This is a genomic window from Nonomuraea sp. MTCD27 (assembly GCF_041950495.1).
Lineage (GTDB): Bacteria > Actinomycetota > Actinomycetes > Streptosporangiales > Streptosporangiaceae > Nonomuraea.
Genome location: NZ_JBGNUW010000019.1, coordinates 227,818 through 283,558, shown reverse-complemented (window position 1 = coordinate 283,558; position 55,741 = coordinate 227,818). Strand labels below are relative to the sequence as shown.

Annotated in this window: 53 protein-coding genes (1 of these 53 cut by a window edge); 25 read left to right on the top strand and 28 right to left on the bottom strand. The window is 71.2% G+C overall.

Features of this window, described 5'->3' with window-relative positions; genetic code table 11:
• Positions 1-1,935 carry the 5' portion of a hypothetical protein gene (locus ACBJ59_RS44740; protein WP_375116175.1) on the bottom strand. 810 nt of this gene lie to the left of the window's left edge, so 1,935 of the gene's 2,745 nt are visible here — the first part of the coding sequence; it begins with the start codon at positions 1,933-1,935; its stop codon lies beyond the left edge, outside the window.
• A 145-nt stretch (positions 1,936-2,080) separates the two neighbouring features.
• Here ACBJ59_RS44740 and ilvD point away from each other — a divergent pair, with 145 nt between their 5' ends.
• The 3 genes from ilvD (at position 2,081) to ACBJ59_RS44725 (ending at position 5,470) form a co-directional block, all read left to right on the top strand.
• On the top strand, positions 2,081-3,919 hold the full coding sequence (ilvD, locus tag ACBJ59_RS44735; protein ID WP_375116174.1) for a dihydroxy-acid dehydratase: 1,839 nt from the start codon (positions 2,081-2,083) through the stop codon (positions 3,917-3,919).
• 80 nt (positions 3,920-3,999) lie between these two features.
• Positions 4,000-4,500: a WYL domain-containing protein gene (locus tag ACBJ59_RS44730; RefSeq protein ID WP_364127305.1), complete on the top strand. Its 501-nt coding sequence runs from the start codon at positions 4,000-4,002 to the stop codon at positions 4,498-4,500.
• Positions 4,501-4,564: 64 nt separating this feature from the next.
• Positions 4,565-5,470 carry a serine hydrolase gene (locus ACBJ59_RS44725; protein WP_375116173.1) on the top strand — a complete coding sequence of 302 codons (906 nt, stop codon included), beginning with the start codon at positions 4,565-4,567 and terminating at the stop codon, positions 5,468-5,470.
• Here ACBJ59_RS44725 and ACBJ59_RS44720 read toward each other — a convergent pair.
• Genes ACBJ59_RS44720 through ACBJ59_RS44710 form a run of 3 tightly spaced genes read right to left on the bottom strand, consistent with a single transcriptional unit; the run spans position 5,467 to position 7,066 of the window.
• Entirely contained in the window at positions 5,467-5,673 is a 207-nt protein-coding gene (locus ACBJ59_RS44720) for a zinc ribbon domain-containing protein (RefSeq protein ID WP_375116172.1), read from the bottom strand. The genes ACBJ59_RS44725 and ACBJ59_RS44720 overlap by 4 nt on opposite strands.
• A gap of 35 nt (positions 5,674-5,708) precedes the next feature.
• Positions 5,709-6,512: a GNAT family N-acetyltransferase gene (locus tag ACBJ59_RS44715; protein WP_375116171.1), complete on the bottom strand. Its 804-nt coding sequence runs from the start codon at positions 6,510-6,512 to the stop codon at positions 5,709-5,711.
• A 47-nt stretch (positions 6,513-6,559) separates the two neighbouring features.
• Entirely contained in the window at positions 6,560-7,066 is a 507-nt protein-coding gene (locus ACBJ59_RS44710) for an HNH endonuclease (protein WP_364127394.1), read from the bottom strand.
• Positions 7,067-7,348: 282 nt separating this feature from the next.
• Here ACBJ59_RS44710 and ACBJ59_RS44705 point away from each other — a divergent pair, with 282 nt between their 5' ends.
• The 4 genes from ACBJ59_RS44705 to ACBJ59_RS44690 are packed head-to-tail and all read left to right on the top strand — an operon-like array spanning position 7,349 to position 11,070.
• A complete protein-coding gene (locus ACBJ59_RS44705) occupies positions 7,349-9,406 on the top strand; it encodes a prolyl oligopeptidase family protein (RefSeq protein WP_375116170.1) in 2,058 nt (685 codons plus the stop codon).
• A 10-nt stretch (positions 9,407-9,416) separates the two neighbouring features.
• A complete protein-coding gene (locus tag ACBJ59_RS44700) occupies positions 9,417-10,217 on the top strand; it encodes a helix-turn-helix domain-containing protein (RefSeq protein ID WP_375116169.1) in 801 nt (266 codons plus the stop codon).
• Positions 10,214-10,564 carry a VOC family protein gene (locus ACBJ59_RS44695; protein ID WP_375116168.1) on the top strand — a complete coding sequence of 117 codons (351 nt, stop codon included), beginning with the start codon at positions 10,214-10,216 and terminating at the stop codon, positions 10,562-10,564. Before ACBJ59_RS44700 ends, ACBJ59_RS44695 begins: the two co-directional genes overlap by 4 nt.
• Positions 10,561-11,070 carry a hypothetical protein gene (locus ACBJ59_RS44690; RefSeq protein WP_375116167.1) on the top strand — a complete coding sequence of 170 codons (510 nt, stop codon included), beginning with the start codon at positions 10,561-10,563 and terminating at the stop codon, positions 11,068-11,070. The genes ACBJ59_RS44695 and ACBJ59_RS44690 overlap by 4 nt, the downstream gene beginning before the upstream one ends.
• 31 nt (positions 11,071-11,101) lie before the next feature.
• Here ACBJ59_RS44690 and purU read toward each other — a convergent pair whose 3' ends face one another.
• Positions 11,102-11,956 (bottom strand): formyltetrahydrofolate deformylase, encoded by an 855-nt coding sequence (gene purU, locus ACBJ59_RS44685; protein ID WP_375116166.1) that lies wholly within the window; start codon positions 11,954-11,956, stop codon positions 11,102-11,104.
• A gap of 272 nt (positions 11,957-12,228) precedes the next feature.
• On the opposite strand from purU, the gene ACBJ59_RS44680 reads away from it, so the two are divergent.
• Both ACBJ59_RS44680 and ACBJ59_RS44675 read left to right on the top strand, forming a co-directional pair.
• A complete protein-coding gene (locus ACBJ59_RS44680; protein ID WP_375116165.1) occupies positions 12,229-13,185 on the top strand; it encodes an anion permease in 957 nt (318 codons plus the stop codon).
• A gap of 46 nt (positions 13,186-13,231) precedes the next feature.
• On the top strand, positions 13,232-13,834 hold the full coding sequence (locus ACBJ59_RS44675; RefSeq protein ID WP_364127280.1) for a DUF47 family protein: 603 nt from the start codon (positions 13,232-13,234) through the stop codon (positions 13,832-13,834).
• A 198-nt stretch (positions 13,835-14,032) separates the two neighbouring features.
• Here ACBJ59_RS44675 and ACBJ59_RS44670 read toward each other — a convergent pair whose 3' ends face one another.
• Positions 14,033-14,998, bottom strand: a complete 966-nt coding sequence (locus tag ACBJ59_RS44670; protein WP_375116164.1) for an SDR family NAD(P)-dependent oxidoreductase — start codon at positions 14,996-14,998, stop codon at positions 14,033-14,035.
• 33 nt (positions 14,999-15,031) lie between these two features.
• Entirely contained in the window at positions 15,032-15,934 is a 903-nt protein-coding gene (locus ACBJ59_RS44665) for an LLM class F420-dependent oxidoreductase (RefSeq protein WP_375116163.1), read from the bottom strand.
• Between the two features lie 33 nt (positions 15,935-15,967).
• On the opposite strand from ACBJ59_RS44665, the gene ACBJ59_RS44660 reads away from it, so the two are divergent.
• From ACBJ59_RS44660 to ACBJ59_RS44650, 3 genes are all read left to right on the top strand, one after another.
• Positions 15,968-16,336, top strand: a complete 369-nt coding sequence (locus tag ACBJ59_RS44660; RefSeq protein ID WP_375116162.1) for an ArsR/SmtB family transcription factor — start codon at positions 15,968-15,970, stop codon at positions 16,334-16,336.
• A gap of 72 nt (positions 16,337-16,408) precedes the next feature.
• Positions 16,409-17,359 carry a YbgA family protein gene (locus ACBJ59_RS44655; protein ID WP_375116161.1) on the top strand — a complete coding sequence of 317 codons (951 nt, stop codon included), beginning with the start codon at positions 16,409-16,411 and terminating at the stop codon, positions 17,357-17,359.
• A gap of 11 nt (positions 17,360-17,370) precedes the next feature.
• Entirely contained in the window at positions 17,371-17,823 is a 453-nt protein-coding gene (locus ACBJ59_RS44650; protein ID WP_375116160.1) for an NUDIX domain-containing protein, read from the top strand.
• Here the strand turns inward: ACBJ59_RS44650 and ACBJ59_RS44645 are convergent.
• The 3 genes from ACBJ59_RS44645 to ACBJ59_RS44635 are packed head-to-tail and all read right to left on the bottom strand — an operon-like array spanning position 17,804 to position 19,964.
• Entirely contained in the window at positions 17,804-18,550 is a 747-nt protein-coding gene (locus ACBJ59_RS44645) for an MBL fold metallo-hydrolase (RefSeq protein ID WP_375116159.1), read from the bottom strand. The genes ACBJ59_RS44650 and ACBJ59_RS44645 overlap by 20 nt on opposite strands.
• On the bottom strand, positions 18,547-19,320 hold the full coding sequence (locus ACBJ59_RS44640) for a hypothetical protein (protein ID WP_375116158.1): 774 nt from the start codon (positions 19,318-19,320) through the stop codon (positions 18,547-18,549). Before ACBJ59_RS44640 ends, ACBJ59_RS44645 begins: the two co-directional genes overlap by 4 nt.
• A 17-nt stretch (positions 19,321-19,337) precedes the next feature.
• Complete coding sequence (locus tag ACBJ59_RS44635) at positions 19,338-19,964, bottom strand: TetR/AcrR family transcriptional regulator (protein ID WP_375116157.1); 627 nt, start codon at positions 19,962-19,964, stop codon at positions 19,338-19,340.
• A 77-nt stretch (positions 19,965-20,041) separates the two neighbouring features.
• Between ACBJ59_RS44635 and ACBJ59_RS44630 the strand changes: the two genes are divergently transcribed.
• Positions 20,042-20,986: a zinc-binding dehydrogenase gene (locus ACBJ59_RS44630; protein WP_375116156.1), complete on the top strand. Its 945-nt coding sequence runs from the start codon at positions 20,042-20,044 to the stop codon at positions 20,984-20,986.
• Between the two features lie 13 nt (positions 20,987-20,999).
• Here the strand turns inward: ACBJ59_RS44630 and ACBJ59_RS44625 are convergent, their stop codons facing one another.
• From ACBJ59_RS44625 to ACBJ59_RS44605, 5 genes are all read right to left on the bottom strand, one after another.
• Positions 21,000-21,452 carry a hypothetical protein gene (locus tag ACBJ59_RS44625; protein WP_375116155.1) on the bottom strand — a complete coding sequence of 151 codons (453 nt, stop codon included), beginning with the start codon at positions 21,450-21,452 and terminating at the stop codon, positions 21,000-21,002.
• 236 nt (positions 21,453-21,688) lie between these two features.
• Positions 21,689-23,398 carry a tetratricopeptide repeat protein gene (locus ACBJ59_RS44620; protein ID WP_375116154.1) on the bottom strand — a complete coding sequence of 570 codons (1,710 nt, stop codon included), beginning with the start codon at positions 23,396-23,398 and terminating at the stop codon, positions 21,689-21,691.
• A gap of 200 nt (positions 23,399-23,598) precedes the next feature.
• Positions 23,599-24,834: a DMT family transporter gene (locus tag ACBJ59_RS44615; protein ID WP_375116209.1), complete on the bottom strand. Its 1,236-nt coding sequence runs from the start codon at positions 24,832-24,834 to the stop codon at positions 23,599-23,601.
• A gap of 290 nt (positions 24,835-25,124) precedes the next feature.
• Entirely contained in the window at positions 25,125-25,613 is a 489-nt protein-coding gene (locus ACBJ59_RS44610; protein ID WP_375116153.1) for a GNAT family N-acetyltransferase, read from the bottom strand.
• Between the two features lie 12 nt (positions 25,614-25,625).
• Entirely contained in the window at positions 25,626-27,161 is a 1,536-nt protein-coding gene (locus tag ACBJ59_RS44605) for an XRE family transcriptional regulator (RefSeq protein WP_375116152.1), read from the bottom strand.
• 277 nt (positions 27,162-27,438) lie between these two features.
• On the opposite strand from ACBJ59_RS44605, the gene ACBJ59_RS44600 reads away from it, so the two are divergent.
• From ACBJ59_RS44600 to ACBJ59_RS44585, 4 genes are all read left to right on the top strand, one after another.
• Positions 27,439-27,723 (top strand): hypothetical protein, encoded by a 285-nt coding sequence (locus ACBJ59_RS44600; RefSeq protein WP_364127243.1) that lies wholly within the window; start codon positions 27,439-27,441, stop codon positions 27,721-27,723.
• Between the two features lie 560 nt (positions 27,724-28,283).
• Entirely contained in the window at positions 28,284-29,147 is an 864-nt protein-coding gene (locus ACBJ59_RS44595) for a mechanosensitive ion channel family protein (protein ID WP_375116151.1), read from the top strand.
• 9 nt (positions 29,148-29,156) lie between these two features.
• Complete coding sequence (locus ACBJ59_RS44590) at positions 29,157-29,537, top strand: globin (protein ID WP_375116150.1); 381 nt, start codon at positions 29,157-29,159, stop codon at positions 29,535-29,537.
• An 18-nt stretch (positions 29,538-29,555) separates the two neighbouring features.
• The gene (locus tag ACBJ59_RS44585; protein WP_375116149.1) at positions 29,556-31,064 is read left to right on the top strand and encodes a glycoside hydrolase family 13 protein; all 1,509 of its coding nucleotides are present in this window, start codon (positions 29,556-29,558) and stop codon (positions 31,062-31,064) included.
• On the opposite strand, the gene ACBJ59_RS44580 is transcribed toward ACBJ59_RS44585, so the two are convergent.
• From ACBJ59_RS44580 to ACBJ59_RS44570, 3 genes are read right to left on the bottom strand one after another with little or no spacing between them, the layout of a single operon-like run.
• Positions 31,059-32,222 carry an MFS transporter gene (locus ACBJ59_RS44580; protein WP_375116148.1) on the bottom strand — a complete coding sequence of 388 codons (1,164 nt, stop codon included), beginning with the start codon at positions 32,220-32,222 and terminating at the stop codon, positions 31,059-31,061. The genes ACBJ59_RS44585 and ACBJ59_RS44580 overlap by 6 nt on opposite strands.
• On the bottom strand, positions 32,219-32,647 hold the full coding sequence (locus ACBJ59_RS44575) for an acyl-CoA thioesterase (protein WP_375116147.1): 429 nt from the start codon (positions 32,645-32,647) through the stop codon (positions 32,219-32,221). The genes ACBJ59_RS44580 and ACBJ59_RS44575 overlap by 4 nt, the downstream gene beginning before the upstream one ends.
• 14 nt (positions 32,648-32,661) lie before the next feature.
• The gene (locus tag ACBJ59_RS44570; RefSeq protein WP_375116146.1) at positions 32,662-34,095 is read right to left on the bottom strand and encodes an MFS transporter; all 1,434 of its coding nucleotides are present in this window, start codon (positions 34,093-34,095) and stop codon (positions 32,662-32,664) included.
• A gap of 74 nt (positions 34,096-34,169) precedes the next feature.
• On the opposite strand from ACBJ59_RS44570, the gene ACBJ59_RS44565 reads away from it, so the two are divergent.
• Together ACBJ59_RS44565 and ACBJ59_RS44560 are read left to right on the top strand one after the other, a co-directional pair.
• Complete coding sequence (locus ACBJ59_RS44565) at positions 34,170-35,069, top strand: SDR family oxidoreductase (RefSeq protein WP_375116145.1); 900 nt, start codon at positions 34,170-34,172, stop codon at positions 35,067-35,069.
• A 1-nt stretch (position 35,070) separates the two neighbouring features.
• Positions 35,071-35,889, top strand: coding sequence for a MaoC/PaaZ C-terminal domain-containing protein (locus tag ACBJ59_RS44560; protein ID WP_375116144.1), 819 nt, complete (start codon positions 35,071-35,073; stop codon positions 35,887-35,889).
• Here the strand turns inward: ACBJ59_RS44560 and ACBJ59_RS44555 are convergent, their stop codons facing one another.
• The gene (locus tag ACBJ59_RS44555; protein ID WP_375116143.1) at positions 35,890-36,501 is read right to left on the bottom strand and encodes a TetR/AcrR family transcriptional regulator; all 612 of its coding nucleotides are present in this window, start codon (positions 36,499-36,501) and stop codon (positions 35,890-35,892) included.
• A gap of 108 nt (positions 36,502-36,609) precedes the next feature.
• On the opposite strand from ACBJ59_RS44555, the gene ACBJ59_RS44550 reads away from it, so the two are divergent.
• Positions 36,610-37,764: an acyl-CoA dehydrogenase family protein gene (locus ACBJ59_RS44550; RefSeq protein ID WP_375116142.1), complete on the top strand. Its 1,155-nt coding sequence runs from the start codon at positions 36,610-36,612 to the stop codon at positions 37,762-37,764.
• Between the two features lie 5 nt (positions 37,765-37,769).
• Positions 37,770-39,857 (top strand): acetate--CoA ligase family protein, encoded by a 2,088-nt coding sequence (locus ACBJ59_RS44545; protein ID WP_375116141.1) that lies wholly within the window; start codon positions 37,770-37,772, stop codon positions 39,855-39,857.
• 47 nt (positions 39,858-39,904) lie between these two features.
• Here ACBJ59_RS44545 and ACBJ59_RS44540 read toward each other — a convergent pair whose 3' ends face one another.
• The 4 genes from ACBJ59_RS44540 to ACBJ59_RS44525 form a co-directional block, all read right to left on the bottom strand.
• A complete protein-coding gene (locus tag ACBJ59_RS44540; RefSeq protein ID WP_364127209.1) occupies positions 39,905-40,156 on the bottom strand; it encodes an SCO4226 family nickel-binding protein in 252 nt (83 codons plus the stop codon).
• Positions 40,157-40,234: 78 nt separating this feature from the next.
• Positions 40,235-41,362 carry a thiolase gene (locus ACBJ59_RS44535; protein WP_375116140.1) on the bottom strand — a complete coding sequence of 376 codons (1,128 nt, stop codon included), beginning with the start codon at positions 41,360-41,362 and terminating at the stop codon, positions 40,235-40,237.
• A complete protein-coding gene (locus ACBJ59_RS44530) occupies positions 41,359-41,766 on the bottom strand; it encodes a Zn-ribbon domain-containing OB-fold protein (protein ID WP_364127204.1) in 408 nt (135 codons plus the stop codon). The genes ACBJ59_RS44535 and ACBJ59_RS44530 overlap by 4 nt, the downstream gene beginning before the upstream one ends.
• Before the next feature lie 55 nt (positions 41,767-41,821).
• Positions 41,822-42,334 (bottom strand): VOC family protein, encoded by a 513-nt coding sequence (locus ACBJ59_RS44525; protein ID WP_375116139.1) that lies wholly within the window; start codon positions 42,332-42,334, stop codon positions 41,822-41,824.
• Between the two features lie 164 nt (positions 42,335-42,498).
• Here ACBJ59_RS44525 and ACBJ59_RS44520 point away from each other — a divergent pair, with 164 nt between their 5' ends.
• The 4 genes from ACBJ59_RS44520 to ACBJ59_RS44505 are packed head-to-tail and all read left to right on the top strand — an operon-like array spanning position 42,499 to position 46,224.
• Complete coding sequence (locus tag ACBJ59_RS44520; RefSeq protein ID WP_375116138.1) at positions 42,499-43,815, top strand: MFS transporter; 1,317 nt, start codon at positions 42,499-42,501, stop codon at positions 43,813-43,815.
• Positions 43,812-44,759 carry a ribonucleotide-diphosphate reductase subunit beta gene (locus tag ACBJ59_RS44515; protein WP_375116137.1) on the top strand — a complete coding sequence of 316 codons (948 nt, stop codon included), beginning with the start codon at positions 43,812-43,814 and terminating at the stop codon, positions 44,757-44,759. Before ACBJ59_RS44520 ends, ACBJ59_RS44515 begins: the two co-directional genes overlap by 4 nt.
• 3 nt (positions 44,760-44,762) lie before the next feature.
• Positions 44,763-45,164: a hypothetical protein gene (locus tag ACBJ59_RS44510; protein WP_375116136.1), complete on the top strand. Its 402-nt coding sequence runs from the start codon at positions 44,763-44,765 to the stop codon at positions 45,162-45,164.
• 58 nt (positions 45,165-45,222) lie between these two features.
• Positions 45,223-46,224: a helix-turn-helix domain-containing protein gene (locus ACBJ59_RS44505; protein ID WP_375116135.1), complete on the top strand. Its 1,002-nt coding sequence runs from the start codon at positions 45,223-45,225 to the stop codon at positions 46,222-46,224.
• A 44-nt stretch (positions 46,225-46,268) separates the two neighbouring features.
• Here the strand turns inward: ACBJ59_RS44505 and ettA are convergent, their stop codons facing one another.
• The 5 genes from ettA to ACBJ59_RS44480 all read right to left on the bottom strand — a co-directional run bounded on the left by ettA (position 46,269) and on the right by ACBJ59_RS44480 (position 55,508).
• Positions 46,269-47,933: an energy-dependent translational throttle protein EttA gene (gene ettA, locus ACBJ59_RS44500; protein ID WP_375116134.1), complete on the bottom strand. Its 1,665-nt coding sequence runs from the start codon at positions 47,931-47,933 to the stop codon at positions 46,269-46,271.
• 452 nt (positions 47,934-48,385) lie between these two features.
• On the bottom strand, positions 48,386-49,678 hold the full coding sequence (locus ACBJ59_RS44495) for a GGDEF domain-containing protein (RefSeq protein WP_375116133.1): 1,293 nt from the start codon (positions 49,676-49,678) through the stop codon (positions 48,386-48,388).
• 892 nt (positions 49,679-50,570) lie between these two features.
• Positions 50,571-51,278 (bottom strand): single-stranded DNA-binding protein, encoded by a 708-nt coding sequence (locus ACBJ59_RS44490; RefSeq protein ID WP_375116132.1) that lies wholly within the window; start codon positions 51,276-51,278, stop codon positions 50,571-50,573.
• A gap of 496 nt (positions 51,279-51,774) precedes the next feature.
• Positions 51,775-53,397 (bottom strand): GTP-binding protein, encoded by a 1,623-nt coding sequence (locus ACBJ59_RS44485; RefSeq protein WP_375116131.1) that lies wholly within the window; start codon positions 53,395-53,397, stop codon positions 51,775-51,777.
• Positions 53,394-55,508 carry a dynamin family protein gene (locus ACBJ59_RS44480; protein ID WP_375116130.1) on the bottom strand — a complete coding sequence of 705 codons (2,115 nt, stop codon included), beginning with the start codon at positions 55,506-55,508 and terminating at the stop codon, positions 53,394-53,396. Before ACBJ59_RS44480 ends, ACBJ59_RS44485 begins: the two co-directional genes overlap by 4 nt.
• Positions 55,509-55,741: the final 233 nt, after the last annotated feature.

Genomic DNA, 55,741 nt, shown 5'->3' with positions numbered 1-55,741 from the left:
GTAGTCGGTCTCGTCGTGCGAGTAGTAGACGCGGGCCCGCCGCTTGATCTCGCCCTCGCGGACCAGCGAGTCGGCGAAGGCCGCGGCCATCCACGCCTGCCGGGAGTTCTGCGGCGCCACCTGGAAGTAGAACGGCGAGTCGCTGACCAGCCGGTCGGCCGACAGCGTGGAGGCCACCATCGGTAACCCGGCCTTGCCCAGCTCCTGGATGGCCGCGACGGTCTCCTGGCGGCTCTGGTCCAGGCCCACCACGCCCACGATGGGCGCCTCGTCGTCGCGGTAGCGCAGCAGCAGCCGCGCGATGCGCGAGCCGTGCTGCATCCGGCCGCCGGCGTTGGCCAGCAGGATGCGTACGAGCGGCTCGCTGGGGCCCGCCGCGCCGTTCTGCCGCTTCTGGGCGATCGCGACGCCCGCCAGGCCCTCGCGGGCGGCCGCCAGCGTGTCACGGTCGGAGGAGGTCAGCGCGGCCAGGTAGACGATCGTCACGTACGGCCGGTCGCCGCCCTCGTGCAGGCGGGCGGCCCGCTCGTTCTCCTGCCGCAGGACGGCCTGCACCCGCTCCATCTCGGCGTTGCCCGGCGCGAACAGGTAGTCGGGTTCGGCCACGCCGACGCACTCGGTGCCGGCCAGCTGCCTGCCGCTCTCCGCCCAGGGCGTCCACAGGCCGGTGGCGCAGGCGTTGCGGTGCCAGGCGGCGGTCTGGCCCGCGTACGCGCCCACAGCGCCCGCCAGGGCCATCCAGAACAGCGCGATCGCGGTCCACGACGACCACCAGGGTGCCACGCGGGCCGGCGGCACCCAGGTGGGGTCCGCGACGTCGTACCGGGCGAGGTCGGCCGGCAGCGCCGGCGCGCAGATGTCCAGCGGGGTCCGCAGCACCTGCCGCCAGGCCGCGGGGCCGTCGGCGGTGACCAGCTCCCTGCGCCAGCGGACGAGCATCCACAGCGGCTCCTCGTCGTCCTCCAGCAGGACCGTGTCGGGCGTGTACGAGACCACCACGACCGGGTCGAACCTGTCGACGTCCGCCCGCCGCTCCTCGATCAGCTCCACCAGGGCGCCGCCGTGCTCGTTGAGCAGCAGGAGCGGGTAGAACACGTGACCGGCGCCCCGGACGTGCAGGGGCGAGCGCTCGTACTGCCTGGCGAGATCGTCCATGAACGCCCTCAGCAGCAGCCGGGAGACGCGGTCCTCGTCGGCCGGGTCCAGGTCCGCGAGCAGGGCCGGCACGCCCGGCGCCGAACGGTCGTCCCGCGACAGCGCCCGTCGCAGCCAGCGGAAGCGCCCGCCCAGCCCCGGGACCCGCCCGCCGAGCCGCAGGTCGTGCAGGAACCCCGGTAACAGCCGCAGCAGCAGGTTGACCGGGAAAGGGACGTGCTCCGCGCCCGTGCCCGCCGTGTCCACCCCCCAGCCCCAGGTGCGGTCCGCCTCGCGCAGGACGCGGCGGGCGTGCTCCTCCCGGCCGTGCGTCTCCTCGAGCTGCTCGACGAGCAGCGCGACCAGCCGGTATCGCGGGAAGCGCAACCGGTTGCTGCGCAGCGCGGACACGATCCGGGAGAGCATCTTCGGCACCGGCTCGCCCGGCTGGATGTCCGGATTGGCGCGCGGGATCCCCGGCGAGATGACGTGGGTGGCGGATCCGTCCTTCCCCGGCTCCCGCGCCGTCTTCTGCCCCGTCTTCTGCGCCGTCTTCCGGGGCGCCAGCACCGCCGGCCAGTCGCCCGCCTCGCTGAGCTGGACGAGCGGGATCCCCCTCCGGCCGGTGTGCTGGCCGTCGTCCGTCCCCCTGCGCCAGGAGGCCAGCAGGGGCCGTCTGGCGACGTGTGGCGAGTCCTGGACTCCCTCACCCCTGGCCGGTCTGCGGCACAGGCGGTCTATCGTGTGAATGAAGTTGCCGACCCGGGCGGAGTCGTCCAGCATGGCTGCCCCGTGGCTCATCTGATCTCTCTAACACGAGTTCGAGCGCCGTCGGCTTCGATTCCGGCACGATCCGGTAACCAAGCGTCCGATCTGTGGACAGGCGTCTCAGTCACCGGGCGGTGGCCGTAACATGTGAAGACTCGCTAGCGATGGGAGATGCCCAATGCCCGCCCTCAGGTCACGTACAGTCACCCACGGCAGGAATATGGCCGGTGCCCGGGCCCTGCTCCGGGCGACCGGCGTAGCCGGGAGCGATTTCGGCAAGCCCATCATCGCGGTGGCCAACAGCTTCACCCAGTTCGTGCCGGGCCACGTGCACCTGCAGGACGTCGGCAAGGTGGTGTCCGACGCGATCCGGGAGGCGGGGGCCATCCCCCGCGAGTTCAACACGATCGCGGTCGACGACGGCATCGCGATGGGCCATGGCGGGATGCTCTACTCCCTGCCGTCGCGCGAGCTGATCGCCGACGCCGTCGAGTACATGGTGGAGGCCCACTGCGCCGACGCGATGATCTGCGTGTCCAACTGTGACAAGATCACGCCGGGCATGCTGCTCGCCGCGTTCCGGCTGAACATCCCGACGGTCTTCGTCTCCGGCGGCCCCATGGAGGCCGGCAAGACGCCGGGCAAGAAGCTCGACCTGATCGACCCGATGATCGCCTCCGCCGACGACTCCGTCTCCGACGCCGAGCTGCTGGAGATGGAGGAGAGCGCCTGCCCGACCTGCGGCTCCTGCTCGGGCATGTTCACCGCCAACTCGATGAACTGCCTGGCCGAGGCCATCGGCCTGGCGCTGCCCGGCAACGGCACGATCCTGGCCACGCACCGGTCCCGCAAGCAGCTGTTCGAGGACGCCGGCCGCCAGCTCGTGGAGATCACCCGCCGCTACTACGAGGACGGCGACGAGTCGGTGCTGCCGCGCTCGATCGCCACCCGCGAGGCGTTCGAGAACGCGATGACGCTCGACGTGGCGATGGGCGGCTCCACCAACACGATCCTGCACATCCTGGCCGCTGCCCGCGAGGCGAAGGTGGACTTCGGGCTCAAGGAGATCAACGAGATCTCGCTGCGGGTGCCGTGCCTGTGCAAGGTCGCCCCGGCCACGAACAAATACCACGTCGAGGACGTCCACCGCGCCGGTGGCATCCCCGCCATCCTGGGCGAGCTCGACCGGGCCGGGCTGCTCCACCGCGACCTGCCCACCGTCAACGGCGGCACGCTGGGCGACCTGCTGGCCGGCTGGGACGTGCGCTCGCCGTCGGTGAAGCCCGAGGCCGTGGAGCTGTGGCACGCGGCGCCCGGCAACGTGCGCACGGTCAAGCCCTACTCCCAGGACAACCGCTGGGACACCCTCGACGTCGACCGCGAGGCGGGCTGCATCCGCGACCTGGAGCACGCCTACACCGTGGACGGCGGCCTGGCCGTCCTCTACGGCAACATCTCGCGCGACGGCGCCGTGGTGAAGACCGCCGGGGTGGACGAGTCGATCTGGACGTTCAGCGGGCCCGCGGTGGTGTTCGAGTCGCAGGAGCAGGCGGTCGAGGGCATCCTCGGCGGCAAGGTCAAGGCCGGCGACGTGGTCGTCATCCGCTACGAGGGCCCCAAGGGCGGGCCCGGCATGCAGGAGATGCTCTACCCGACGTCCTTCCTGAAGGGCAAGGGCCTGGGCAAGGTCTGCGCGCTCATCACCGACGGGCGCTTCTCCGGCGGCACGTCCGGGCTGTCGATCGGGCACGCCTCGCCGGAGGCGGCCGAGGGCGGCGCGATCGCGCTGGTCGAGGACGGCGACATCATCGACATCGACATCCCCAACCGGGCGATGGAGCTGCGGGTGCCCGAGGCCGAGCTGGCCGCGCGGCGCGAGCGGCTGCTGGCCGAGCTGGGCGGATACCGGCCGCGTGACCGCAACCGGCCGGTGAGCGTGGCGCTGCAGGCGTACGCGGCGATGACGACGTCCGCCTCGACGGGCGCCTCGCGCGACCTGTCGCAGCTCTCGCGATAACCCTGATGCCTGTGCGGCGGAAGCCATATCCGCCGCACAGGTTTTCGAAAAATGTCGGTGGTCATCCCTATTCTTGGGGTATGACGACAGTCGTGAAGCACGATACTCGCCCGCTGACGACCGCCGAGATCGCCGCACTCGCCCTCTCCCTCGCTCACCTCGGAGCGGGCCCCCAGGCCGTCACCGCAAGGCGCGGCCTGCAGCACGCATTCGAGCACCTGGAGCTCGACGACGACGTCATCGCCACCACGCTCGCGACCCTCACCGAGCCGCTGCCCACCGACGTGGCCTCCCGGGCCAGGCTCATGGCCGACGCCATCACCAGCCGTCTCAACATCCGCCTGCACTACCGCGACGCCTCCGGCACGATCACCGCGCGCGACGTCGAGCCGGTGACGTGCCTGGTGCACCGCGAATACTGGTATCTGGTCGGCGTGTGCAGAATGCGCCGGGCGATCAGGGCGTTCCGGTTCGACCGGATCATCGCGGTCGAGCCCACGCTCACGCCGTCCCGGCCGCACCTGGCCGACCGGTTCCTGCCGTTCCAGCGCCGCAAGCGGCGCGCCATCACGGCCGCGTGAAACTGACCGTCCGTTGACCTGACGGGCCCCGGCCTTTGGGGTGGCGGCTGGCAGGCTCCCGCACATGCGCGTACGGGAGTCCTCGCTCTTCGCCGCCCTGCTGGTCGCCCTGCTGGTCGTGGGCCCCGGCTGTACGGCGCCGCCGGACGCGGTGCCCCTTCCGACTCCCGTGTCGCTGACGCCGGAGACCGCCGACGGAGGCGAGCTGCCCCCGGCCGAACGACGGGCGCTCGACCGGGCACTGGCACGCTACCTGCGCGACCGTCCCGGGCGGGCCGCCCTGGCCGTCTACGACCGCACGACCGGGGCCAGGTACGCCTTCCGCGAGCGCACGCCGTTCCTGCTGGCCAGCGTGGCCAAGGTGGACATCCTGCTGGCGTTCCTGCTCGGCAAGCGGGGTGAGCGGCTCAGCGGCTACGAGCGCGCGCTGGCCTCACGGATGATCCGCTACAGCGACAACGACTGCGCGCACGAGCTCTACCTGACGATCGGCGGCCGGGCCGGGCTGGACCGGGCGCTGCACCGGCTGGACGTGCGGCACACGCGGCCCGGCTCGGGCCTGTACTGGGGATGGACCCGCAGCAGGCCGTCCGACCAGGTCAAGGTGCTGGAGCGGCTCACCGACCCCGGAGGGCCGCTGCCGGCCCGCAGCCGGCGCTACGCCCTCGACCTCATGTCGTCGGTGGAGCCGTCACAGGCGTGGGGGGTCAGCGCGGCCGCCTCGCAGGAGGGTGCGGTGGCGCTCAAGAACGGCTGGCTGCCCACCGAGGTCCACGACGGGCTGTGGACGGTCAACAGCGTGGGCCGGCTCCGCGTACGTGGGCACGACCTGCTGATGGCCGTGCTGTCGGAGCGCAGCCCGGACATGGAGAGCGGCGTCGACACCGTCGAGCGGCTGGCCCGGCTGACGGTGCGCGCGCTGACCCGGCCGGCGACGCCGCCGGCCCCCTGGGCCACCGCCGATGTCTAGGACGAGCAGCACCCGCCGCCGCAGCAGCCGCCGCCGCTCGCCTTGGGGGCGGCCGCGCTGCCCGTCATGGAGACCGTGGACAGCAGCTTGACCGTGTCGTCGTGGCCGTCGGGGCAGGTCGCCGGGGCGTCGGAGGCCGACATGGGGCGGGAGACCTCGAACGTGGAGCCGCAGGCGCGGCAGCGGAAGTCGTAACGCGGCATGGGCCAAGGGTAACCGCAGCGGAGCGCGGAAGTCCCTACGGGGCGTAGGTGACGTGGGCGAAGTCGGACACGGGCTCGTAGCCGATCGCCTGGTAGATGGCGTTGCTGGTCGGGTTGCCCAGGTCGGTGAAGAGCACCACCTCCGTGCACCGCTCCGCCAGGCCGGTCCGGCTGGCGAAGGCCGTGACGGCGGCGCCGTAGCCGCGACGCCGGCACGAGGGCGGCGTGTACACCGGGCCGATGCGGCAGACCCCGCCCGCCGCGGGCGAGAGGGCGGCGAGCGACACCGGCGCCCCGCCCTCCTCCCACACGAACAGCTCGCGGCCGGCCAGCCGCTGCGCGACCCGCTCGGCCACGTCGTCGGCCTCCCCCATGCCGACCTCGTCACCGAACGCGTGGTACCAGCTCACCAGCAGCGGGAAGTCACCGGGAACGGCGAGCCTGCCCAGGCCCGGGACGTCGGGGACGGTGAGCGTGCCGAGGCGGTAGAGCCGCTCCGACACCACCCGCGCGGGCGCGCCCAGCAGCCGCGTGGCCTCGGCCGTCACCTCGACCGGCCCCACGAACATGGACAGCTCGCCCTTCAGCGCCTCCACCAGCGGCGCGACCGCCTCGACGGGAACGGCGAAGAGCCCGGCGGGATGGGGCGGCGTATGGAACACCGCCCCGCGAACGTCGCCATCCACCGTCCACCAGCCGAAGAGGGGGCTCTTCACGGGCATGCCCGCCCGCAGGTTGGCCAGGATCGTCAGCGGAACGGTGTTGCGCACCGGGTCGCCGAGCAGGAACGGCTCGGCGACCGCGGCGTACTCCTCGACATCTGAGGTGAGGGTCCACATGCCTGCACATGGTGTCAGGCAGCGGCCCCCTGCTCAATGCGCTTTTCTCAGGCCGCGGCCTCGAGGTAGGGCGCCCATTGCGGGTCACCGACGAGCGAGGCGCCGATGAGCCGCCAGTGGGCGCCCCGTGGCACCGCAGGGCTGACGCGAAGCGTCCACCCCAGCTCCTCCAGGTATTTGTCGGCCTTGCGGTGGTTGCAGGTGGTGCACGAGGCGACGCAGTTTTCCCAGGTGTGCGTGCCGCCCCTGGACCGGGGGATGACGTGGTCGATGGTCTCGGCCTTCTGCCCGCAGTAGGCGCAACGGTAGTCGTCGCGCCGCATGAGGGCCGCCCTGGTCAGCGGGATGCGGGACCGGTAGGGGATACGGACATATCTGCGAAGCCTGATCACCGAGGGGACGTCGAGCGTGCGGCTCGCGGAGCGCAGCACGGCGCCCCTTCCGTCGCGGTGCACGACGTCGGCCTTCTCCCGCAGCACGAGCACGATGGCGCGGTGCAGCGAGAGGGTGGTCAGTGGCTCGTAGGTTGCGTTGAGCAGCAGGACTTGGCGCATCATCGGGCCTCTCCCTGCTGCGCGGGTATCAAAGGGGACATGCCGCGGCATGTCCCAGCTGTCGGCCCCTCCTGGGGCACTAGTGCTTCCGTCACGTGGACCTCCGCCGGACGGCCCAGCGGATGGTCACCACGGCACCGTCCTGTCACCAAGTTTGGCGTTTGCACCGTGGTCCCCGCCACCCCAAAAACCTCCTGCCGGAATGACCAGAGGGACGCACGGTACATTTTATGCCCGCTCTACCAGCGCTTTACGCATGCCCGTTGGCAGTAGGGTTCCTGCATGACAGGAGAGCCGTACCCGACCGCACGCCGCGAAGACATCGTCGACATCCTGCACGAAACGCCCGTGCCCGACCCCTACAGGTGGCTCGAGGACCCGGACAGCCCCGAGACCAAGGGATGGCTGCTCGCACAGGCGGAGTTGTTCGGCAGCGAGCGCGGGCCGCAGCGGTTCAAGAGCCGCATCGCGGAGCTGCTCAGGTCCGGGTCCGTGGGTGCCCCGGCCTGGCGCGGTGAGCGCTACTTCTTCTCGCGTCGCACTCCCGACCAGGAGCACGCCGTCTACTACGTGGTCGAGCCCGACGGCACCGAGCGGGCCCTCATCGACCCGATGGCGATCGACCCGTCCGGCCTGACCACGCTCGACACGGTGCAGCCGGACAAGGAGGGACGCCTGCTGGCGTACCAGATCTCGGTGGGCGGCGACGAGGAGTCGGTCCTCTACGTCATCGACGTCGCCACGGGCGCGCGGGTCGAGGGGCCGATCGACCGGTGCCGCTACTCCCCGATCGCGTGGCTCCCGGGCGGGGAGGCGTTCTACTACGTACGCCGACTGCCGAGCACCGAGGTGCCGGAGAACGAGACCCAGTTCCACCGCCGCGTCTACCTGCACCGCGTCGGCACCTCCACCGAGGACGACGTGATGATCTTCGGCGAGGGCCTGAAGATGACCAACTACTACGGCGTCTCGGTCTCACGCGACGGCCACTGGCTGCAGGTGTCCGCCAACGAGGGCACCGCCCCGCGCAACGACCTCTGGGTGGCCGACCTGACCACGTCCCCGGCCGAGCGTCCCGAGCTGCGGGTCGTGCAGGAGGGCGTGGACGCGCAGTCGGGGCTGGTGTTCGGCCGCGACGGCCGGCTCTACGTGCACACCGACCGCGACGCGCCCCGTGCCCGGGTGTGCGTCACCGACCCGGCCGACCCGTCGTTCGAGACCTGGCGCGACCTGATCCCCGAGGACCCGGAGGCGGTGCTGTCCGACTTCGCCATCCTCGACGACCTGGAGCGCCCGGTCATGCTGGTGGGCTGGACGCGCCACGCGATCAGCGAGATCACCATTCACGACCTGGAGACCGGCGAGCGGCTCGGCGAGGTGCCCACCCCGGGGCTCGGCACGATCGGCGGCATCGCGGAGCGCCCCGAGGGCGGTCACGAGGCGTGGTTCGGCTACACCGACAACACCACGCCGCCCACCATCCAGCGCTACGACGCCAGGACCGGCGAGACCACGCTCTGGGCGGCCTCCCCCGGCGCGGTCGAGGTGCCCGAAGTGCGCACCGAGCAGGTGGTCTACCGCTCCAAGGACGGCACGGACGTCCGCATGCTGATCATCTCCCCGGTCGGCGAGGCGCAGGGCCCGCGGCCCACGATCCTGTACGGCTACGGCGGCTTCGGCCTGTCCATGACCCCCGGCTACTCGGCGTCCATCCTGACCTGGGTGGAGGCGGGCGGCGTCTACGCCATCGCCAACCTGCGCGGCGGCGGCGAGGAGGGCGAGGACTGGCACCGCGCGGGGATGCTGGCCAACAAGCAGAACGTGTTCGACGACTTCCACGCGGCGGCCGAGCACCTGATCGCCACCGGCGTGACCACGCCCGCCCAGCTCGGCATCTCCGGCGGCTCCAACGGCGGCCTGCTGGTGGGCGCCGCGCTGACGCAGCGCCCCGAGCTGTACGCCGCCGTGGTCTGCTCCGCGCCGCTGCTCGACATGATCAGGTACGAGAAGTTCGGCCTCGGCGCCACCTGGAACGTCGAATACGGCTCGGCCGACGACCCCGAGCAGTTCGGCTGGCTGCTGGGCTACTCGCCCTACCACCACGTCCAGGAGTCGGTGCCGTACCCGGCGACGCTCTTCACCGTCTTCCAGTCCGACACGCGCGTGCACCCGCTGCACGCGTGGAAGATGTGCGCGGCGCTGCAGCACGCCTCCACCGGCGAGCGGCCGGTGCTGCTGCGCAACGAGGCCGAGGTCGGGCACGGCGCGCGCTCGGTCAGCCGGTCGGTGGACCTGTCGGCCGACATGCTGACGTTCCTCGCGCGGCACACCGGCCTATAGTCTCGACGGCATGAGCACGCTGGGGCTGGCCATGGTCGAGGCCACCCCCAGCGCTGCGCTGCGGCCCTACGTGACCAGGCTGTGCGCCTACCGCGAGCGCTACTCCGCGCCGGTGACCCGGTCGGAGGCGGCGATGCCGGGAGCCGTGCTCATCCTCGCCTTCGGCACGCCGATGGAGGCGGGCGGGCGGCGGATGACCGCGTTCGGCGGGGGGCTCGGCGACCGCTTCACCGTCACCCGCACGGCCGGGCCGACGGAGGGCGTTGAGGTCTTCCTGACGCCGTTCGGGGCCAGGCGGCTCTACGGGATGCCGATGCGGCACCTGACAAACCAGGTGCTGCCGGTCGGAGATCTCCTCGGGCCGTGGTCGGAGCTGATCGTGGAGCGGCTGGCCGCGACCCCGTCGTGGCGGGACCGGCTGGCGCTGGCCGACCGGCTGCTGTGCGAGCGCATCGCGGCGGGGCCGCCGCTGGGGCCCGAGCTGCCGTGGGCCTGGGCCCGGCTGCTGGAGTCGGGCGGCAGGCTCGGCGTGTCGTCGCTGGCCGAGTCGCTGGGCTGGAGCCATCGCCATCTCGTCGCCCGCTTCCAGGACCAGATCGGGCTGCCGCCGAAGACGGCGGCCCGGGTCATCCGGTTCGGGCGCGCCCTGCGCCTGCTGCGATCGGGGACGGCCCTGGCCGAGGTGGCGGCCGAATGCGGCTTCTACGACCAGGCCCACATGAACCGTGAGTTCCGGGCGCTGGGCGACACCACGCCAGGTCAGATTTGTCCAAGACCCGGCGTCACCGGCGCGGCATCGTGGGCCTCATGACACGAACCGTGTACGCACTCGCCCGATACCAGGACTGCCAGGCCGCGGTCGACTTCCTGACCAGCGCGTTCGGGTTCCGGGTGCACGAAACGTCCAAGAACGACGAGGGCGTGGTCAACCACGCCGAGCTGGCCGTCGGCGACGACCTCATCATGATCGGCCAGGGAAGGCCCGGTGGGCCGGGCATCTACGTCGCGGTCGAGGACGTCGACGCCCACCATGCCCACGCCAGGGCGGCGGGGGCGTCGATCACCATGGAGCTGGTGGACCAGCCGTACGGATCCCGCGAGTACGGCTGCACGGACCCGGAGGGCAATCCTTGGTATTTCGGGACTTATCGGCCATGAGCTCATCGGCGGGCGGGTACCCGTACGTGGGGTCCGCCTCGCCGGCCGGCGCCGGAGGGCCGCCCGGGCAGGTGATCCGGTCGGCGGAGGAGCTGGCCGGATGGCTGGCGGGACGGCCGCCGGAGGAGCCGGCGGAGCCGTTCACGTTCGTGGTGGACCTGGACGGGACGCTGCGGCTGGCGGCGCGCCGGAGCGAGCACGTGGCGTGCGCCGGCGGCCGGCCGGTGCTGAGCGCCGGCGAGATCGCCTTCGAGCGGTCCGCCGACGGGGGCTGGGCGGTGGAGGCCGTCAGCAACCAGTCGACCGGCTACTGCCCCGACGTCACGTCCTGGGCGGCGGTGGAGGCGGCCCTGGAGCGGATCGGGGTGGGACATCCCGGCGGGTTCACGCACGAGGTGGTGTTCCGGCGGTGTCCCGGGTGCCGGGAGATCAACCTGGTGAAGGAGGAGGACTTCGTGTGCGCCTTCTGCGGGGGCGAGCTGCCGGCCGCCTGGAACGTCGCCTGACGCGGAGCTGCCCGCGGCCCGCCGGGGACAGCTAGCGCGGGAAGATGATCGTCTTGTGACCGTCGAGCAGCACCCGCTGCTCGGCATGCCACTTGACCGCCCTGGCCAGCGCCACGCACTCCACGTCGCGCCCCATCGCCACGAGGTCCGCCGGGGAGTGGCTGTGGTTGACCCGGGCCACCTCCTGCTCGATGATCGGCCCCTCGTCCAGGTCGGCGGTGACGTAGTGGGCCGTCGCGCCGATGAGCTTGACGCCGCGGTTGTGGGCCTGGTGGTAGGGCTTGGCGCCCTTGAACGACGGCAGGAACGAGTGGTGGATGTTGATGGCCCGGCCCGCCAGCTTCTCGCAGAGATCCTCCGAGAGCACCTGCATGTAACGGGCCAGCACCACCAGGTCCACCTGGTAGTGCTCCACCAGCGCCAGCACCTCGGCCTCCTGCTTCGCCTTGGTCTCCGGCGTGACCGGCAGGTGGTGGTAGTCGATCCCGTTCGACTGGGTGAGCGGCCGCAGGTCGGGGTGGTTGGAGACGACCGCGACGATCTCGATGTCCAGCGCCTTGGAGCGTACGCGGTAGAGCAGGTCGTTCAGGCAGTGGTCGAACTTGCTCACCATGATCAGCACTCGCGGCTTCCTGGCCACGTCGCTCAGCTTGAACTCCATGCCGAAGTCGGGCGCGAGCGCGGCGAAGGCGGCGTTGAGCTCGTCCTCGCCCAGCGGCCCCGAGAACTGCACGCGCATGAAGAAGCGCTGCTCCACCCTGTCGCCGAACTGCTGGCTCTCGATGATGTTGCACCCGTGCCCGGCGAGCAGGCCGGAGACGGCGGCCACCACACCGGGCCGGTCGGGACAGGACAGCGTCAGGATGTATTCGGCGGGGCTGGTCATGCCTTCACTCTCGCGGACGTGGGCTGCGTGGCGCCGGATGGCTGATCTGGGCAGAGTACCGGTCTGCGGCCATGGTCGAGGGTACCCGCCGCGACGGGTCTTCCACTGCCGCACCCGGGATCGTGTCCATCATTCAACCGATCTTGGGTAGTAATCCGGCATTGCGCGTGAAACGGATGGGTGTCGGGGGGGTGGCGGCACGGGGTGACGGCCGTCTCTTGTAGGTGAGTCCAGCAGGTCCAGCCACAGCCGGGCGGGGCGGGAGGGAGCGCGTGTCCTTGGACGCCGTCGTACTGATCGTGCTCGCCTGCCTGTTCGCCGTGGTGTCCGGGGTCAACGACGGGGGCGCCCTCCTCGCGACCGGGCTCAAGCTGCCCACCATCCGCCCGGCGATCGGGATCGTCACGCTCGTCGTGCTGGTGGCGGCCGTACCGCTGGTCACGCATCAGGTGGCGTTGACGTTCGTGACCCGGCTGGCGTCGTTCGACGAGCCGGGCGGCCAGATCGCGATGACGATCGCGGTCGTCGCGTCGCTCGCCGTGGTGGCGGTGCTCAGCGCGAAGGGCCGCCCGACCAGCCTCACCCTGGCCATCGTGGGCGGCCTCACCGGTGCGGGGCTGGGCTGGGGACTGGCGGTCTCGCCGGGGTCGGTGGCGCTGGTGCTGGCGTTCGGGCTGGCGGCGCCGTTCGCCGGGGGGCTGGCGGCGTGGGTGCTCATCCGGGTGCTGGCGGCCACGACCACCTCCCGGGCGTTGCGGCGCTGGCACTGGGCGGGGTTCCTGCTCCAGACCCTCGCGTACGCGGCCAACGACGCGCAGAAGATGCTGGCGGTGTTCATGATCGCGGTCGGCTTCTCCGGGGCGCCCGTGGCGTACACGGTGCTGGTGGCCGTGCTGTTCGGGGTGGGCACCCTGTACGGGCTGCCCAAGGCGGGCCGTACGCTGAGCCGCGAGATCATCGTTTCCCGGCCCGCGCACGGGGTCACGGCGGAGCTGGCCGCGGGAACGGCCGTGATGGCGTGCGCGGTGGCGGGCATGCCGGTGAGCATGACCCAGGCCATCGCCGGCGGGCTCATCGGGGCCGGGGTGGCGCAGGGGGGCGGGCGGGTTCGCTGGTACGCCGCCGGCAAGATCGTCGCGGCCTGGTTGCTGACGCTTCCCGTGAGCGGGCTGCTGGGGTGGGGGCTCGCGCTGCTGGTGAAGGGGTTCGCGAGCGTGAGGGTGTCATGAAAGGGGTGGTCGGGTCGTGAAGCGGCTGCGGCGAATCCGGGATCTCATGACCGGTCGTATGGACAGCGCGCTCTCGGAGGCCCTGCTCGGGCAGCTGGAGGCCACCAAGGAAGGCGCGTGGCTGGCCATGGCCATGATCGGCGGCGAGGTCGGCAGGACGGGGGCGCACGAGCAGATGCGCTCGATCGAGCACCTCGGGGACGAGGAACGCGCCCGCCTCATCGACGAGCTCAAGACGGCCCTGGTCACGCCCATCGACCGGGAGGACCTCTTCCGGCTCTCCAGGTCGATCGACGACGTCCTGGACTCCCTGCGGGACTTCGTCCGCGAGTCCCACCTCTACCGGGTGCCCGACCAGATCCGCTTCACCCCGCTGCTCGACCAGGTCATCGTCGGCATCGACGCCCTGGAGAGCGCCGTCCGCAACCTCGCCTCCAGCTCTTCCGTGGTGTCCCAGGACGCCCTTGAGGCGAAGAAGGCGGGCGGGGCCATCCGGCGGATGTACCAGTACGAGATCTCGCGGATCTTCTCCGGTGAGCTCACGGCGGAGGCGATGAAGGAGCGGGAGCTGGTGCGGCGCCTCGAGATCGTCGGCGTGGCCATCGGCGAGGCGGCTGACGCCATCGCCGACGGCGCGATGAAGCGATGAAGCAGCGATGAGGCCGTCAAGCCGTGGAAACGGTCCAGCGGTCCAGCGGTCCAGCGGTCGCGCCAGAACGCGGCGCAGCCGCCGCACCGTGAGACGGCCGCACCCCGAGACCGCCACGCCGTGAGACCGCCGCACCGCGAGGCCGTCACGCCGTGAAGTCGTCATGCCGTGAGACGGTGGGGCCGTGGGGCCCTTTGGTCAGTGGGTGGTGGGGAAGGCGTTGATGCCGGTGAGGTCGGCCGACAGGGCCCAGAGGCGGGCGGCCTGGTGTGGGTCGATCGCGTGGGCGCGGACGCCGCCGAGCGAGTCGGGGTCGGTGGAGAGCTCGGCGATGTCGCAGTCGTCGCAGTAGACCCCGCCCATCCCGTCCAACTGCGGTGACGTGGCCGCCCACACCATGGTGGCCGCCCCCTGCTCGGGCGTCTTGAAGCTCGTCTCCAGGGGGTTGCCCTCCTCGTCGATCCAGCCGGCCGCGACCATCTCCTCCTTGGGGAGGTGGCGCTGCAGCGGCGTGAGGATGCCACCGGGGTGCAGGGAGAACGCGCGCACTCCCAGGTCGCGGGCCAGGGCGTCGAGGTGTACGGCGAACAGCACGTTCGCGGTCTTCGACTGCCCGTAGGCGAGCCACTTGTCGTAGCCGCGCTCGAACTGCACGTCGTCCCAGCGGATGCCGGAGCGGCGGTGCGCGCCGGACGAGACGGCCACCACCCGGCCCTGGCCCCGCGCGATGGCCGGCCAGAGGAGGTTGACCAGCGCGTAGTGCCCGAGGTGGTTGGTGGCGAACTGCGCCTCCCAGCCGGGCCCCACCCGCGTCTCCGGGCAGGCCATGATGCCCGCGCTGTTGATGACGATCTCGGCGCTGCGTCCGGTGGCGAGGAAGCGGTCGGCGAACCCGCGTACGCTGTCGAGGTCACCGAGGTCGAGCTCGTCCACCTCGACCCCGTCGATGCCCCGCACCGCCGCACCGGCGGTCTCGACGCGGCGGGCGGGGACCACGACGTGGGCCCCGGCACGGGTGAGCGCACGCGTCGCCTCCAGGCCGATGCCCGAGTAGCCGCCGGTGACGATCGCCAGCTTCCCGGACAGATCGATCCCGTGAAGCACGTCGTCCGCGGTGCTCCGGGCGCCGAAGCCCGATCCGATCTTGTGTTGTGGCGTGGTCATGACTCCACGTTACGAATTAGAGCGCGCTCCAGGTCAAGCGCCCCCTGGGCCGGGCCGCAGGCCGACGGCCGGAGCGAGGTCGGTGAGCTGGGCGACGGCGTCGGCGAGGTCGGGGGCATCCGGGGAGAGGGGCTGGATGACGACGTGGTCAGCCCCGGCGTCGAGGTGGTCGCGGACGCGCTGGGCGACGGTGTCGACGCTGCCCCAGGCCACGATGGCGTCCGTCAGCCGGTCGCTGCCGCCGTCGGCGAAGTCGTCGTCGGTGAAGCCGAGCGTGCGCAGGTTGTTGAGGTAGTTGGGCAAGGTCAGGTAGACGGACATGTGGGTGCGGGCGATCGCGCGGGCGCGGGCCGGGTCGGACTCCAGCACGACCGCCTGCTCCGGGATGAGGAGCCGGTCGCGGCCGAGGATCTCGCGGGCCTGGGCGGTGTGCTCCGGCGGCACGAAGTAGCTGTGGGCGCCGTCGGCCTTGTCTCGCGACAGCTCCAGCATCTTGGGCCGCAGCGCGGCCAGGAGCCGGGGGCAGTCGGCCTTGGGGAGGATCTGCTCGGCCTGGTCCATGGCGTCGAGGTAGGTGCGCATGGCGGTCAGCGGCTTGGCGTAGTCGTGGCCCCGGGTGTTGACCAGGGGGCTGTGGCTGACGCCGATGCCCAGCAGGAAGCGCCCCGGGAAGGCGTCGGCCAGCGTGACCCCGGCACCCGCCATGGCCATGGCGTCCCTGGCCCACAGGCTGGCGATGCCGGTGCCGAAGACGACGCGCTCGGTGGCCGCCAGCAGGACGGCGGCGCTCGCGAACGGCTCCTTGCTCGCCCAGCCCTCGTTGACCCAGATGGAGCCGTAGCCCAGCGCCTCGATCCGGGCCGCCGCCCGCCGCCCCTCCTCGGCGGGAGCCTGTCCGATCATGGGATGCCACACTCCGACGCGCCCGAGGTCCACGGCCGCTCCCTCCGAGTAGAATGTTCGATCGAGATGGAACACTATCCTAATGTTCGATCGCCGTCGAACAGGACACGCAACCTCAGCCACACCTCGCCGCTCGAGGTCTCGCTCCAGGCCGCCCTCGACGCGGTCGGCGACCCGACCCGCCGCCGCATCGTGCGCGAGCTGGCCGGCGTCCCCGACTGGGCGCGCGCCTGCGGCACGTTCAACCACCTGCCGGTGGCCAAGTCCACGCTGAGTCACCACTTCGCCGTCCTGCGCAATGTAGGCCTGCTGGAGCAGCGTGACGAGGGGACTCGCCGACTCAACCGGCTACGGCGCGAGGAGTTCGACGGTCGGTTCCCCGGGCTGCTGGCGCTGGTCCTCGGCGAGGTGGAAGCCGTTCCCCCCGAGGCGTAGCGGCGCTCGTTTTGGAGTGATCTTCCTGGCCTTGGTTGCCCACCTCATCGTGGGCGCGTTGCAATGTGAGATGTGATCGCCACTCCCGGCAGGACCGGCACCCCAGCCGAGCGCCCCCGGTTGGCCATCTCCTCCTGCCTGCTCGGCCGGCCCGTCCGGCACGACGGCCGCCACAACCTCGACCGCTTCCTCACCGAGACCCTGGCCCCGTACGTCGACTGGCTCCCCGTCTGCCCCGAGGTCGAGGCGGGCCTGGGCACCCCGCGCGAGGCCCTGTGGCAGGTGAGCACCGCGCAGGGTCCCCGCCTGGTGACGCGGATGTCGCGCGTCGACCTCACCGGCCGCATGACGGCGGTGGCCGACAGGCGCGCCGCCCAGCTCGACATCGACGGGTACGTGTTCAAGGCCAAGACCCCCACCTGCGGCATCCACGGCGTCCCCCGCCACGGGAACGACGGCGTCGACCAGCGCAACCGGGGCCTGTTCGCCGGGATCGTCATGGAGCGGCACCCGCTGCTGCCCGTGGAGGACGAGGGCCGGCTGCGCGACCCCCGGCTGCGCGCGGACTTCGTGGAGCGGGTGTTCGCGCACGCCAGGCTGCGTACGTTCCTCGACGGCGACTGGCGGCCACGCGACCTCGTCGCCTTCCACGCCCGCCACAAGATGCAGCTGCTCGCCCACGACCCCGCGCTCTACCGGGAGGCGGGCCGCGTGGTGGCCGGCGCCGGCGCGCGGCCGCGCGAGGAGGTGGCCGCCGACTACGCCGAGGTGTTCGGGCGCACGATGACCGCCAGGACCACCACGGGCCGGAACGTCAACGTGCTGCAGCACTGCCTGGGCATGCTCGCGCTGGACCCAGCGCGGCGGGCCGACCTGGTGGAGGTCATCGACTCCTACCGGGCGGGCCTGGTGCCGCTGGACGTGCCCGTGCGGCTGATGCGCCATCACGCGCGCGGGGAGTCCGCCGCGTACGTACGGGACCAGACGTACCTGACCCCTTACCCCGACGCCCTCCGGGAGTAGCGTTCTCCTCGATGAACGCCGTCGAGGAGAGCAGCGACCGTCCAGCCGCGCGCGTGGTCTGCCTGGACCGCGACGGCCGGGTGCTGCTGATGCACTGGTACGACGCGATCGCCCGCGCGGACGTCTGGCAGCCCCCGGGCGGCGGGATCGATCCCGGCGAGACCCCGCTGGAGGCCGCCAGGCGGGAGCTGACCGAGGAGACCGGCCTGCCCGGCTCGGCCGTGGTGGACCGCTTCGTCGAGGTCGAACGCGACTTCCGCTGGCTCGGGGTCCGCTACGTGAAGCGGGAGCCCTTCTACCTGGCCAGGTTCGCCGAGGCCCGCCCGGAGGCGCACCCCGGGGAGCTGACGGCGGAGGAACGGGCCGCCTTCCGTGGCTATGTCTGGGCCGAGGAGCTGCCTGAGGGCGTCCAGCCCCCGGAGCTGGCGAAGGTCGTCGCGCGGCTCACGGAAGATCCACGGTGACGCCGGCGGCCGCGACCGACAGCTCGCCCCCGTAGGACGCGGCCGCCGCCGCGAGCGCGGGCTCGGGCGGGATGTCGGGCCACAGGTGCGTGAGCAGCAGCCGCCCGGCCCCGGCCGACGCCGCCGTGCGGCCGGCGTCGCGGGCGCTGGAGAGGTAGGGGGCGTCCTCGTCGGGGACGTGTTCGGAGTAGGTCGCCTCGGCCACCAGCAGGTCCGCGCCCTTCGCCAGGGCGAGGAGCTCGCCGGAGGGCCCGGTGTCGCCGGTGTAGGCGATCACCCGGCCGCCCGCGCCGGTCAGCCGCAGCCCGGCGTTCGGCACGTGGTGCGGCAGGTCGAAGGTGTCCAGCCGGAAGGGGCCGAGCTCGACCGGCCTGCCGGGCACCAGGTCGTGGTGGGCCAGGCCGGCGGCCAGCATGCGCGGCTTGTCCAGGGCCAGGACCGCTTCGAGCGCGCCGGGCGGCGCGTGGACGGGCAGCGGCGGCGCGGGCTCGTCGGCCAGCACGCGGGCCCGCAGGAGCGGGTTGAGGTCGGCGCAGTGGTCGGGGTGACCGTGGGTGACCAGGACCGCGTCCACGTCGGCGGCTCCCATGAGCTCCAGGAGCCGGGGCAGGGTGGCGTAGCCGGGGTCGATGAAGACCCGGAAGCCCTCCTCCTCGACGAGGTAACCGCTGCACGCCTGCCCGGCCGCCGGCCAGGCGCCGCACCCGCCCAGGACCGTGAGCCTCATGGGCGCCCCAGCTCCGCCAGCGTCGTCGTCATCAGCCCGCGCAGCAGCGCGCCCGCCACCTTCTCGTGCTCGGCCTCCACCGGCAGCCCCTTGTTCACCCGGTCGCGGTAGACCTCGCGCTCGTGGCCGCCGGTGTAGGGCACCGCGGTCATCGCGACGACCACGCCGACCTTGGTGCCGCCGTGCGGCAGGACGGCCACGGCATGCGTGCGCAGGCAGGTCTCGTCGGGGGCGCCGTACCAGCCGCACTTGATCCTCGCCTTCGGCGAGCGCAGGGCCCGGCGGGCGCCGAACGCCTGCGAGTCCTCCACCTGCCCCATCCACCCGAGCACGGTCTCGGCCACCGGATCGCCCGTGACCGCCGCCTGAGCGAGCACCGCGTAGGCGGCGGCCACCTCGTCGGCCGAGACCTCGACGGAGCCGAAGCGGGAGGGGTCGCCGTTCGGCGGCGCCCAGGCCACGCCGGTGCGCTCGCGGAGGTCGTCGAGGATGACGCGGGGGCCGACGGCGAGCCACAGGTTGAGCGTGTCGGTGTTGGAGGAGACGACCACGGCCGGCTCGGCGTGGCGGCGCCACCGCTCGGCGTCGGGGATGCGGGGCGCGCTCACCCACGCGTACAGGGGCTTCAGCAGGGAGGCGCAGCGCAGCCGGGTCAGGCCGGATCTGACACTCACCGTACGGGCGGGCGGCCCGCCATAGCCGCGCCTGATGCCCGCCGCCTGGGCGCTGGCACTGTGATCAAGGTTGTCGAGCAGCTCATTGAAGCCCACGCGTCCAACCGTAGACCCTACGGAGCACTCCCCCAGCGCCCTTCGTACCACTCCGGGCTCGGCGGTTCGCCCGGCAGCTCGGTCGCGCCCGGGGCGCGCAGGCCGTCGAGGGCGATGGCGAGCAGACGCTGCTTGACGTGCTCGTGCTCCTCGCCGGGCGGCCCGGGGGCCGGGCGGCTGAACTGCTCCATGAGCAGCGAGATGTCCAGCACGGTCACGTCGCTCCTGAGCACGCCCGCCTCGTGCGCCCTGGCCACGAGCCGCTCGGCGACCTCGTCGCCCCTCCTCGCGGTGCGCCACATCTCGCCGGTGACCTCGATCGTGCCCGCGACCGGCGCCAGCGCGCCCGACCTGTTGGCCACGCAGGTGCTTACGTAGAGCGCCAGGCCCTCCCACGGATCGTCCTGCGCCAGCCCGGCCTCGGCGGCCTCCACGGCCCGCTCCATCGCGATCAGGCACAGGCGCTGGAGCAGCTCCTCCTTGGTGCGGTAGCGCCGGTAGAGGCTCCCCATGCCCACGCCGGCCTGCTTGGCGATGGCCGACACGGGCGCGTCGAACCCCTGCGTGGTGAACACCTCGTGCGCCGCCCGCAGCAGGCGCAGATCGTTGCGTGCCGCCTCGGCCTGCCTGCCGCGTGTGCTCATGCCGTCCAGGATATTCCGGAGCGCATCGCTCCGATACACTTCCGGAGCAGATCGCTCCGATTGAAGTGAGGTGTGGCATGCGTGCGGTGGTGCTGAGGCGGTACGGAGGGCCCGAGACTCTGGTCGCGGAGGAGGTGCCGGATCCCGTTCCCGGGGCCGGGCAGGTGCTCGTGGAGGTGGAGGTGGCCGGCATCACGTTCGTGGAGACGCAGATACGGGCCGATCGGGGGCCGCGGCGCGCATCGCTGCCCGCGATCCTGGGCAACGGCGTCGCCGGTACGGTCTCCGCCGTCGGCGACGGCGTGGACCCCGCGCTCGAGGGCACGCGGGTGGTCAGCGCGCTGGGCGGCCACGGCGGGTACGCGGAGCTGGCCGTGGCCGGGGCCGGCGACCTCATCCCCATCCCCGAGGGGTTGTCGGCCGAGGTCGCGGTGGCCCTGCTCGCCGACGGGCGTACGGCGGTGGGGCTTTCCGCGGCCGCCGCGCCCCGGGCGGGAGAGTGGGTGCTGGTGGAGGCGGCCGGGGGCGGCGTGGGCAGCCTCCTCGTGCAGCTCGCCCGGGACGCGGGGGCGCGCGTGATCGGGGCGGCGAGCAGAGTGGCCAAGCGCGACCTGGCCGCGGGCCTCGGCGCCGAGCTGACCGTGGACTACACCGACCCGGGCTGGACCGACGTCGTGCGGGCGGCCACGGGCGGTCTGGACGTGGTCTTCGACGGGGTGGGCGGCGAGATCGGCGCGGCGGCCCAGGGGTTGCTGAAGGACGGGGGGCGGTTGAGCGTGTACGGGATGGCGGGCGGGCCCATGACCACCCCCGATGCCCGCGTGACGGCGGTGGGCTGGCCTTCGACGGACCTGCGTGAGCTGTCCAGGCAGGCCCTGGAGCTGGCCGCTCGCGGGCGCCTGCGGCCGGTGATCGGGGCCACGTACCCGCTGGAGTCGGCGGGCGAGGCGCACGCGGCCATCGAGGCGCGCACGGTCACCGGCAAGACCCTGCTGCGGCCCCGTACGGGATCCGCGACCTGACCGCGGGGCGGGGTCAGAGGCCGTACCTCGTCAAGGAGGCGACAAATGCGACCGGCACCAGGGCGGCGACCCCGAGCCACGCCGCCACCCGCCACCGGCGCGCCACCCCGGCCTCCGTCACGAACGCCCCCAGCGCCCCCGCCACCGCGAACGCCGCGCCCGCCACGGCCGCGTGCGCGAGCGACGACGTCGAGGAGGGCAGCGACTCACCGGCCACCCTGAACACCACCAGCATCCCGGCCGCCACCAGCGCCACCCGCCGCCCCGGCCGGACGCCGACCCGCTCCAGGGCGAACGCGATCCCGGCGAGCAGGGCCAGGCTGATCACCACGACCACGCCGACGGCCGGCACCAGGCAACCCCACTCCTGACACCCGACACCCGACCAGGCCAGCCGCACGGTGGCCCACCACCACACCCCCAAGGCCGCACACACCACGGCCGCCCGCCCCATTCGCCCCCTCATGCCCTTAATGCTCCCACCGCCCCCGCTCCCACGCCGCCCCGACCGGGCCAACCACCAGCCCGACGCGGACCAGGCCCCCCCAAGGCGGCCCGGCCCGTGCCGGCCCGGGCCGGCACGGGACAGCGGGGGCCGACGCGGGGCGGAACCGACGCGGGGCGGGGCCGACGGGGGTGGGGCGGTGAGCGGCGCGGTCGGGGCCGGGACGGCACAGGGCGGGGCGAGGGCGGTTGGGGGGGTCAGGGGAGGTGGGTGGCGTGGTGGTCGTCGGCGTCGGCTTCGGGGTGACGGCCCAGGGCGCGGAGGGCTACGGCGCGGTTGGCGTACAGGTCGGGCTGGGGCTGGAGGTCGATGGCGCGGGTGAGGTCGGCGACCGAACCCTCCAGGTCGCCCATGGCGTAGCGCAGCACCCCCCGGTTCCCCCAGGCCGACGCGAGCGCGGGCGCCCGGTCCACGGCCAGGTTCAGGGCCGCCTCCGCCGCGTCGTACCGGCCCGCCGACGTCTCGATCTGGCCCAGCACCGTGAGCAGGTGCGGGTTGCCGGGCGCCAGGGCGAGCCCGGCCTCCACGTCGGCCCTGGCCTCGGCGTCCCGGTCCGAGGCGGCCAGCAGCCCGGCGCGGTTGATGTAGGCGTCCAGGTAGCCGGGGTCCAGCTCGATGACCCGCCCCAGGTCGTCGAGGGCGGCATCGACGTCGCCCCGCACCGTGCACAGCTCCGCCCGGTTGTAGTGGGCCTCCGGCAGCGGCGGCCCGGCCCGCATGGCGCGCTCGAAGTCGGCCAGCGCCTCCTCGTGCCGCCCGAGCCGGAACAGGAGATTGCCACGTTCCAGGTAGTAGTCGGGAAATGCCGGATCGATCCGGATCGCCGCCCCGTAGTCCTCCAGCGCCTCCTTGGTGTGCCCGAGCGCCGCCAGGAGCTGGGCCCGGTTGGCCAGCAGCACCATCCGGTGCACCGGGTGCCGCTCCCCCAGCTCACCGGCCAGCTCGATGGCCGACTCCACCAGCGACAGCGCCGCCCCGAGCCGGCCGTGCCGCAGCTCGATCAGCGCCAGTCCGTTGCGGTCGAAGCCGAGCTTGAACGCCCGTTCGGCCGGGTCGGGCAGGAGGGTGGAGATGGCGATCGCCTCGTTGATCCAGGCTCGGGCCCTGGTCAGGTCGCGGCGGGCGGGGTCGGGATGGCGGGCGTCGAGCATGGCGGTGCCGTACGCGGCCGCGGCGTGCATGGCCGGGTCCTGGCTGCCCTGGCGTACCCGGTCCCAGACCTCGCGGGCCTCGGCCGTGCGCCCGAGCCCGCCGAGCGCGGTGGCGGTGCGCTGGGCGAAGCGCCACCAGCGGGCGGAACCCGGCTCGGTACGCGCCATACCCCGCTCCCCCAGCTCCGCCACGGCGTGCAGGAAGCCCTCCCGCATGCACCGATCGACGACCGCCCACAACTCGTCCGCGTCCCGGGCGTCGGGTGCGGGCTCGGGGCCGCCGGAGTACACCGTGATCGCCAGCGTGGCGGGCGGGATCCGCCGCATCATGACGTCGAGCAGCTCGGTGTCCGTCGGGTCGGCCGCGTCGCCGTTGCACACGGCGATCGCCCGCCCAGGGGGCACGGCGTCGCGGACGAACTCCGCGAGCCCGTTGGCCAGCCGTAACGTCCGGCGGGGCGCGGGGACCAGGATGCGCTCCTCGTCGGACAGCCCGGCCTCGATCGTGACCCGCCCGGCCGGTACGAGCCCGGCCAGCTCGGGCGCCGCCGCCAGGATCTCGATGTCGTGGGCCGCCACCAGCTCCGCCGACCGCTCCAGCGCCGGCGGCACCAGGTTCCGCAGCAGAGCGGCGGCGACGGTGTAGGGGCCACGCGGCCGGCGATGTGCGTCGATCAACGGCGCCAGCAGCCGCGCGGCCCCCGTTCGGGCGGGTGGTTCGCCCTGGACCCTGAGGTGGGACCTCTCCTCAGTCACCCCTTGTGAATGACGCTGGAGGTCCCAGCCAGCCTCGCGGTTCCAGGCTTGCGGACTACGATGCGCTTCATGACATACCTCTCCACTCGGGGCTAATTACCCATTATTGGGTCACCCCACCGAATATCAAGGTTTATCGTGAATAAGTGGGAGGCTAATGGATAAAAAGCACTTGCCTTTTGAATGGTATATCTAACCTATTAGGACCGAAACCAACGGTGCAATCGTGTGGTATGCGCCTGCCCGGTTTCCTCCATCAAGTCGCACAGGCACCGGCCGAGCAGGGTGACCGACTGGCAGCACCCGGGCCCGGGCAGGTTCTTCGCGCGCACGATGATGGTGGCCCGCTCGATCAGCCGCTCCAGGCTGGGCTCCGCACCCCCCTTGAGCGAGCGGGTCTGCCACGGGCACGACTCGGCGTCCACGCAGGCGTTCCGGTCGATGAACGGCGGGGCGCCGCCTTGGAGCCGCAGCGGATCAGCCCGCTTGACCCGCTGGTCGGCCAGCGCCCGGGTCGCGATGGCCAGCAGGTCACGGCGGCCGCGTACCTTTCCCTGAGCGGCACCCCCGGCCGGCAGGGCGAGCAGCATCGCCCCGGCCATCAGCGCGCCGCCCACGACCAGGCTCCAGCCCATCTGCTCGTGGAACCAGATCACCGCGATCGCGGCGACCCAGAGCGGTTGCGAGGACATGAGGATCTGGCTCGGCACGGCCGGCACGTGCGCCTGGCCGTAGGAGCGGGCCAGGAACCCCAGCGCGCACGACACCACGGAGAGATGCGCCAGGATCAGCCAGTCCGGCACGCTCGCCGGCAGCGACACCCCGTCCCGCACCGCGACCCCTCCCGTGAGGATGCCGATGGTGGAGAGCTGGATCACGGTCAGCGCGTACGCGGGAAAGCCGGAGGGACGCTTGGACAGGTGTGCCAGCAGCAGCGTGTGGCCGGAGTAGAGGGCGGCGGCGGTGAGCGTGACGCCGAGCGCGAGCACCGAGATCTCGTGGTCCTCCACACCACGCAGCAACGTGAACACGGTCATGCCGGCCAGCGCGAGCACGACCCCGGCCCAGATCCGCCGCGGCACCCGCTGCCGGAACAGCGCCAGCGACAGGATGGGCGTGATCATCACGCTGCACCCGACGGCGAACCCCGACACCGCCGACGGCAGGCTGTCGAGCGCGACGGCCTGGGCCGCCTGCCCGATCCCGAACATCACCCCGAGTACGGCCCCGTTGATCCACGTGCCCCGCGACAGCCCCCGAAGGCAGCCCGGCTTGATGAGGAGCAGCGTGAGCGCGGCAAGGAGATAGCGCTCGGCGAGCAGGTCCTCAACCGGTAACCGGAGAATGAGATCTTTCATCAGCGGGAACGCCGACCCCCAAGCGGCGCTGACGAACAACAGAAGCACGGCTCCCAGAAGGGGGCGGGGAGCGGGCATGCCTGTCATGAGAAAAGCATGGCACTACTATTCGCAGCCGTAGATGTACAGGGCGCAGCCGGTGATGCTTGTCTACACCTAGGTGGTAAGAGCCTCACCCGCGGGTTCGTACATCCTTATCCGTGGAAGCCGATAAGGGACCGGTCGCACATATCGCTCGGGGGAATTCGGCGATCGGCGAGCGTCACGGAGAGTGTCGGCGGTGCGGTCACGCCGAGGAGTTCGGGGCAAGGTCACCGGGGGGTGGCGGGCCCCAGGAGGGGGTGTGGGGCCGCTTGGGTGAGTGCGGTCTAGAGTTCCAGGACCGCAGGCGGGATCAGGCGTTTCTCTATGTAGACGACGGTCAGGTCGCCTACTCGCTCCCTGGAGAGCTCACGCCATCCCTGGCGCTCGTACAACGACAACGCGGCCTCCTGGTTGAGGGTGGTGTCACCCCTGACGCAGTGGAAACCGAGCTCGACCGCGCGCCGCTCCAACGCCACGAGCATGGCCGAGCCGAACCCGCGCCGCTGGTATTCGGGGTGGACCCGCAACCGGCACATCTCGGCCGTGTCGGTGTCGACGGGTTTCAGCCCGCCCATGGCCACGACCCGCGAACCCACCTCGCCCACCAGGAAGTCGCCGCCGCAGGCCAGATAGATCTCCTGGATCCGCGGGAAGTCGTCGTCGTAGTAGACGCCGTCACCGGGGACCAGGCCCACTCTCGCGAGGGCGATCCGGTGGAGTGCGAGGATGGTGTCGAGGTCGGACCAGCGATAGCGTCTGATCTTCAGCTTCATCCACCCTCCCTTTCACGTGGGCTGCTTGGGCCGCCGCAGCGCGGCCTGATAGCCCGGCAGTCCTGGAGCCTGCGCGTCCCGCGAGATGATGGCCTGTTCGAGCGCCAGCGCGGGCCGCACGATGAGGTCGGTCAGATATTCGTCGCCCACCAGGCTCAGGGCCTTCGTGCCGATGGCCACCGCCTCGCCGACGTCGCCGTCGAGCAGCTTGCACTGCGCCTGGTCGAGCCTGATCAGCGTCTGGTCGAGGATGTGGTCTTCGTACTTGTCCAGCGCCTGGTCGAGCACCACCTCCGCCTCGATCGTCTGGCCGAGCTTGGTGAGCACGTCGCCCTGGTAGAAGTAGAGCTGCTTCTCGGTGTAGCCGAAGGCCACGTCCTCCTGCTCCTCGGTCTTCATGTGGGAGAAGGCGTTCCTGGCCCGCGCCAGAGCGCGCTTGGCCTGGTCGACGACCTCCTTCTTGCTGTCCACGCCGGACATCATGGCCAGCGCCCTGGCCTCGACGACCGGTGCCATCGCCTGCGCCGGGCACGGGGTGGAGCCGGCCAGGTCGCGGCTCTTCTTGGCCAGGTTGAGCGCCTCGCGCGCGTCGCCGAAGTAGAGGGGGACGAGCGACTCGCGGGCGCAGATCCACGCGCGCAGCGCGCGGTCGCCGGTCTCGTCGGCGGCCGTGCGCCCGGTGCGGAAGAACGACCGCGCCAGCCGGTGGTCGCCCAGGTTGATCAGGATCATGCCGCTCAGGCCGGACAGCTGGGCGGCCATCCTGCACAGGCGTTCCTGCAGGTCGATGGGCTGGCGGCGGGACATCGCCGTGCGTACGGCGCTCAGCTCCAGCAGCACGTCGCACAGCAGCCGCAGCGGGGCCGTCGTCGTGTACTGGCGGCCGAAACTGACGGTGGCCTCCTCCCACTGGTCGAGCATCGCGGCCGACACGGTGGCCGAGACCAGCGTCTCGTCCATCCGGCGCCTGATGCCCTCGCACGCTCCGAGCACCGGCCCGTCGATCTGCCCGGTTGCGTTGCTGTCGGTGTTGAGGAGATTTAATAGCGTCCTCCGGAGGATGTTCTCGTCCTCCTCCGCGTCGGGCTCGGTCTCCATGGGCTCGATCTGCAGCTCCCGCTCGGTGGGCAGCTGCGCCCGCTCCTTGACGTCGGGGGCCAGCAGTCCGGGCATCCGGTGACCGTGGCCGCAGATGCACGGCGCGTCGTAGCCGAGCGCGACCGGCTCGACGCGGTAGACCGTGCACAGATAGTGCAGGTATTCGGGGCCAGGACGCTTGAGCCCGCTCTCGTAGGCGGACAGCAGCGTCTCGCCGATGCCGGGCATCGGTTTCGCGTCGCGCTCGAACAGGGCGCGCACCTGCTCGATGACGTCGGCCAGCGCGATCCCGTACGACAGGCGATGCGCCTTGATGCGGGTCGTGCTGAACAGGCCCGTGCACGCCTCATGGATCTCATCAGCTATCTGAGCCGACGTGCGCCCGGCGGCCAGGCCCCTGGCCCTGATCCGCCGGGCGATCTCCGTCTCCCTGTGCTGTCTGCCGGACATCCCGGCCCCTCTCACGCATGTCTCGACCGGTCCGCAACTGGTGACTCAGCGTAGCCCTCAAGTTGCTGTGCGCCTACCCCAAGACTATGAAGCAATGACGGCGGGATTGGAAACGCGTGTAGCAAGCCTACGGTTAAGGATCGTCCTCCCCGGGACTGTTTCTTACAACCCATGAGGTGAGAAGCGACTCCCCGTGAGCAGAACGGCTCGTTGCGCCGACCCTTGACATGGGACATCTTTGGCCCACCAGCAACGATTCCCAAGGGAGGGACGAACGGTGGGGGACGACAACTTCGAGCACCTGGAGCGCCTCGTGGCCGAACTCGGCGCTCGCGGGCTGCTCGCACGAGTGGTCCAGACCCAGAGCGGGCGCAGGTTCGTCCGGGTCATCAACCCGAACGCGACAAGCCTGTCCGAGAACGTCACCTGTCGGCCGGCAGCCGTCTCCGACATGCCGGACTGGTGGTACTGCTGGTCCTGGGGCGAACGGATGCACACGGCCGACGACCCGGCCGGTGCGGCGACGAAGGTCGCCCGCGTGCTCGCCGCCGTGGGGGAGTGACGACGCGGTGAACCGGGTGGAGCGCAGCCACCACGGCTCACCGCACCCCGCGGCGGCTCCTGGGAGCCGGCGGAGTGACCGGTGCGGAGGGTTTCCCGAATGCGGGAGCCCTGGTCACTCCGCCGGTTCCGGCCCGCCACAACACCCAAGACGTACGGCGCCGCGCGCCGTACGCGCGAAGCCGCCCGCCCGGTGCGCCGGGCGGGTGTTCGGGGGATCCCTCCCGGAACCGGCACGGGACATGCTTCCGGGTGCGTGTCCCGGACCGAGCCGTCCGTCATCGGAGCGCCGTCTCTCTCCCTCCGCGGCCCAGAGAGCCGGCGACCCCGTCTTCCCCGGCGTGATGTGACGGCGGGCGGTTCAGTCGGCGGTATTTTTGGATCGAATCGGTCCAAAGAGCCGGCCGAACCGCTTCCGGAGGGGGATCCACCATAGTGTTACTGCTGGTGACGCCATCGCCACCACCCGCGTCTCCGTCGATTCTGACCGATATCGACAAAATGACCTCACAAGTGGCCGTGACCTGCCAGGACGACCCGGTTTGCTCTAGTCTTGCGGGGATGTTCGACAACGCAGGCTGGGCACCGCTGGCGGCCATGATGGTCGTCGTCGTCCTGATACTCGTGCTCGCGTTCGTGCTCCGCAACATCGCGCACCGGGTCATCACAAGAGTGGTCAACCGGGCGGCGACGGGAGCTTCGATCACCAGTCGCTTCCGCAAGAACGCCGCGACGGACGGGATCGACGCGCTCCTGCACGAGCGGCGCAAGCAGCGCGCGGAGACGATGGGGTCGGTGCTCAAGCACATCGCCTCGATCGTCATCCTGGGCACCGCGGTGCTGACCGTGCTCGACCGGCTGACGGTCCCCATCGCGCCCCTTCTGACGAGCGTGGGCATCCTGGGCGTGGCCATCGGCTTCGGCGCTCAGGAACTGGTCAAGGACTTCATCGCCGGCATGTTCATGCTGCTGGAGGACCAGTACGGCGTGGGCGACGTGATCGACGCGGGCGCCGCGGTCGGCACGGTGGAGGCGGTCACCCTGCGCGTCACCCGGCTGCGCGACGTGGACGGCCGCGTCTGGTACGTCCGCAACGGCACGATCACCCGGGTGGGCAACGAGTCGCAGGGCTGGTCGCGGTCGTACATGGACGTCCCGGTGGCCTACGACGCCGACGTGGTCGGCGTGCGCGTGCTGCTGGAGCACGTGGCGGAGGAGATCTGGGCCGACCCCGAGCTGCGCGAGAGCAAGATCGTGGAGCCGCCGCAGGTCTTCGGCGTCGAGCAGCTGTCCGACAGCTCGCTGGTGTTCCGCATCTCCGCCAAGACGCTGCCCGCCGCGCAGGCCGAGGTGTCCAGGGAGCTCAGGCTCAGGGTCAAGTCGGCGCTCGACACCGCGGGCATCCCCATGGTCGCCACCGCATAGGCTAGGACCGTGACAGAGACCTCCTTCTACGACGCCGTCGGGGGCGAGGAGACTTTCCGGCGCCTCGTGCATCGCTTCTACGAGGGGGTCGCGGAAGACCCGCTCCTACGGCCGCTCTACCCGGAGCCCGATCTGACGGGCGCCGAGGAGCGGCTGCGGGGCTTCCTGATCCAATACTGGGGCGGCCCCAACGACTACAGCCAGCAGCGCGGCCACCCGAGGCTGCGCATGCGGCACATGCCGTTCGTGATCGGCGAGCCCGAGCGGGACGCCTGGCTGCGCCACATGCGTGACGCGGTCGACTCCCTCGATCTGCCGGAGGACCAGGCGACCAAGCTTTGGGACTATCTGGTCTACGCCGCCCACAGCCTGGTGAACTCTCCCGCGTAACGGGGCATGACACGCCACATGGATATCCCCTGGTGGCGTGATGCAGTCGTCTACGAGATCTACGTTCGCAGCTTCGCCGACGCCTCCGGAGACGGCGTCGGCGACCTGACCGGAGTGCGCGAGCGCCTCCCCTACCTCCAGCAGCTGGGCGTCGACGCGATCTGGCTGACCCCGTTCTACCCCTCCCCCATGACCGACGGCGGCTACGACGTGGCCGACTATCGCGGCGTGGACCCGCTGTTCGGCACCCTCGCGGACTTCGAGGCGCTGGTCGCCGACGCGCACCGGCACGAGCTGCGGGTGATCGTGGACGTCGTGCCCAACCACAGCTCGTCCGAGCACCCCTGGTTCCAGGCGGCGCTGCGGGGCGAGCACCGCGACCGGTACATCTTCCGCGACACGACCAACAACTGGCAGTCCACCTTCAGCGGCCCGGCCTGGACGCAGGTGGCGGACGGGCAGTACTACCTGCACCTGTTCGCACCGGGACAGCCCGACTTCAACTGGCGCAACCCCGAGGTGCACGCGGAGTTCCTGGACGTGCTGCGGTTCTGGCTGGACCGGGGCGTCGACGGGTTCCGCATCGACGTGGCGATGGGCCTGTACAAGGCGGAGGGGCTGCCCGACGTGGGCGACCAGTCGTTCAAGGCGGTCTCGCCGGTGTGGGGGCAGCCGGAGGTGCACGGCGTCTACCGCGACTGGCGGCGGCTGCTGGACAGCTATCCGGGCGAGCGGATGGCCGTGGGCGAGGTGTGGACCGACAGTCCCGAGGACCTCGCCCGTTACGTGCGGCCCGACGAGCTGCACCAGAGCTTCAACTTCGCCTGGCTGCAGGCGCCGTGGTCGCCGACGGCGTTCAAGCAGGTGATCGACGACACGCTGTCCACGGTGCCGTTCGCCACGTGGGTGCTGTCCAACCACGACGTCGTACGCCACCGCACCCGCTACGGCACGGCCGACCCCGGCACGGGCCTGGCGCGGGCCAGGGCGGCGGTGCTGACCATGCTGGCCCTGCCCGGCTCGGCCTACCTCTACCAGGGCGAGGAGCTGGGGCTGCCCGAGGTGACCGACCTGCCGGACGAGGCCCGGCAGGACCCGGTCTTCTTCCAGTCGAAGGGCAAGCTGCCGGGGCGTGACGGGTGCCGGGTGCCGATCCCGTGGACGGTGGACCCGCCCTCCCACGGGTTCTCGGCGGGCGGGGCGGAGCCGTGGCTGCCGCAGCCGGACACGTTCGCGGAGCTGAGCGTCGAGAAGCAGGAGGGGGTCGCCGACTCGACGCTGGAGTTCTACCGCCGGGCCCTGGCCTGCCGCCGTGACCTGGCCCGATCCATTCCTTACACGCTGGAGTGGATGGACTCTCCCGAGGGAGCGCTTTTCTTCTACCGCGGGCCGCTGATCTGCGCGATCAACTGCGGCATGGGCCCGGTACACCTGCCCGAGCACGACGAGGTGATCCTGTCGAGCGGGCCGCTCAAGAGGGGGCTGCTGCCGCCCGACACTGCGGTGTGGCTGCGGCGCGCGTCATAGCCCGGCGGCGCTCTCACCGCGGAAGGGGATGACGGGCAGCGAGATCAGCGCGCACGCCAGCCCCGCCGCGAAGGCCGCCCAGAACCCGGTGCTGGTGATCAGCACTCCGGCCAGCGGCGTGACGGCCAGGGAGACGACGTTCTGGACGGTGTTGTGGGTGCCGAGCACGCGACCCGCCCAGGAGGGACCGGCGAGCTCGCCCGCCGCGAGGTAGGCGAGCCCGTTGCCGGCCACGGTCGTCACCGCGGCCAGCGCGAGCATGGCGGGCCCGAGCCAGGTGCGGGTGAGCGTGCCGGTGATCAGCAGCGCGAGCACCGCCACGCTGCCGAGGGTGAGCAGCAGCAGGGGCCGCATGCGCAGGCCCGTCCGGTCGGACCAGCGCCCGACCGCGACGCGCACGGCGGCCCCGCCGATCGCCGCCACGCCGAAGAGCTGCCCGGCGCCGACACCGTCCCAGCCGTAGGTCCTGACCAGGCAGGTCACGCCGTACGTGCTGACCACGACCTGCGGCACGACGTGCAGCGCGCTGGTGGCGTGCACCCGCCACAACGCGGGCTGCCGGTACGGCGAGCCGGTCGCCGCCGCGCCGGACCCGGCGAGCGCGCGCGGCGGCTCGGCCAGGAAGAGCCCGGCCAGCACGGCGGCCAGCAGGCTCACGCAGGCGCAGACGATCAGCACGCCGGGCAGGCCGTACGCCAGCGCGACCGGCGGCAGCGCGAAGGCGCCGACGGCCATGCCGAGGGTGAAGGAGACCTGCCGCACGCCCATGGCGACGCCGCGCTCGGGCGGCTCGAACCAGCGCAGCACGATCCGGCCGCCGCCGACCATCGCGGCCGAGCCCGCCGCGCCGGCCAGGGCGAGCAACACGACCACCACCCAGGCCCGCTCCACGAACGCGACCGAGGCGAACAGGACGGCCGCCAGCCCCACACCCACACCTAGGATCAGGCGCTCGCCGTGCCGGTCGGCCAGCGCGCCCCAGGCGACGAGAGCGACCATGACCCCCAGGGCCGGGGCGTTCGCCATGATCCCGGCCACGACCAAGGAAACACCGAAATGTCGCTCAATTTCCGGCATGACCAGCGGCAGGCCGAACAGGCCTAAGGTGACACCGGCGTGGGCGTTGACGCCCAGCGCCAGCATCAGCCAGCGTTTCATTCCGCGTAGCGCTTGAGGTAGGCCAGTTCGGTCTCGGTGAGCCGGCGGGGGGCCGCCCGATCGACGTCGTAGGCGGCCAGGACGGACATGGCGGTCACGTAAACCGCCTCGTCGTCGCGGATCTCGTAGCGCAGCGTGAACCGGACCGACCTGATCTCCGTCACCCAGGTCTCGACGCGTACGGGGTGGGCGCGGAAGCCGAGCGGGCGGCGGTAGTCGATCTCGTGGCGGGTCACCACCAGGCCCTTGAACGGCTCGTCGCCCGCGTTGTACGGATCGATGTGGAACATGCCGAAGCGAGCGTCCTCGAGGTAGTCGAGGAAGCGCACGTTGTTCACGTGCCCTTGAGAGTCGACGTCGCCGAATCTCACCGTGCGCGGATAGATGTGCCGTTCGGCCGGGGTGCGTTCAACCACGTCCGCCACCGTACCCGCCCGCGCTAGGTGGCCTTGCGCCGGGCCAGGCAGGCGAGCACGGTCAGGACCGAGATCGCGGCCATGGAGCCGAGCGCCCATCGGTAGCCGGTCACGAGCTGCTCCACCGCGCCGCCCGAGAGCTGTGCCAGCGTGCCGGCGAAGACGCTCTGGTGCAGCTCGGCGGGCAGCGGTGCGGTGATGATCGACAGGACCAGGCCGGTGCCGACGACGTTGCCGGTGTTCTGCACCATGAGGCGCATGGCGTTGACGATGCCGAGCCGGTTGGAGGGCAGGCCGTCCAGGATGGCGGTGGTGTTGGAGGGCAGGAAAACGCCCGAGCCGAGCCCGATGAGCACCAGCCCGGCGGCCACGGCCGGGTACGGCATGTCCGACGACATCACGGCGAGCATGACCACCAGTCCGCAGGTGGTGGTCGCGGCCCCGGCCACGGCCAGCGTGCGCGCGCTGGTCAGCCGCTGCAGGAAGCCCGAGGTCACCGAGGCGATCATGGCGGCGATGGCCAGCGGCAGCACCTTCAGCCCGGCCTGTACGGGATCGTCCCCGCGCACGGCCTGGAAGTAGAGCGCGACCAAGAAGACCATGCCCATGCGGGCCACGGCGTTGAGGAACGAGGCCAGCGTCCCGAAGGCGAAGGCCCGCTCCCGGAACAGGCCCATGTCCACCACCGGATACGCGGCCCGCCGCTCCCTGAGCACGAACAGCGGCAGCCCGACGGCGAAGGCCGCCAGCCCGCCCAGCACCACGGGGTGCGTCCAGCCCAGCCTGGTGAACTCCGACAGCGCCAGCAGCAGCCCGCCCAGCGTGACCAGGACGAGCACGTTCCCCGGCGCGTCGAGCCCGCTCTCGGCTCGGTCCTGGGTCGGCCTGCGCAGCACGATCGCCCCCCAGACCAGGCAGATCAGGCCGATCGGCACGTTGAACCAGAACACCCAGCGCCAGCCCAGGTTCTCGGCCAGCACCCCGCCCAGCGTCGGCCCGATCAGCCCGGCGATCGAGAACGACGCCACGTACACGCCCATGCCCTCCCCCAGCCGCTCGCGCGGGAAGGCGTCGCTGACCAGGGCGGCGCTGTTGGTGAGCAGCATGGCGGCCCCCGCGGCCTGCAGCACGCGCATGGCCACGATCACCCACGCGTTCGGCGCCAGGCCCGCGAGGAGGGCGGCCACCGTGTAGGTGGACAGTCCTAAGAGATACATCCTGCGCCGGCCGAACAGATCCGCCAGCCGCCCGAATACCACCATGAGGACGGTCGTGGTCAACTGGAAGCCCAGGAGGATCCAGCCCGCGGCCGTCGCGTCGGCGCCGGTGTGCCTGGCGATCTCCGGCAGCGCGACGTTGATCGCGCTGCCGCCGAGCCCGGTCAGCACGCTGGCCAGGCTCACGACCGACAGCGTTCGCCAGGCGTACCCGATGGGAGTGGTCGTGGTCGCGGCCAATGGGCCTGTCCTTTCTAGATTTTAATACTAGAATCCAGTTCACATCGTCAGCCGGTCAAGGATCGAGGTGTCGGATGAGTGGAATAGTCGAGGGCCGCGTGGTGATCGTCACGGGTGCGGCCAGGGGCATCGGACGGGGACACGCGCTGGAGTTCGCCCGCCAGGGGGCGAAGGTGGTGGTCAACGACCTGGGCGCGGAGGTGGACGGCACCGGCTCGTCCGGGGCCGCGGCCGAGGTGGTGGCGGAGATCGAGGCCATGGGCGGCCAGGCGATCGTCAACGGCGAGGACGTCTCCGACTTCGACGGCGCCGAGCGGCTGATCCGGGCCGCCATCGACACCTTCGGCGATCTGGACGTGCTGGTCAACAACGCGGGCATCCTGCGCGACCGGATGCTCGTCAACATGACCGCCGACGAGTGGGACTCCGTGATCAGGGTTCACCTGCGCGGCACGTTCGCGCCGCTGCGCCACGCCGCCGCGTACTGGCGGTCCAAGGCGAAGGCGGGCGAACAGGTGGATGCCCGGATCATCAACACGACCTCGTCCTCCGGCATCTACGGTAACCCGGGGCAAGGCAACTACGGCGCCGCGAAGGCGGGCATCGCGGGCCTTACCGTCATCGCGGCCAGGGAGCTGGAGCGCTACGGCGTGACCGTGAACGCCATCGCCCCCGCCGCCCTCACCCGCATGACCGAGAACCTCATACCGGCGGGCGCCACCGGCGCCGACCCCGACGACATCGCGCCGCTGGTCGTCTGGCTGGCCAGTGCCGAGGCCAAGGGGATCACCGGGCGGGTGTTCAACGTGCGCGCCGGCGTGATCAGCGTGGCCGAGGGCTGGCACGCCGGCCCCGGCGTGGACAAGGGCGGCCGGTGGGACCCGGCCGAGCTGGGCTCGGTCATCCCCGCCCTGGTCGAGAAGGCCGCGCCCAACGCTCTGACCAACGGCCGCATCCCCGGACGGGAGGACTGACATGCCGCTCGACCACACCCTGGTGGGTGTCGAGAGCCCGGCGCACGAGCGCACGTGGACCTCGAAGGACACCATGCTGTACGCGCTCGGCGTCGGAGCGGGCACCGGCGAGCTGGAGTTCACCACGGAGAAGGGGCAGCGGGTGCTGCCGACGTTCGCCGTGCTGGCGGCCCAGGCGCCGGGGCGGCGGCTGGGCGACTTCGACCCGGCCCTGCTGGTCCACGCCGAGCAGGGCTTCGAGCTGCACCGGGAGCTGCCGGCCGCGGGCGGCGTGCGGACCACCTCGAAGGTGACCGGGATCTACGACAAGGGCTCGGGGGCGCTGGTGACCTCCGAGGCCAGGGCCGTGGACCTGAGCACGGGCGAGCTGGTGATCGCCTCGCGGAGCTCGGTGTTCATCAGGGGCGAGGGCGGGTTCGGCGGCGACCGGGGGCCGCGGGACGAGTGGGCCCTGCCCGACCGGGCGCCCGACCACAAGGTGACCTACTCCACGCATCCGGAGCAGGCGCTGATCTACCGGCTGTCCGGCGACTACAACCCGCTGCACAGCGACCCCGAGTTCGCCGCCAGGGCCGGGTTCAGCCGGCCGATCCTGCACGGGCTGTGCACGTACGGGGTGACGGGCCGGGCGCTGCTGCACGCGGTGGCGAAGTCGGATCCGGGGCGGTTCAGGGCGATGTCGGGGCGGTTCTCCAGCCCGGTGCTGCCCGGGGAGTCGCTCACGGTGTCGATCTGGGTGGACGGCGCGGACGTGCTGTTCCGTACCGCCAAGGACGACGGGACCGTGGTGATCGACCGGGGCCGGGCCACGATCGCCTGATCAGCCCTCGTCGAGCACCCGAAGGGGGTCGAGGCGGTGGATCAGCGTCATCGCCGCCTCGATGACCTCCTGGGCCTCCTCCTCGCTGTCGGAGGTGGCGACCTCGCGGGCGGCCTCGCCGATGATGCTGGTCAGCACGGCCACGGTGAAGCGGTCGAGCGGGTCGCCCCCGGCGCCGAGCAGCACCGCGTTCTGGCGCACCCACTCGCGCCCCCGGGTGCGCCGGATCAGCTCGAACCCGGGCGGCCCGTCGCCGTCGATGAACAGCCTGACCAGGTCGCGCCGCTCCCATGCCCCGGCGAGGTAGGCCCGCGCGCCCGCGATCAGCAGCTCCACCGGATCGTCCACGCCCTCTTTCCTCGCCTTGGCCACGCTGGCGGCCGACGCCTGCTCGTGGGCGGCCTGGTGGTCCTCGTAGAGGGCGAGGAACAGCTCGGTCTTGCCGCCGAAGTGGTGGTAGAGGCTGCCGACGCTGGAGCCGGCGCGGGCGACCACCTCGGCCACGTTGGAGTCGGCGAAGCCGTGCTCGCTGAAGACCTCGCGAGCCGCCTGCAACATGCTCTTGCGCGTCTGGGCCGTGCGACTCCACTCCCACGAGGACTTGCGTGCCATACCGGCAATCCTAGCCGCTCGAATTCTAGAATCTGATTCTTGACACATGACCGTAACAGTTGGAATCTCTTCCTAGAGAACGATTCTAGAAATTTTCAGGAGGCGGCTGTGGACTTCTCGCTCACCCCCGAGGAACGGCAGATCCGCGACACCGTCCGGTCCTTCATCGAGAAGGAGGTCATGCCGCTGGAGCCCGAGGTCCTGCGCAACGAGCGCGAGGGCCGCCCCGGCCTGGCCCCCGACGTGCTGCGGGACCTGCGGGCCAAGGCCAGGAAGTCCGGCTTCTGGGGGATCAACACCCCCGAGGAGTACGGCGGCGCCGCGCTCGGCCCGATCATGTCCGCGATCATCGCCATGGAGATCGGCCGCACCTTCGTGCCCTTCTCCTTCGGCGGCAGCGCCGACAACATCCTCTACGCCGGCACCGAGGAGCAGAAGCGGCGCTACCTGATCCCGACCATCGAGGGCGAGCGGCGCTCCTGCTTCGCCATCACCGAACCGGGCGCCGGCTCCGACGCCCGCAACATCCGCACCCGGGCCACCCGCGACGGCGCCGAGTGGGTGGTCAACGGCGAGAAGACGTTCATCACGGGCGGGAACGAGGCCGACTTCGTCATGGTGTTCGCCGTGACCGAGCCGTACGGCGTCACCTGCTTCCTGGTCGACCGGGACATGGGCTGGAAGTCCGAGCCGATCCCGACCATGGGCGAGTGGGGCCCCGCGTCGCTGGTGTTCCAGGACGTACGGGTGCCGGAGGAGAACATCCTCGGCGAGCTGGGCAAGGGCTTCGAGCTGGCCATGCAGTGGATCGGGCAGGGGCGCTACATGATCCCGGCCCGCGCCATCGGGTCCGCCGAGCGCATGCTGGGCATGGCCGTCGACTACGCCAAGATCCGCAAGTCGATGGGGCAGACGATCTCGGAGTACCAGGCCATCCAGTGGATGATCGCCGACTCGCAGGTGGAGATCGAGGCCGCCAAGTGGCTGACGCTGTACGCGGCCTGGCGGGTCTCGCAGGGCATGGATGCCCGGCACGCCTCCTCCATCGCCAAGCTCAACGGCGCCGTCATGGCGAACCAGGTGGTCGACCGGGTGCTGCAGATCCACGGGGGTATGGGCTACACCAAGGAGCTGCCGATCGAGCGGTGGTACCGCGAGCTGCGGTTGCTGCGCATCTTCGAGGGGACCGACGAGATCCAGCGGCGGACGATCGCCCGCAACCTGATCAAGGGGCACGCGCGGCTCGGCCTCATCGGGGAGTGACGGACATGTCGGTCGGGGAACTGTTCAATCCGCGTTCGATCGCCCTGGTGGGGGCCACGGACAAGTCGGGGTGGTCGATCAGCACGCTGGCCAACCTGCGTGCCCACGGCTTCCCCGGGCCCGTTCACCTGGTGAACCCCCGGGGTGGCGTCGTGCACGGCTCGCCCGCGTTCCGGAGCCTGACGGAGATCCCGGAGCCGGTGGACCTGGCGTACGTGATGGTGCCGACCGCGGCCGTGCTGGGCGTGCTGCGGGAAGGGGCCAAGCTGGGGATCCGGTGCTACGTGATCCTCACGGCCGGGTTCGGGGAGGCCGGGGAGGAGGGGGCGCGGCTGGAGTCGGAAATTTCGGCTTTCGCCGTGGAAAATGGGCTGACGATCCTCGGGCCGAACGGCAACGGGTACATCAACGCCGCCGCCGGCATCACCCCGTACGGGCTGCCCATCCCCCCGCCGCTGCTGCGCGGCGAGGTCGGCGTGGTGCTGCAGAGCGGCGCGCTGGCCAGCTCGGTGCTGGCCTTCGCGCAGGCCCGCAACGTGGGCGTCAGCCTGCTCACCTCCATGGGCAACGAGTCGGTCGTCGCGGTCACCGACGTGATCGACTATCTGGTGGACGATCCGGCCACCAAGGTCATCGCGCTCTTCCTGGAGACGATCAGGAACCCGGCCGAGTTCTCCCGCGTGGCGCGGCGCGCGCTGGAGGCGGGCAAGCCGATCGTGGCGCTCAAGATCGGCCGCAGCAAGCTGGCCTCGCACACCGCGCAGGCGCACACCGGGGCCCTGGTGGGCGACGACGACGTCATCGACGCGGCGCTGCGCGGGCTCGGGGTGATCAGGGTGCGCTCGCTGGAGGACCTCATCATCACGGCGGGGCTGCTCGCCTCGACGGGGCCGCTGCCGGGGCGGCGGGTCGGGGTCGTCACCCCGTCCGGCGGGGCCTCGGAGATCATCGCGGACCGGGCCGAGGACGAGGGGCTGGAGCTGCCGCCGTTCGCGCCGGAGACGGTGGCCCGGCTGGCGGAGATCGTCCCGTCCTTCGGCACCGTGCAGAACCCGCTCGACGTCACCGGGTACGTCCTCATCGACCGCACCCTCCTCGGCCGCGCGCTGGAGGCGGTCACCGCCGACCCGGGCATCGACCTGATCATGCTGCTGTCGGAGCCGCCCAGGGTGCCACCGCCCGACCCGGCACCGGTCCTGGCCATGTACGCGGCCAGCGCGCAGCGCATCGCCGCCTCGCCGGTGCCGGTCGTGGTGGTGAGCAACGTGCTGACCGACGTGACGGAGTTCGGGCGGCGGGTGCAGCGGGAGACCGGGTACCCGTACGTGGCGGGCGGGATCGAGCACGGGATGCACGCCATCGGCGCGGCGGTGCGGTGGTCGGAGACGCGGGCCAGGGCGCTGTCCCGGCCCCCGGCCCCGCCCCGGGCCGTCGAGCCCGCCCGGCCGCCAGGGGCGCACGGCGTGTGGGCCGAGCATCGCGCCGCCGCGCTGCTGGCCTCGGCGGGGCTGCCGGTGGTGCCCTCCGAGCTGGCGCGGGACGAGGCGGAGGCGGTGGCGGCGGCCGAGCGGTTCGGTTATCCGGTGGTGCTCAAGGTGGCGGCCGAGGGGCTCGGGCACAAGAGCGACATCGGCGGGGTCCGGCTCGGCCTGGGCGGGGCCGCGGAGGTGCGGCGGGCGTACCGGGAGCTGGCCGCGGCGCTGCCGTCGCTCGACGGCGTGCTCGTCCAGCCGCAGCGCACCGGCGGCGTGGAGCTGCTGGTCGGCGTGGTACGCGATCCCGCCTGGGGGCTCACGCTGGCCGTCGGGCTCGGCGGGGTCTGGGTGGAGGTGCTGCGCGACACGGCGCTGCGGGTGTTGCCGGTGGACGCCGCCGAGGTGCGTACGGCGCTGTCGGAGCTACGGGGCTCGGCCCTGCTGGATGGGGCCAGGGGCGCCGAGCCGGCGGACCTGGACGCCGTGGCCGGGGTGGTCGCGGGCATCGCCGCGTTCGCCGGGTCGCTGGGTGACGGCCTGGAGTCGCTGGAGGTCAACCCGCTGCTCGTCACCGGTTCCCGGGTGGAGGCGCTGGACGCGCTGGTCACCTGGCGTTGAGCGGGAAATGGGCGACCCCGGGGGCCGCCCATTTCACCTTCCGGGGACTACTCCACCTCCACCGGCAGCTCGTAGATCTCGGTCGTCGGGTGCCCCGCCTTCTCGTGCACGCGCAGCACCGCCTCCTTCGACGGCCCCGACGACAGGCAGAACACCTTCCCCGAGTCCGGGTCGAGCCAGGCGCGCTCGAAGTGCACCCCCTCGGCCCCCTCGATCGCCAGGTCACGTTCGTGCGCCGCGCGCAGCTGCTCCTCCGTGGCCCCGATGAATCCGCTGTGCACGTCCATGAATTTCGGCATCGCGAATCCCTCCTCCTGCGTCAGGTGTGCCCTTTCCAGGAAAGGCGTTCCATCACGTGCCATCCCGTGCCACCGCGGTCAGGGGAGACGGTTCGACAGCACCAGAGTGGCGGCGGAGGCGAACATGCCGCCGTTGCCCAGGACGACGCTCACCTCCACCCCGGGCACCTGGGCCGCCGCCTCGCCGCGGAGCTGGCGTACCGACTCCTGGATGGCGAACATGCCGTACATGCCGGTGTGCGTGTACGACAGGCCGCCGCCGTTCGTGTTCAGGGGCAGGCGGCCGCCGGGTGAGGTGTGGCCCTCGGCGATGAACGCCCCGGCCTCGCCCCGGCCGACGAAGCCCAGGTCCTCCAGGCCGTAGATCGGCACGTGGGCGAAGGCGTCGTACACCATGAGGTGGTCCACGTCCTCGTGCGTGATCTTGGCCTCGGCGAAGGCCGCCTCGCCCGACAGCCGGAAGCCCTTCGAGGTGGTGAAGTCCTCCATCTGCGAGATGATCGGCGACTCCGCCGCCTCCCCCGAGCCCAGCAGGTAGACCGGGGCGCGGCGGGCCCGCTCCTCCGAGGTGACGATCAGGGCGCCGCCGCCGTCGGTCACCAGGCAGCACTCCAGCAGGTGGAACGGGTAGGCGACCAGGCGCGAGGCGAGCACGTCCTCGACGGTGATGAGGTCCTGGTACATCGCCCGCGGGTTGAGGTGGGCCCAGCGCCGCTGCGCGACGGCGACCTCGGCGAGCTGCTCGTGCGTGAGACCGGTCTCCTTCATGTAGCGCAGGGCCGTGATCGTGAACGACGTGGGCGGCCCCACCACGCCGTACGGCAGCTCGAACTGCCCCAGCAGCGAGTCCATCCCCATGCCGAAGCGCCCGGCCCCGACGCGCGAGCGGCCCGACTCGCCGTGGGTGATCAGCACGGTACCGCACAGCCCGGCCCTGATGGCGGCGGCCGCGTGCCGTACGTGGAAGAGGAACGACGACCCGCCCACGCCCGTGCCGTCCAGCCAGGCGGGCGTGATCCCGAGAGCGTGGGCGATCTGGATCGGGCCGGGCGTCCCCACCGTGGCGACGCCGTCGATGTCGTGGATGGTCATGCCCGCGTCGGCGAGCGCGTTCCTGGCGGCCTCCAGGTGCAGCTGCATCGTGGAGTGGCCGGGCAGGCGGCCCACCTCGTCGGTCTCGGCGGCGCCGGCGATCACGACGGTCATCGGGCGCCTCCGGCCGGCTCGAACAGCGGCACGCAGACGTCCCCGCGCCGCTCGAACACCACCCGCAGCTCCATGTCCAGCGGCAGGTTCTCCGGGGTGTTCGCCACGCCCACGATGTTCGTCATCATGCGCACGCCCTCCTCCAGCTCCACGACGGCGATCGCGTACGGGCCCTCGTCCTCGAACCCGGGGGCCGGACGGTGGTTGATGACGTAGGAGTACAGGGTCGCGCGGCCACTGGCGCGGACCCACTCGACCTGGTCTCCGCCGCAGCGGGGACAGCTCGGCCGGGGATAGAAGTAGTGCCGCGCGCACGTCTGGCAGCGCTGGATCCTGAGCTCGCCCGCGGCCGTGCCGTCCCAGAACGGCTGGGTCTCGGGCGTGGGCTTAGGTGCCGGCTTCATCGGCCTCCCCAATCTAGTTCTAGAATTACACTCTAGATCTAGGTTCTGTCAGGACTCAAGGGCTCGGGATGCGGTTGCCGTTCCTGCCCTGCCCGGCCAGCACCTCCTCCAGGGTCGGGCGCGCGTCGTCCGGATGGCGCGGGCCCGGCTGGGCGAGCTGGATCAGCACGCCGTGCGCCTCCTTCGGGTGCAGGAACACCTCCTGCCAGCGCGGATCCGCCTGGTTGAGCCCGTGCAGGCGGTAGCCGCGCCCGGTCAGCCTGGCCACGGCCGCCGCCAGGTCGCTGACGTGGAAGTTCAGGTGGTGGACGCCGCCCCGGCCGCGGGTGAGCTCGAAGAAGCTGTCGAAGAACGCCGACCCGGCCAGCGGCTCCATGAGCTCGACCTTGCCGCCGTTGGCGTACGTGAGCTGCAGCGTCCGGTATCCGGCCATCCGGTTGTCACCGCCGCCGCCCAGATGCCGGCCGCCGAGCAGGTCACGGTAGATCGGCAGCAGATCCCTGATCCGGGGCGCGGCCACGGCCGTGTGGTCGAAGTGCACCTCGAGGCCGTCCAGTTCCAGGTCCACGCGGGGGGCTCCTCACTTTCGACAATCCTAGAATTTCATTCTAGCCGCTGGCGGCGCGCTCACTCTTGACGGAGCCGAATGTGAGGAGCAGCATCGCAGAAAGGAATTCTAGAGCTAGCTTCTAGAACAACACGGGGGGTTCGGCCCGATCAGAAAGGCTGGCCATGAGGCTGTCCTACGTCCGTGAGCTCGACGAGTACCCGACCGGCGCCCGCCGCATGAAGATCCTCACGATGGCCGTGCTGGCCATCCTCATCGGCTCCTACGAAGGGCAGATCGCGCCCGTCGTGCCCCTGCTGCTCAAAGACCTCGACATGACGCTGGCCACGTACGGCGCGGTGTCGGGCACGGCGGCGGTGGCCGGCGCGATCGCCTCCATCCTGGGCGGGCGGCTCACCGACCGGCTCGGCCGGGTCCGGCTGCTCATCCCCCTCATGGCGCTGACGGCGGTGTGCTGCTTCGCCATGACGCTCGTGCAGAGCCCGCGCGACCTGCTGATCGCCAGGATCGTGCTGGCGTTCGTGGACGGCGTGGCCATGGCCAGCACCGCGCCGCTGATCCGTGACTTCTCCCCGCGCCTCGGGCGGGCCCAGGCGTTCGGCTTCTGGACCTGGGGCCCCGTCGGCGCGAACTTCCTGGCCGCCGCCGTCGCCGGGTGGACCCTGCCGATCTTCAACGACTCGTGGCGCTCGCAGTTCGTCATCATGGGCTGCTTCTCGCTGGTCATCTCGGCGGTCATCGCGTTCAACATCGCGGACCTGTCCCCCGAGCTGCGCGCCCGGATCCAGCACACCGAGCGGGCCGCCACCGAGGTCGTGGACCTCACCCGGCCGGCGACCATGCGCTCGCTGTTCCGGCGGCGCAACATCTGGGCGCACGTCGTCGGGATCTCGCTGTGGCTGGTGCTCTACATCACGCTGTCGCTGTTCGGGCAGACGATGCTGGTCGGGGCGCTGGGCATCAGCAGCGCCGAGGCCTCCACCATCATGGCGGCCTTCTGGAGCCTCAACCTGATCACGCTGATCGTGACCGGGCGGCTGTCCGACCGTACGCAGCTGCGCAAGCCGTTCTCCCTCGGCGGCACCGTCGCGGCCGTCCTCGTCACCGCCTACCTGGCCGTCTCACTCGGCCAGGAGGGCGTGTCGACCGGCACGCTGATGGTCGTCGGCGCGCTGCTCGGCGGCTCGCTCGGCGTCGCGTACGCCCCCTGGATGGCCAACTACTCCGAGGACGCCGAGGACGCCGACCCGCGCCTGCAGGGCACCGCGTGGGGGTTGTTCGGGTTCCTCAGCAAGGGCATCGCCGTGATCGGCCTGCTGGTCATCCCGTACGTGGTCGAGGCCACGAACTGGCAGACGTGGCTGTTCGTCGCCCTGGGCTGTCTCGTCCTGTTCATCCCGGCGATCATGTTGTTCAATGGGCCGTGGCGGCGCCCCGCCCGCACGCGCGCCGCGGTCGCACTCGGGGAGGCCGAAGGATGACCGAGCCGTCCGACGTCGCCGGCGCCGACCTGCGCGGGCTGCGCGACCTCGACATCGACGACGTGCTGGCGTACGTGCACCGCGACCTCAAGCGGCTGCCCGGCTACACCGAGCTCTACAAGCGTTACCTGCGCCAGCGCTGGGACGTCTACGAGCTCGACTTCTCCCAGGACGTGGTGGACTGGCGCGAGCGCATGACGCAGGAGGAGCGCGACGCCTTCGTCGGGATCTCCGCCGGCTTCCACCACGGGGAGCGGCAGGTGGAGGTGGAGCTGCCGGTGTTCATGCTGGGCGGCTCCGAGGAGTCCAAGATCTACATGTCCAGCCAGATCGAGGACGAGGCCCGGCACACAGTGTTCTTCGACCGCTTCTACCGCGAGGTGGTCGGCATGCCGGGCGACTCCGTGCAGGAGGTGCTGGACGCGTCGTTCGAGCACGTGTCGGAGACGTTCGTGGGGCCGTTCGGGCTGCTCGCGTACCAGGCCGACGAGCTGCGCAAGGATCCCGAGGACCCGGCCGCCCGGGTGCGTTACGGCACCACGTACTTCCTGTGGATCGAGGGCGTGCTGGCGCTGTCCGTCATGAAGATCACGCTGACCTACTGCCGGGAGCGCGGGTTCCTGCCCGGCTACTACACCGGGTTCACCGCCACCTGCCGCGACGAGGCCCGGCACGTGCAGTTCGGGATGCGGTTCCTGCGCGACTCCGTGCAGGAGGACCCGCGGCTGCTGCTGCAGATCCACGAGACGTTGCGGACGATCCTGGCCATCAACGGCGCCACCAGCCGCAGGCTCGCGCTGGAGTCGCTGGGCTGGACGCCGGAGGAGGTCAGGCGGCTCATGATCCGGCAACTCCACATGAAGCTGACCGACGTGGGCATCGCGATTCCGCCGGACATCCAGGAGAAGGTCTCCCGTATCGAACCAGAGCTCGCCGGGGGCTGACACATGGGCTTCTTCACCGACGAATGGGCCGAGGCCGTGCGCGTCGCCGTGGACGCCGGTCCCGAGCAGGACGGCAAGCTGCCGTCGTACTGGCAGTGGATCGACCGGGCCCGGGAGGGCTACACCGCCACGTGGGCGCTGGGCGTGCGGGAGACGGGCGCGTACCTGGTGCTGGCCTGGGAGGGCGGCAAGTGCGTGGACGCGCGGATCACCACCGACCCGGGCGCCGCCGACTACGTGCTGGCCGCCTCCGAGGCCACCTGGCGGGAGCTCCGGGAAGGGGCCGACCCGGGGCGGGTGGTGATGTACCGGGGGCTGCGCCTCGAACGGGGGAACGTGCTGGCGTTCTTCCGGGTGATCTACTTCTTCGTGGAGTCGCTGGCCGCGCTGGCCCGGGTGCCTTGACAGGCGGGTCATGCGACTCCTCTAACATCTCCCCGGGGCCGGGCGGGGAGGAGTCATCGTGCTCGAGGTGCTGGGGGTCGACCACTGGGGTGAGGAGGCGTACCTGGCGTTGGTCGAAGGTGGACCGCTCACGGAGAACGAGCTGGCCGGGCTGACCACCGTCGAGCCGGGCGTCCTCGGCAAGGTGCTGCACCGGCTGGAGGACCGCGGGCTGATCAGCCGCGTGCCCGGCCAGCCGGCACGGTACGCCGCCCTGCCGCCCGAGCCCGCCATCGAGGTGTTGCTGCTGGCCCGCGAGCGCGACATCGAACGCGTCCGCGCGCTGGCCCAGCACCTCGGCGAGCGGCACCGGAGGGCCCGGTCCGGCCGCGACGCCGCCGAGCTGATCGAGGTGATCTCCGGGCCCGACGCCGTGGCCCGGTGCGGCCAGCAGCTCCTGCGACGGGCCAAGGACGTCATCCGGGGCATCGACGCCCCGCCGTACGCGCAGGCCAGCGAGGGCGGCGAGATCTCCTCCACCGCGAACGTCACCGACCGGGGCGTCCGGCGGCGCTTCATCCACGAGCGCGGGATGTTACGGGTGGACGGGCAGGCGGAGAAGATCGAGCGCGGCGTGGCCGCCGGGGAGGAGGTGCGGATCTTCCCCAACGTGCCGATGAAGATGATCCTCTCCGACGACGACCTCGGGCTCATCCCGCTCCGCGCCACGCCCCGGGTGCTCGACTCGTGCATCCTGGTGCATCCGTCCTCGCTGCTGGACGCCCTGTCCACGCTGTTCGAGCTGCTGTGGGCGCAGGCGCAGCCGTTCGAGGCGGTGGCCGGGGAGGAGCGGGGCGGCGAGGAGCGGGCCGGCGATCCACCGCTCAGTGAGGTCGAGCGGCGGATCGTCTCCCTGCTCGCGCACGGGCTGTCGGACGAGGCAATCGCCCGGCAGCTCGGCATCGGCTACCGGACCGTGCAACGCCGGATCCAGGCGCTGATGGCCCGGTTGTCCGCGACCAGCCGGTTCCAGGCGGGCGTGCTGGCAGCTCGCCGCGGATGGTGGGACCCGGAGCTTTGAGGTCACCCGATCAGTCGCGGCGCACCTTCCTGTAGGTCACCCGATCAGTCGCGGTGCAACTTCCTGTAGGTCACCCGATGCGGACGGGCCGCGTCGGCTCCCAACCGCTCGATCTTGTTCTTCTCATAGTCCGCGAAGTTGCCCTCGAACCAGAACCAGTTCGACCCTTCCTCCCAAGCCAGGATGTGGGTCGCGATGCGGTCGAGGAACCACCGGTCGTGGGAGGTGATCACCGCGCAGCCCGGGAAGTCGAGCAGCGCGTTCTCCAGCGACGACAACGTCTCGGTGTCGAGGTCGTTGGTGGGCTCGTCCAGCAGCAGCACGTTGCCGCCCTGCTTCAGGGTGAGCGCCAGGTTGAGCCGGTTGCGCTCGCCACCCGACAACACCCCGGCCTTCTTCTGCTGGTCGGGACCCTTGAACCCGAACGCCGCGATGTACGCCCGGGACGGCATCTCCACGTTGCCGACCTTGATGTGGTCGAGCCCGTCGGAGACGACCTCCCAGACGTTCCTGTTGGGGTCGATGCCGCCCCGGCTCTGGTCGGCGTAGGAGATCTTGACCGTGTCACCGACGACGATCGAACCGGTGTCGGGCGTCTCACTACCGATGATCATGCGGAACAGCGTGGTCTTGCCGACGCCGTTGGGGCCGATGATGCCGACGATGCCGTTACGTGGCAGGTCGAACGTCAGCCCCTCCATCAGCAGCCGGTCGCCGAACCCCTTGGTCAGCTTGTCGGACTTGATCACCGTGGTGCCCAGACGCGGGCCCGGCGGGATCTGGATCTCCTCGAAGTCCAGCTTGCGGAACTTGTCGGCCTCGGCCGCCATCTCCTCGTAGCGCTGGAGACGGGCCTTGCTCTTGGTCTGGCGGGCCTTGGGGTTGGACCGGACCCACTCCAGCTCGTCCTCGAGGCGCTTCTTCCGCTTGACGTCCTTCTGGCCCTCGACCTTGAGCCGCTGGGTCTTGGCCTCCAGGTAGGTGGAGTAGTTGCCCTCGTAGGCATACGCACGGCCCCGGTCGAGCTCCAGGATCCAGCCGGCGACGTTGTCGAGGAAGTAGCGGTCGTGGGTGACGGCCAGGACCGTGCCGGCGTACTTCTCCAGGTGCTGCTCCAGCCACTGCACACTCTCGGCGTCGAGGTGGTTGGTGGGCTCGTCGAGCAGCAGCAGGTCGGGCGCCTCGAGGAGCAGCTTGCACAGCGCGACCCGGCGGCGCTCACCACCGGACAGCTTGGTCACCTCGGCGTCGGGCGGCGGGCAACGCAGCGCGTCCATGGCCTGCTCGAGCTGGCTGTCGAGGTCCCAGGCGTTGCGGTGCTCGAGCTGGTCCTGCAGCTTGCCCATCTCCTCCAGCAACTCGTCGCTGTAGTCGGTGGCCATCTGCTCGGCGATGTCGTTGTAGCGCTGGAGCATCGCCATCGTCTCGGCGACACCCTCCTGCACGTTGCCGAGGACCGTCTTCTCCTCGTTGAGCGGCGGCTCCTGCTGGAGCATGCCGACCGTGAAGCCCGGCATGAGCTTGGCCTCACCGTTGGACGCCTGCTCCAGGCCGGCCATCATCCGGAGCAGCGTCGACTTCCCGGTGCCGTTCGGCCCCAGAACACCGATCTTGGCTCCGGGCAGGAACGACAGCGTGACGTCGTCAAGGACAACCTTGTCGCCGTGCGCCTTGCGCACGCGCTGCAGCGTATAGATGTACTCCGGCATGCCCCCTAGCTTAGGGGCTCCCAACCCAGGCTTCCGCCGCTCGTCCCGAGTAGCCCCGGGGCCCTTTTGCGCGCAGGGGGCAGAAAGCCCACCCCAAAGCCACAAACCCAGCGAAAATCACCACCGCACAGACCCGGCCCCCCACCTGCACGCGGTACGCGCCCCCCAGGGGGCAGCAACCTCAAGCCCCGAACCACCAGCCCAGGTACGCACGGATGCCGTGTGTGAACGCCGAGCGTGGGCGACGGACGGTGGCGACGGACATGACCACGTGGGCCAGGGACGGTGTCGACCGTCAGAGGGCGAGGGACGGTGACCAGGGACGGTGACCAGGGTCAGTGGGCGAGGGACGGTGGGCGAGGGTCAGTGGGCGAGGGTCAGTGGGCGAGGGACGGTGGCCGGGGACAGAGGGCGAGGACAGCAAGAGGCGGGGAATCAAAGGGCTGAGGAAATCAAGGGGCGGGATCGTCGGGGATGGTACGGGGTGGGGGTTGGACGGCGGGGATGCAGACACGGTCTCGACCCAACTCCTTGGCCCGATAGAGCGCCAGGTCGGCGGCCGTCAGCAAGTCGATCAGATCGTCACCGTGGACGCTCATCAGCGCCACCCCCACCGAGATCGTCACTTTGATCAACGTGTCGTCAACGGGCACGGCCATGTGCCCGATGCGGACGCGCAGGCGTTCGGCCACGCGGCGGGCCTCGTCGTCGTCGGCGCCCGGTAGGAGGACGACGAACTCCTCACCCCCGAACCGCCCCACAACGTCATAGTCGCGCAACTGACTGCGCAGCATGGATGCCACCCCGACCAGAACCTGATCACCGACCAGGTGGCCATGAGCGTCATTGACGCGCTTGAAATGGTCGATATCGATGATCAGAAGTGCCAGCGTGTCACCGGTGCGGCGGGCTCGGACGATCTCGGTGTCGGCCTCCCGCTGCCAGGCGGCGGCGTTGAGCAGGCCGGTCTTGGCGTCGGTACGGGCGGCGGCCTGCAACTGCGCATGAAGGAGACTGCGCTGCAGCAGCACCACAGGCGGTAGCGCGAGAACGAGCAGGCCGAGGTTCAGCCCGCAGCCGATGGAGACCGACACGCCCAGGCAGAGCTCGACGATGTCCAGCAGCACCTTCTCCCTGTCCCACAGAACCTCCCGCCAGGTGCTGTCGGGATCTTCCAGATGGGCGGCGACGGCGATGAGGGCGATGTTGAGCAGGGAGAAGAGCACCGCGGCCGCCACCGCGAAGAGAATCGGTGGCCCGCTCCCCCGCGACAGCACCGCCGGGTCGTCCACGAACCGGTGGAACACGACGGAGGCCGTACATCCGGCCAGGCCGATGGCGGCCGAGCTGAACACCCGCCGGTACAGCACCGTCGCCCGCACCCGGATCTGCAGCAGGATCTGCAGCACAATGGGCGCGAAAAGGGCATAGACCGGGGGCAAGAGCAGCGCCACCGGCAACCACCAGGCCGACAACAGGTCTCGCGACACCCCGGCTGGCATGCCGAGACGCCTGGTGGCCTCGATGCACACGGCGCCACACCCCATGAGGGCGCAGAACGTGAGCGCGTCCCGCCACTGGAAGGTGGTGGACGCCGCGAACATCACGATCGCGACGAGATCAAGAGCGACTATCGCGCACAAGTAGAGCACAAGCGGACGACGTTGCCCGAGCAAGGGCCAGCGATCGGCCAGCGTTGACACAACGTCGCGAGACTTGATCGAGGCGTGACTGGTCACCGCCATCTCGTCTCCTCCCTGACTAACGATGTGTAACACAATAATTGCGGAGTGTGCGTTGTGCGATGGGAACCGATACGTTGGCAGAGACCACACCTGTTCACTCCACGAGCGGGGTCGTGATGGAGAGCCGTGCTGGAAAGGAGCAGCCATGGTGCGGGGCGTGACCTGGACATGACAGATGCTCTAGCCATCTGACGCGGGCAACACACCATCGGCCGTCCTTCGGGGGTGTCAATACGGGACCCGGCCGGTGCCCCCTCCCCCCTCCATTCGCACTGTTCCTCGCGCTCTCTCCCCACTGCGACCCGGCTCTGGGACCACCAGCCATAAGGAATCCCCTGCACAGCGCCCGTGCACAGCGGCCGTACACGGCGCCCGTGCACAGCGCCCTGCACAGCGGCCCTGCACAGCGGCCGTACGCGGCGCCCGTACACAGCGGCCGCGCACAAGGCACGGCACAGCAACTCAGCACCCATGTCGCCCATCGCCTGCCCGATCATCGACTCGCCAGGGGCGCCGGCCGGTTTCGCCTCCGCCTCTGACAGACGCGTGTCCCGACCGGGCGTCCTGAGCCAGCTCATGGCGAACGCCGCAGATGAGCGTCGGGTTGCCGAGACATCTGGCCAAGCGTGGGACCGCGCCCGTCGGACCGCATCCCTGAACCGCACCCGCCGGGCCACACCCCGTGGGGCCGTCCCCGTGGGAACGCGCCCACCGGACCGCACCCGTCGGACTGCACCCCCAGGCCACACCCCTGGGCGCGGCCCGTCGGACCGAAAATGCGTGACGGCGTTATCGGTGCTGGTCACCCATCGCAGGGCGCGCTGTCCACTCCCCCCCGGGGGGTGCGAGGGCGCCGATGTGGCGGTTCGGCGCCCCTACGGCGCGACCGTCGCTAGGCCGCCGCTCGATCCTTCATCGTCGCCGGGAGGTCTCCTTCGGCATCCGACTCCTCGGATCCCGTATCGCGGCCCTTTCCGTCGTCGTCCACGCCCAGGACGCGGACTGTGTCGTCATCCGCACCCAGCACGCGTACGGTGCTCTCCTCCGAGACAGTGGCGGCAGGCATGGTGCCGTCATCCTCCGAGCCCAGCATGCGTACGGTGCCGTCGTTCAACCCCAGGTGCCGCACCGCATCGCGGCCGTCGCCTGGGCGGCGGTGGGGGCGGGTGCCCATGGCCCAGTCGCGGGTTTCCTCGTCCAGCCGGTCACGCATCTCCTTGCTCATCGAGCCGCCACCGGTCCGCTCCGGCTTGCTGAAGACGCCGGTGCCCCAGCGGAGGTCGTGTCCCACCGCGCTGGCCTCGATCTCGGGCATGAAGCGGCGGTCACCCTCGGCGCCGAACTCGCGGATGCGCAGCTTGCCCGACACCACCACGGGATGGCCCGCCCGTACGGAGGCTGCGACGTTTTCTCCTAGGGCCCGCCAGCAGCGGACCGTGAAGCAGACCTTCTCCCCGTCCGCCCATTGACCCGTCTTCTTGTCGAAGTAACGGTGCGAGGTGAGCACCTTCAGCGAGGTGACCTTGGTGCCCTCGTCGAAGCTGTACTGCCTCGGCTCTGCCGCGACGTTGCCGGTAAGCGTGATGTAGATGTCGTTCATCCCATGCCTCCCATGCGGCGGGCCGGCTGCCCGCGATCTGGGAACACGGTGCCGCGGGAGGGCATGGCCGGGGACGGCCGAACGCGGTTCTGTGGACAGGGATGTGGCGACGGCCGGCGGCTGTGGACGAAGGGCCCCGCGGTGCCAGGGGCAACACCATCTCACCCGGCCCGGTACGTACCGCAGTGTGGACCGATCCCGGCAGCACCGGTGGACTCATCGCGATCCGGGCCGGCATCTCGCGCGAAGAGCTGCTCGACACCCTGCCCGCCACGATCGGGATGTCCACCGGACATCCCGCATCACCGAACCGGCCGAAACAGCCGCACTTGTCGCGTTCCTGACCTCCGGCAAGGCACTCAACTTCGACGGCTCCGACCTCGTCAGCGACGGCGGCCTGCGCGATGCGCTTTGAAACCGGGGTCGGACGTGGCGAGCGCGCGTGGTTCGTACGGGACGGAGCGGGCCCGCCGGTGTGGGCCCGCTCGCGTCGACGTCACACCGACAGGTCCCGCATGGCCGTGTAGAAGGAGTGGTGGCGGCCCAGCTCGCGTTCCACCGGCTCCACCACCATGGTGGCCGACACGGCCGCGACCCGGCGTCTCATCTCCCGCTCGAGCCGCTCCCGCTCCCGCGACGCCCCGAGCTCCACGAAGTTCCGGGACGCGATGCCGGACAACGCCCCGAGCCCGAGCACGGAGGCCATCATCAGCCCCACCCACGGCAGCGTCGCGCTCTCACCAAGCAACTCCAGCGAGGGCGGCAGCTGCCCGGGCATGAGCAGGCCGACCACCAGCCAGGCGAGGCCGGCCACGAACGCCACCACCAGGAAGTACTGCCACACCTTGAGCGCCCGCCACCAGCCCGGCACCCGGTCGAGCTGCGGGGCCACCTCCGCGAGGTCCTCCGTCAGGGCCTGCGGGAGCTGGCCGGAGCGGGATCGGGCCGCCTGGTGCACGGCCGTACGCCACACCGGGTGCATCCCCATGGACAGCCCGTCGGCCAGGGCCTGCACCGCGTTGGCCACCTCGGCCGACTGGGCGCTCACCGAGGTGGTCGCGATGCCGCGGATCTCCTCCCCGACGTCCTCCAGCCGCAGGCTCTTCAGCGGGTCGGTACGGAACTTCCCGATCCACCTCGGGTACGGCCACCCGACCCAGCGGCTCGACCGCTCCGCGTAGACGTTCTCCATGGCCTCGCCCACGGCCGGCACGCCCACCGCGTCGCACAACGCGTCCGTCAGCCCCATCCGGCGGGCCTCGTCGACCGTGGACGGCGCGGACAGCGCCTCCCCCATCGGCATGGCCTGGCTGAGCTTCTGCTCCAGCCGGTGCAGGTCCGCTTCGAGCTTCTGGATCGCGGCGCGCCGCCGGGCGACCGCGGTCGCGATGACGCTCTTGAGGCTCTCGACGCCCCGCCCGGTGACGGCCGAGGTCGGTACGACGCTGGGGTGCTCGACGCCTTCCCTGCGCAGCAGGTCGTTGAGGTCGATGACCAGCTCGGCCAGCTCCTCGGTGGTCAGCCGGTCCGCCTGGTTGAGCGCGAACACGGTCACCGCGTCATGCCCGGCCAGCTCCGTCACGTAGCGCCGGTGCGTGGAGGCGTCGGCGTACTTCTGCGGGTCCAGCACCCACACCACCAGGTCGGCCAGCCCGATGAGCCGGTCGGCCTCGGTGTCGGTGAGCGCCCTGATCGAGTCGTGGTCGGGCAGGTCGAGCAGGATCAGCCCGTGGAGCTGGCTGTCGCCCTTGTCGAGCGCGCTGGCCCGCGAGAAGCGGTGCCGCCACTGGATCTGCAGCCAGTCGAGCAGCGGCCCGGCGCCCTCCAGCCCCCACACGCAGGCGTGGGTGCGGGCGGTGGTCGGCCTGCGTACGCCGGTGGGCGACAGCTCCAGCCCGGAGATCGCGTTGAACAGCGACGACTTGCCGCTGCCCGTACCGCCCGCGAGGGCGACGACGGTGTGTTCCGACGACAGCTTCAGCCGGTCCCCGGCCCGCAGCAGCAGCCCGTTGGCCTCGTTGAGCAGCTTCTTGTCCAGCCGCCCCGGGCCCAGCTCCACCACCTTGGTGAGCGCGGCCAATCGCGGAGCGAGCCCCGGTCTGGTGGTCATGGTGGTCATCGAGCGACCTCGAGGTTGTACGTTGCCTGATAGAGCCGGGTCGCGACGGAGTCGTCGGGAATGCCCGCGGAGTCGAGCGCTTGCACGTAACGCATGGCCTCCTCGTCGAACAGCACGCCGATCCTGGCCCGCAGATCACTGAGCGCCTTGGCGCCGATGCCGCGCAGCGACTCCGCACCGAGCAGGGCGTTGACCAGCCGGTGCGGCACGCCTTCGCCGTTGCCACCGCTGAACATGGCGACCATGAAGATCAGTGCGAGCGAGTCCGGATCGAACGAGACCAGCTTCGAGACCGACCGCTTGGCCACGCCCTCCGTGCGTACGAGCTCGCTGAGATGCTCCTGCCAGGACGCGATGGTCCGGCCGGTGTGGCGTACGAGATTGTCGGACGGCCTGTCGAGGTTCTCCCCGAGCTTGGCCCCCAGCTCCGAACGGTGCCGCCAGCGCGCGACCACTTCCTCCGAGGCACGGTTGGCGGCGGCGACGATCACCGATTCGAGCCCGGTGCGGATCGCCGCCTTGAACGCCAGCACGCGCTCCGGCGCCTGCTTGGCCGCCCGGCTGCGCTTGCGCACCTGCAGCGAGCGCATGAGGTCGCCGGAACCCGCGAAGTCCTGCCAGCGGGCGAGCACCTCACCACGCAGCAGCGAGCCGTTCTTCGAGGTCTTGTCGATCTCGACGAGGGCGCCCCGGAAGGCCGCCTCGACGTCGCTGCGCAGCTCCGCCCTGAACGCGACCTGCGCCTCCAGGTGCTTGGCCAGCGCGGGTACGCGGGTGCGGAAGCTGTTGAGCACGCCGTTGAGCGTCTCGCGTACGGCCTGGGCCCGCCGCTCCTCGTCCACCGACAGCTCGGCCAGCCAGAGCCGCAGGTCGGTCACCTCGTTGTCGGGCAGCCTGCCGTCGGCCACCTTCGACTCGTGGATGACGAACCTGTCGATGTCGCCCAGCCCGTATTCGGTGAGCATGCGTACGAAGTGCTTGAGCACCACGTCCGCGGACTTCTCCTGCACCCGTGACAGGACGATCGCCAGGCGGGCGCCGCGCTCCTTGGCCAGGCGCAGCAGGTTCCAGGCGGGGGCGTCGGCGTAGCGGGCCGCCGTGGTCACGAAGACCCACAGGTCGGCGGCGTCGAGCATGCGGTGGGCGACGTCGTGGTGCTCCTCGACCACCGAGTCGATGTCGGGGGTGTCGAGCAGCGCCACGCCCTGGGGCAGCTTCTCGGTCGCGACGATGACCAGGCTGCGCATCCCGGCCTCCGGTTCGGGCTTGTCCAGCCGCTCGAGGCCGCGGAGCAGCTCGCCCTCGGCGAACCACTTGCGGTCCTCCGGGTGGCAGGCCAGGACGGGGGTGCCGGTGGTCGGGCGGCGTACGCCGGTGCGGGAGACGTTCTTCTCGGCCAGGCTGTTGACTAGGGTGGACTTGCCGGCACCCGTCGAGCCCGCGATCACGATGAGGGCGGGGGCGGCGCTGGTCCGCACCCGGGGCAGGACGTAGTCCTCCAGCTGGGCCAGCAGTTCCGCCTGTGCCTGCTTGGCCTCTTCGGAGCCGGGCAGGTCCAGGCCGAAACGCAGGTCGGCGATGCTCTCGCGGAGGGCGTCGAGCGCCGACATCAGCGCCTCGGCGGCCTCGGCGGGCAACTCCTCCAGCACCTCGCCCTTGCCCGGGGTGGTCTTGGGGTCGTCTGAGGTGGTGGTGCCGGCGGAAGCGCTGGTGTCGCCCTCACTTTCGCCCTCGCCCTCGCCGGCATCGTCCGCCGGTTCACCGTCATCCTCGGTGTCCTCGGTGTCCGCGGCGTCCGCAAGGCGGTGGTCTGCGGCTTGTACGGCGTCGGTGCCCTCGGCGGGCTCGTCGCTGTCCGCCGGTTCGGCGCGGCCCGCAAGGTCTGCGCCGTCAGCGGGGTGAGCACTGTCCGCACGCTCGTCCGGCTCCGCGTCTTCCGTTTCCGCCGCGTCTTCCGCTCCCACGGTGGCCTCGGCGACGTCTGACGAAGCCGGCTCGACCTGGGAGTCTGCCTCGGAGACCGGCGTATACGGGTCGGCGTCGGATGCGGGCTCGACGGCAGCAGGCGGCTCCTCGTCGGTCACAGGCGGCTGGGCCTCGGCGGATGGCACGTCCGTGGCCGGTGGCTGCTCGTCGCGGGGCTCGTGCCTGTCCCAGGACCTCGCGGTGTCCGGGGCCGGGGGCGCATCGTCCGAGGCGGGCGGGGTCGTACGGGCGCCGGGACCGCCGAGCGCGGCGGGCCGCACAAAGAGCGAAGGGCGCTCCGAGGATGGGGATGATGGCTCCGGCTCCTCGAAACTCGGCCACGCCCCAGCATCCGGCCGCCCCCCAGCGCCTGGCCGCC

Bases quoted from the DNA above. Each gene is read 5' to 3' on its own strand.
- ilvD (WP_375116174.1), top strand. From the start codon at position 2,081: ATGCCCGCCCTCAGGTCACGTACAGTCACCCACGGCAGGAATATGGCC.
- ACBJ59_RS44730 (WP_364127305.1), top strand. From the start codon at position 4,000: ATGACGACAGTCGTGAAGCACGATACTCGCCCGCTGACGACCGCCGAG.
- ACBJ59_RS44725 (WP_375116173.1), top strand. From the start codon at position 4,565: ATGCGCGTACGGGAGTCCTCGCTCTTCGCCGCCCTGCTGGTCGCCCTG.
- ACBJ59_RS44720 (WP_375116172.1), bottom strand. From the start codon at position 5,673: ATGCCGCGTTACGACTTCCGCTGCCGCGCCTGCGGCTCCACGTTCGAG.
- ACBJ59_RS44715 (WP_375116171.1), bottom strand. From the start codon at position 6,512: ATGTGGACCCTCACCTCAGATGTCGAGGAGTACGCCGCGGTCGCCGAG.
- ACBJ59_RS44710 (WP_364127394.1), bottom strand. From the start codon at position 7,066: ATGCGCCAAGTCCTGCTGCTCAACGCAACCTACGAGCCACTGACCACC.
- ACBJ59_RS44705 (WP_375116170.1), top strand. From the start codon at position 7,349: ATGACAGGAGAGCCGTACCCGACCGCACGCCGCGAAGACATCGTCGAC.
- ACBJ59_RS44700 (WP_375116169.1), top strand. From the start codon at position 9,417: ATGAGCACGCTGGGGCTGGCCATGGTCGAGGCCACCCCCAGCGCTGCG.
- ACBJ59_RS44695 (WP_375116168.1), top strand. From the start codon at position 10,214: ATGACACGAACCGTGTACGCACTCGCCCGATACCAGGACTGCCAGGCC.
- ACBJ59_RS44690 (WP_375116167.1), top strand. From the start codon at position 10,561: ATGAGCTCATCGGCGGGCGGGTACCCGTACGTGGGGTCCGCCTCGCCG.
- purU (WP_375116166.1), bottom strand. From the start codon at position 11,956: ATGACCAGCCCCGCCGAATACATCCTGACGCTGTCCTGTCCCGACCGG.
- ACBJ59_RS44675 (WP_364127280.1), top strand. From the start codon at position 13,232: ATGACCGGTCGTATGGACAGCGCGCTCTCGGAGGCCCTGCTCGGGCAG.
- ACBJ59_RS44670 (WP_375116164.1), bottom strand. From the start codon at position 14,998: ATGACCACGCCACAACACAAGATCGGATCGGGCTTCGGCGCCCGGAGC.
- ACBJ59_RS44660 (WP_375116162.1), top strand. From the start codon at position 15,968: ATGGAACACTATCCTAATGTTCGATCGCCGTCGAACAGGACACGCAAC.
- ACBJ59_RS44650 (WP_375116160.1), top strand. From the start codon at position 17,371: ATGAACGCCGTCGAGGAGAGCAGCGACCGTCCAGCCGCGCGCGTGGTC.
- ACBJ59_RS44645 (WP_375116159.1), bottom strand. From the start codon at position 18,550: ATGAGGCTCACGGTCCTGGGCGGGTGCGGCGCCTGGCCGGCGGCCGGG.
- ACBJ59_RS44635 (WP_375116157.1), bottom strand. From the start codon at position 19,964: ATGAGCACACGCGGCAGGCAGGCCGAGGCGGCACGCAACGATCTGCGC.
- ACBJ59_RS44630 (WP_375116156.1), top strand. From the start codon at position 20,042: ATGCGTGCGGTGGTGCTGAGGCGGTACGGAGGGCCCGAGACTCTGGTC.
- ACBJ59_RS44625 (WP_375116155.1), bottom strand. From the start codon at position 21,452: ATGAGGGGGCGAATGGGGCGGGCGGCCGTGGTGTGTGCGGCCTTGGGG.
- ACBJ59_RS44615 (WP_375116209.1), bottom strand. From the start codon at position 24,834: ATGCCCGCTCCCCGCCCCCTTCTGGGAGCCGTGCTTCTGTTGTTCGTC.
- ACBJ59_RS44610 (WP_375116153.1), bottom strand. From the start codon at position 25,613: ATGAAGCTGAAGATCAGACGCTATCGCTGGTCCGACCTCGACACCATC.
- ACBJ59_RS44605 (WP_375116152.1), bottom strand. From the start codon at position 27,161: ATGTCCGGCAGACAGCACAGGGAGACGGAGATCGCCCGGCGGATCAGG.
- ACBJ59_RS44595 (WP_375116151.1), top strand. From the start codon at position 28,284: ATGTTCGACAACGCAGGCTGGGCACCGCTGGCGGCCATGATGGTCGTC.
- ACBJ59_RS44585 (WP_375116149.1), top strand. From the start codon at position 29,556: ATGGATATCCCCTGGTGGCGTGATGCAGTCGTCTACGAGATCTACGTT.
- ACBJ59_RS44580 (WP_375116148.1), bottom strand. From the start codon at position 32,222: ATGAAACGCTGGCTGATGCTGGCGCTGGGCGTCAACGCCCACGCCGGT.
- ACBJ59_RS44565 (WP_375116145.1), top strand. From the start codon at position 34,170: ATGAGTGGAATAGTCGAGGGCCGCGTGGTGATCGTCACGGGTGCGGCC.
- ACBJ59_RS44560 (WP_375116144.1), top strand. From the start codon at position 35,071: ATGCCGCTCGACCACACCCTGGTGGGTGTCGAGAGCCCGGCGCACGAG.
- ACBJ59_RS44555 (WP_375116143.1), bottom strand. From the start codon at position 36,501: ATGGCACGCAAGTCCTCGTGGGAGTGGAGTCGCACGGCCCAGACGCGC.
- ACBJ59_RS44545 (WP_375116141.1), top strand. From the start codon at position 37,770: ATGTCGGTCGGGGAACTGTTCAATCCGCGTTCGATCGCCCTGGTGGGG.
- ACBJ59_RS44540 (WP_364127209.1), bottom strand. From the start codon at position 40,156: ATGCCGAAATTCATGGACGTGCACAGCGGATTCATCGGGGCCACGGAG.
- ACBJ59_RS44535 (WP_375116140.1), bottom strand. From the start codon at position 41,362: ATGACCGTCGTGATCGCCGGCGCCGCCGAGACCGACGAGGTGGGCCGC.
- ACBJ59_RS44530 (WP_364127204.1), bottom strand. From the start codon at position 41,766: ATGAAGCCGGCACCTAAGCCCACGCCCGAGACCCAGCCGTTCTGGGAC.
- ACBJ59_RS44520 (WP_375116138.1), top strand. From the start codon at position 42,499: ATGAGGCTGTCCTACGTCCGTGAGCTCGACGAGTACCCGACCGGCGCC.
- ACBJ59_RS44515 (WP_375116137.1), top strand. From the start codon at position 43,812: ATGACCGAGCCGTCCGACGTCGCCGGCGCCGACCTGCGCGGGCTGCGC.
- ACBJ59_RS44510 (WP_375116136.1), top strand. From the start codon at position 44,763: ATGGGCTTCTTCACCGACGAATGGGCCGAGGCCGTGCGCGTCGCCGTG.
- ettA (WP_375116134.1), bottom strand. From the start codon at position 47,933: ATGCCGGAGTACATCTATACGCTGCAGCGCGTGCGCAAGGCGCACGGC.
- ACBJ59_RS44495 (WP_375116133.1), bottom strand. From the start codon at position 49,678: ATGGCGGTGACCAGTCACGCCTCGATCAAGTCTCGCGACGTTGTGTCA.
- ACBJ59_RS44490 (WP_375116132.1), bottom strand. From the start codon at position 51,278: ATGAACGACATCTACATCACGCTTACCGGCAACGTCGCGGCAGAGCCG.
- ACBJ59_RS44485 (WP_375116131.1), bottom strand. From the start codon at position 53,397: ATGACCACCATGACCACCAGACCGGGGCTCGCTCCGCGATTGGCCGCG.